Origin of the sequence: Spiroplasma endosymbiont of Sarcophaga variegata (assembly GCF_965178695.1) — a bacterium.
GTDB classification, from domain to species: Bacteria; Bacillota_I; Bacilli_A; order Mycoplasmatales; family Mycoplasmataceae; genus Spiroplasma; species Spiroplasma poulsonii.
Genome location: NZ_CBCXVU010000002.1, coordinates 173,015 through 230,685 on the forward strand (window position 1 = coordinate 173,015; position 57,671 = coordinate 230,685).

General features: G+C 25.7%; 58 protein-coding genes and 1 pseudogene (2 of these 59 running past the window's edge). 18 read left to right on the forward strand and 41 right to left on the reverse strand.

The genetic code is table 4. The features are described 5' to 3' along the window. The 5 genes from ACOBME_RS02440 to ACOBME_RS02460 form a co-directional block, all read right to left on the reverse strand. Positions 1-2,934, reverse strand: the 5' portion of a protein-coding gene (locus tag ACOBME_RS02440) for an FtsX-like permease family protein (protein ID WP_419334107.1). 285 nt of this gene lie to the left of the window's left edge; only the first 2,934 of its 3,219 coding nucleotides appear in the window; the start codon lies at positions 2,932-2,934; the stop codon falls past the left edge of the window. A 100-nt stretch (positions 2,935-3,034) separates the two neighbouring features. Then, positions 3,035-4,570: an NAD(P)H-hydrate dehydratase gene (locus tag ACOBME_RS02445; RefSeq protein WP_338963670.1), complete on the reverse strand. Its 1,536-nt coding sequence runs from the start codon at positions 4,568-4,570 to the stop codon at positions 3,035-3,037. A gap of 52 nt (positions 4,571-4,622) precedes the next feature. After that, positions 4,623-5,312 (reverse strand): M48 family metallopeptidase, encoded by a 690-nt coding sequence (locus ACOBME_RS02450; protein WP_338963671.1) that lies wholly within the window; start codon positions 5,310-5,312, stop codon positions 4,623-4,625. 31 nt (positions 5,313-5,343) lie between these two features. After that, positions 5,344-6,711: an MFS transporter gene (locus ACOBME_RS02455; protein WP_419334110.1), complete on the reverse strand. Its 1,368-nt coding sequence runs from the start codon at positions 6,709-6,711 to the stop codon at positions 5,344-5,346. Positions 6,712-6,984: 273 nt separating this feature from the next. After that, positions 6,985-7,638: an NYN domain-containing protein gene (locus tag ACOBME_RS02460; protein ID WP_338966559.1), complete on the reverse strand. Its 654-nt coding sequence runs from the start codon at positions 7,636-7,638 to the stop codon at positions 6,985-6,987. Between the two features lie 200 nt (positions 7,639-7,838). Here ACOBME_RS02460 and ACOBME_RS02465 point away from each other — a divergent pair, with 200 nt between their 5' ends. The 3 genes from ACOBME_RS02465 to ACOBME_RS02475 all read left to right on the forward strand — a co-directional run bounded on the left by ACOBME_RS02465 (position 7,839) and on the right by ACOBME_RS02475 (position 11,103). Beyond that, the gene (locus tag ACOBME_RS02465; protein ID WP_338963247.1) at positions 7,839-8,801 is read left to right on the forward strand and encodes an IS1/IS1595 family N-terminal zinc-binding domain-containing protein; all 963 of its coding nucleotides are present in this window, start codon (positions 7,839-7,841) and stop codon (positions 8,799-8,801) included. Between the two features lie 188 nt (positions 8,802-8,989). After that, positions 8,990-9,952, forward strand: coding sequence for an IS1/IS1595 family N-terminal zinc-binding domain-containing protein (locus tag ACOBME_RS02470; RefSeq protein WP_338963247.1), 963 nt, complete (start codon positions 8,990-8,992; stop codon positions 9,950-9,952). A 188-nt stretch (positions 9,953-10,140) separates the two neighbouring features. After that, positions 10,141-11,103, forward strand: coding sequence for an IS1/IS1595 family N-terminal zinc-binding domain-containing protein (locus tag ACOBME_RS02475; protein ID WP_338963247.1), 963 nt, complete (start codon positions 10,141-10,143; stop codon positions 11,101-11,103). 94 nt (positions 11,104-11,197) lie between these two features. Here ACOBME_RS02475 and ACOBME_RS02480 read toward each other — a convergent pair whose 3' ends face one another. Genes ACOBME_RS02480 through ACOBME_RS02495 form a run of 4 tightly spaced genes read right to left on the reverse strand, consistent with a single transcriptional unit; the run spans position 11,198 to position 15,023 of the window. Then, positions 11,198-12,244 (reverse strand): hypothetical protein, encoded by a 1,047-nt coding sequence (locus tag ACOBME_RS02480; RefSeq protein WP_419334112.1) that lies wholly within the window; start codon positions 12,242-12,244, stop codon positions 11,198-11,200. Continuing rightward, positions 12,234-13,172, reverse strand: a complete 939-nt coding sequence (locus tag ACOBME_RS02485) for a hypothetical protein (RefSeq protein ID WP_419334113.1) — start codon at positions 13,170-13,172, stop codon at positions 12,234-12,236. Before ACOBME_RS02485 ends, ACOBME_RS02480 begins: the two co-directional genes overlap by 11 nt. Positions 13,173-13,178: 6 nt before the next feature. Beyond that, the gene (locus tag ACOBME_RS02490; protein ID WP_419334116.1) at positions 13,179-14,543 is read right to left on the reverse strand and encodes a hypothetical protein; all 1,365 of its coding nucleotides are present in this window, start codon (positions 14,541-14,543) and stop codon (positions 13,179-13,181) included. Positions 14,544-14,561: 18 nt separating this feature from the next. Continuing rightward, on the reverse strand, positions 14,562-15,023 hold the full coding sequence (locus ACOBME_RS02495; RefSeq protein ID WP_419334118.1) for a hypothetical protein: 462 nt from the start codon (positions 15,021-15,023) through the stop codon (positions 14,562-14,564). A gap of 325 nt (positions 15,024-15,348) precedes the next feature. Here ACOBME_RS02495 and ACOBME_RS02500 point away from each other — a divergent pair, with 325 nt between their 5' ends. Continuing rightward, entirely contained in the window at positions 15,349-16,353 is a 1,005-nt protein-coding gene (locus tag ACOBME_RS02500) for a hypothetical protein (protein WP_338963678.1), read from the forward strand. 19 nt (positions 16,354-16,372) lie between these two features. Further along, the gene (locus ACOBME_RS02505; protein WP_338963679.1) at positions 16,373-16,903 is read left to right on the forward strand and encodes a lipoprotein; all 531 of its coding nucleotides are present in this window, start codon (positions 16,373-16,375) and stop codon (positions 16,901-16,903) included. A gap of 28 nt (positions 16,904-16,931) precedes the next feature. On the opposite strand, the gene ACOBME_RS02510 is transcribed toward ACOBME_RS02505, so the two are convergent. The 7 genes from ACOBME_RS02510 to ACOBME_RS02540 are packed head-to-tail and all read right to left on the reverse strand — an operon-like array spanning position 16,932 to position 23,667. Next, positions 16,932-20,150, reverse strand: a complete 3,219-nt coding sequence (locus tag ACOBME_RS02510; RefSeq protein WP_419334122.1) for a hypothetical protein — start codon at positions 20,148-20,150, stop codon at positions 16,932-16,934. Positions 20,151-20,153: 3 nt separating this feature from the next. Then, positions 20,154-21,545, reverse strand: a complete 1,392-nt coding sequence (locus ACOBME_RS02515; protein WP_338963681.1) for a hypothetical protein — start codon at positions 21,543-21,545, stop codon at positions 20,154-20,156. After that, on the reverse strand, positions 21,538-21,816 hold the full coding sequence (locus tag ACOBME_RS02520; protein WP_338963607.1) for a hypothetical protein: 279 nt from the start codon (positions 21,814-21,816) through the stop codon (positions 21,538-21,540). Before ACOBME_RS02520 ends, ACOBME_RS02515 begins: the two co-directional genes overlap by 8 nt. Then, positions 21,816-22,118 (reverse strand): hypothetical protein, encoded by a 303-nt coding sequence (locus ACOBME_RS02525; RefSeq protein WP_338963682.1) that lies wholly within the window; start codon positions 22,116-22,118, stop codon positions 21,816-21,818. Before ACOBME_RS02525 ends, ACOBME_RS02520 begins: the two co-directional genes overlap by 1 nt. Before the next feature lie 27 nt (positions 22,119-22,145). Next, on the reverse strand, positions 22,146-22,631 hold the full coding sequence (locus ACOBME_RS02530; RefSeq protein WP_338963683.1) for a hypothetical protein: 486 nt from the start codon (positions 22,629-22,631) through the stop codon (positions 22,146-22,148). Positions 22,632-22,658: 27 nt separating this feature from the next. After that, positions 22,659-23,276 (reverse strand): phage terminase large subunit, encoded by a 618-nt coding sequence (locus tag ACOBME_RS02535; RefSeq protein WP_338963684.1) that lies wholly within the window; start codon positions 23,274-23,276, stop codon positions 22,659-22,661. Beyond that, the gene (locus ACOBME_RS02540) at positions 23,269-23,667 is read right to left on the reverse strand and encodes a hypothetical protein (protein WP_338963685.1); all 399 of its coding nucleotides are present in this window, start codon (positions 23,665-23,667) and stop codon (positions 23,269-23,271) included. The genes ACOBME_RS02535 and ACOBME_RS02540 overlap by 8 nt, the downstream gene beginning before the upstream one ends. 320 nt (positions 23,668-23,987) lie before the next feature. Here ACOBME_RS02540 and ACOBME_RS02545 point away from each other — a divergent pair. Continuing rightward, positions 23,988-24,971: pseudogene (locus ACOBME_RS02545) on the forward strand (IS30 family transposase). A gap of 280 nt (positions 24,972-25,251) precedes the next feature. On the opposite strand, the gene ACOBME_RS02550 reads toward ACOBME_RS02545, so the two are convergent. Both ACOBME_RS02550 and lepA read right to left on the reverse strand, forming a co-directional pair. Next, on the reverse strand, positions 25,252-25,425 hold the full coding sequence (locus tag ACOBME_RS02550) for a hypothetical protein (protein WP_419334125.1): 174 nt from the start codon (positions 25,423-25,425) through the stop codon (positions 25,252-25,254). Positions 25,426-25,655: 230 nt separating this feature from the next. After that, positions 25,656-27,458: a translation elongation factor 4 gene (gene lepA / locus ACOBME_RS02555; RefSeq protein WP_338963687.1), complete on the reverse strand. Its 1,803-nt coding sequence runs from the start codon at positions 27,456-27,458 to the stop codon at positions 25,656-25,658. Positions 27,459-27,708: 250 nt separating this feature from the next. On the opposite strand from lepA, the gene ACOBME_RS02560 reads away from it, so the two are divergent. After that, positions 27,709-28,170 (forward strand): hypothetical protein, encoded by a 462-nt coding sequence (locus ACOBME_RS02560; RefSeq protein ID WP_338963688.1) that lies wholly within the window; start codon positions 27,709-27,711, stop codon positions 28,168-28,170. Positions 28,171-28,188: 18 nt separating this feature from the next. Here ACOBME_RS02560 and ACOBME_RS02565 read toward each other — a convergent pair whose 3' ends face one another. From ACOBME_RS02565 to ACOBME_RS02585, 5 genes are all read right to left on the reverse strand, one after another. Beyond that, on the reverse strand, positions 28,189-28,728 hold the full coding sequence (locus ACOBME_RS02565; protein WP_338963689.1) for an ECF transporter S component family protein: 540 nt from the start codon (positions 28,726-28,728) through the stop codon (positions 28,189-28,191). Positions 28,729-28,730: 2 nt separating this feature from the next. Further along, positions 28,731-29,690 carry a methionyl-tRNA formyltransferase gene (gene fmt / locus ACOBME_RS02570; RefSeq protein WP_338963690.1) on the reverse strand — a complete coding sequence of 320 codons (960 nt, stop codon included), beginning with the start codon at positions 29,688-29,690 and terminating at the stop codon, positions 28,731-28,733. After that, on the reverse strand, positions 29,677-31,716 hold the full coding sequence (locus tag ACOBME_RS02575) for a DUF2779 domain-containing protein (protein WP_338963691.1): 2,040 nt from the start codon (positions 31,714-31,716) through the stop codon (positions 29,677-29,679). Before ACOBME_RS02575 ends, fmt begins: the two co-directional genes overlap by 14 nt. A 64-nt stretch (positions 31,717-31,780) precedes the next feature. After that, complete coding sequence (locus tag ACOBME_RS02580) at positions 31,781-32,395, reverse strand: hypothetical protein (protein WP_419334128.1); 615 nt, start codon at positions 32,393-32,395, stop codon at positions 31,781-31,783. Positions 32,396-33,013: 618 nt separating this feature from the next. After that, positions 33,014-33,310, reverse strand: a complete 297-nt coding sequence (locus ACOBME_RS02585) for a hypothetical protein (protein ID WP_419334129.1) — start codon at positions 33,308-33,310, stop codon at positions 33,014-33,016. Positions 33,311-33,570: 260 nt separating this feature from the next. On the opposite strand from ACOBME_RS02585, the gene ACOBME_RS02590 reads away from it, so the two are divergent. The 8 genes from ACOBME_RS02590 to ACOBME_RS02625 all read left to right on the forward strand — a co-directional run bounded on the left by ACOBME_RS02590 (position 33,571) and on the right by ACOBME_RS02625 (position 37,095). Next, a complete protein-coding gene (locus ACOBME_RS02590) occupies positions 33,571-33,810 on the forward strand; it encodes a hypothetical protein (protein ID WP_419334131.1) in 240 nt (79 codons plus the stop codon). A gap of 484 nt (positions 33,811-34,294) precedes the next feature. Continuing rightward, positions 34,295-34,516 carry a hypothetical protein gene (locus ACOBME_RS02595; protein WP_338963241.1) on the forward strand — a complete coding sequence of 74 codons (222 nt, stop codon included), beginning with the start codon at positions 34,295-34,297 and terminating at the stop codon, positions 34,514-34,516. A gap of 1 nt (position 34,517) precedes the next feature. Further along, positions 34,518-34,655 carry a hypothetical protein gene (locus ACOBME_RS02600; protein ID WP_338963239.1) on the forward strand — a complete coding sequence of 46 codons (138 nt, stop codon included), beginning with the start codon at positions 34,518-34,520 and terminating at the stop codon, positions 34,653-34,655. Between the two features lie 2 nt (positions 34,656-34,657). Then, positions 34,658-35,359: a kinetochore Spc7 family protein gene (locus ACOBME_RS02605; RefSeq protein ID WP_338963237.1), complete on the forward strand. Its 702-nt coding sequence runs from the start codon at positions 34,658-34,660 to the stop codon at positions 35,357-35,359. Between the two features lies 1 nt (position 35,360). Further along, positions 35,361-36,251, forward strand: a complete 891-nt coding sequence (locus ACOBME_RS02610; RefSeq protein WP_338963407.1) for a recombinase RecT — start codon at positions 35,361-35,363, stop codon at positions 36,249-36,251. Next, a complete protein-coding gene (locus tag ACOBME_RS02615; protein ID WP_338963404.1) occupies positions 36,236-36,700 on the forward strand; it encodes a hypothetical protein in 465 nt (154 codons plus the stop codon). The genes ACOBME_RS02610 and ACOBME_RS02615 overlap by 16 nt, the downstream gene beginning before the upstream one ends. Further along, entirely contained in the window at positions 36,690-36,893 is a 204-nt protein-coding gene (locus ACOBME_RS02620) for a hypothetical protein (RefSeq protein ID WP_419333849.1), read from the forward strand. Before ACOBME_RS02615 ends, ACOBME_RS02620 begins: the two co-directional genes overlap by 11 nt. Then, on the forward strand, positions 36,886-37,095 hold the full coding sequence (locus tag ACOBME_RS02625; RefSeq protein ID WP_338963231.1) for a hypothetical protein: 210 nt from the start codon (positions 36,886-36,888) through the stop codon (positions 37,093-37,095). Before ACOBME_RS02620 ends, ACOBME_RS02625 begins: the two co-directional genes overlap by 8 nt. A 19-nt stretch (positions 37,096-37,114) precedes the next feature. Here the strand turns inward: ACOBME_RS02625 and ACOBME_RS02630 are convergent, their stop codons facing one another. The 6 genes from ACOBME_RS02630 to ACOBME_RS02655 form a co-directional block, all read right to left on the reverse strand. Then, positions 37,115-37,453 carry a hypothetical protein gene (locus tag ACOBME_RS02630; RefSeq protein ID WP_338963556.1) on the reverse strand — a complete coding sequence of 113 codons (339 nt, stop codon included), beginning with the start codon at positions 37,451-37,453 and terminating at the stop codon, positions 37,115-37,117. A gap of 73 nt (positions 37,454-37,526) precedes the next feature. Further along, positions 37,527-38,153 (reverse strand): hypothetical protein, encoded by a 627-nt coding sequence (locus ACOBME_RS02635; RefSeq protein ID WP_338963398.1) that lies wholly within the window; start codon positions 38,151-38,153, stop codon positions 37,527-37,529. 16 nt (positions 38,154-38,169) lie between these two features. Continuing rightward, the gene (locus ACOBME_RS02640) at positions 38,170-39,351 is read right to left on the reverse strand and encodes a hypothetical protein (protein WP_419334134.1); all 1,182 of its coding nucleotides are present in this window, start codon (positions 39,349-39,351) and stop codon (positions 38,170-38,172) included. Continuing rightward, positions 39,341-40,279 (reverse strand): hypothetical protein, encoded by a 939-nt coding sequence (locus tag ACOBME_RS02645; protein ID WP_419334137.1) that lies wholly within the window; start codon positions 40,277-40,279, stop codon positions 39,341-39,343. Before ACOBME_RS02645 ends, ACOBME_RS02640 begins: the two co-directional genes overlap by 11 nt. Positions 40,280-40,285: 6 nt before the next feature. After that, on the reverse strand, positions 40,286-41,656 hold the full coding sequence (locus ACOBME_RS02650) for a hypothetical protein (protein WP_419334140.1): 1,371 nt from the start codon (positions 41,654-41,656) through the stop codon (positions 40,286-40,288). Positions 41,657-41,671: 15 nt separating this feature from the next. Further along, entirely contained in the window at positions 41,672-42,133 is a 462-nt protein-coding gene (locus tag ACOBME_RS02655; protein WP_419334143.1) for a hypothetical protein, read from the reverse strand. A gap of 186 nt (positions 42,134-42,319) precedes the next feature. Here ACOBME_RS02655 and ACOBME_RS02660 point away from each other — a divergent pair, with 186 nt between their 5' ends. Then, on the forward strand, positions 42,320-42,538 hold the full coding sequence (locus ACOBME_RS02660) for a hypothetical protein (RefSeq protein WP_419334146.1): 219 nt from the start codon (positions 42,320-42,322) through the stop codon (positions 42,536-42,538). On the opposite strand, the gene ACOBME_RS02665 is transcribed toward ACOBME_RS02660, so the two are convergent. After that, entirely contained in the window at positions 42,535-42,807 is a 273-nt protein-coding gene (locus ACOBME_RS02665; RefSeq protein ID WP_419334149.1) for a hypothetical protein, read from the reverse strand. The two genes, ACOBME_RS02660 and ACOBME_RS02665, sit on opposite strands and share 4 nt — an antisense overlap. A gap of 303 nt (positions 42,808-43,110) precedes the next feature. Here ACOBME_RS02665 and ACOBME_RS02670 point away from each other — a divergent pair, with 303 nt between their 5' ends. After that, the gene (locus tag ACOBME_RS02670; RefSeq protein ID WP_419334151.1) at positions 43,111-43,632 is read left to right on the forward strand and encodes a lipoprotein; all 522 of its coding nucleotides are present in this window, start codon (positions 43,111-43,113) and stop codon (positions 43,630-43,632) included. Between the two features lie 28 nt (positions 43,633-43,660). On the opposite strand, the gene ACOBME_RS02675 is transcribed toward ACOBME_RS02670, so the two are convergent. The 5 genes from ACOBME_RS02675 to ACOBME_RS02695 are packed head-to-tail and all read right to left on the reverse strand — an operon-like array spanning position 43,661 to position 50,354. Next, the gene (locus ACOBME_RS02675) at positions 43,661-46,876 is read right to left on the reverse strand and encodes a hypothetical protein (RefSeq protein ID WP_419334154.1); all 3,216 of its coding nucleotides are present in this window, start codon (positions 46,874-46,876) and stop codon (positions 43,661-43,663) included. Between the two features lie 3 nt (positions 46,877-46,879). Next, positions 46,880-48,271 (reverse strand): hypothetical protein, encoded by a 1,392-nt coding sequence (locus ACOBME_RS02680; protein ID WP_419334156.1) that lies wholly within the window; start codon positions 48,269-48,271, stop codon positions 46,880-46,882. Further along, a complete protein-coding gene (locus tag ACOBME_RS02685; RefSeq protein WP_419334159.1) occupies positions 48,264-48,542 on the reverse strand; it encodes a hypothetical protein in 279 nt (92 codons plus the stop codon). The genes ACOBME_RS02680 and ACOBME_RS02685 overlap by 8 nt, the downstream gene beginning before the upstream one ends. Further along, positions 48,542-50,023 carry a PBSX family phage terminase large subunit gene (locus ACOBME_RS02690; protein ID WP_419334162.1) on the reverse strand — a complete coding sequence of 494 codons (1,482 nt, stop codon included), beginning with the start codon at positions 50,021-50,023 and terminating at the stop codon, positions 48,542-48,544. Before ACOBME_RS02690 ends, ACOBME_RS02685 begins: the two co-directional genes overlap by 1 nt. Further along, a complete protein-coding gene (locus tag ACOBME_RS02695) occupies positions 50,016-50,354 on the reverse strand; it encodes a hypothetical protein (RefSeq protein WP_338966254.1) in 339 nt (112 codons plus the stop codon). The genes ACOBME_RS02690 and ACOBME_RS02695 overlap by 8 nt, the downstream gene beginning before the upstream one ends. Before the next feature lie 282 nt (positions 50,355-50,636). Between ACOBME_RS02695 and ACOBME_RS02700 the strand changes: the two genes are divergently transcribed. After that, a complete protein-coding gene (locus tag ACOBME_RS02700; protein WP_338966251.1) occupies positions 50,637-51,962 on the forward strand; it encodes an Mbov_0401 family ICE element transposase-like protein in 1,326 nt (441 codons plus the stop codon). A gap of 170 nt (positions 51,963-52,132) precedes the next feature. On the opposite strand, the gene ACOBME_RS02705 is transcribed toward ACOBME_RS02700, so the two are convergent. The 6 genes from ACOBME_RS02705 to ACOBME_RS02730 all read right to left on the reverse strand — a co-directional run. Then, positions 52,133-52,699, reverse strand: coding sequence for a hypothetical protein (locus ACOBME_RS02705; RefSeq protein ID WP_419334166.1), 567 nt, complete (start codon positions 52,697-52,699; stop codon positions 52,133-52,135). A gap of 70 nt (positions 52,700-52,769) precedes the next feature. Further along, complete coding sequence (locus ACOBME_RS02710; RefSeq protein WP_338963694.1) at positions 52,770-53,786, reverse strand: DNA cytosine methyltransferase; 1,017 nt, start codon at positions 53,784-53,786, stop codon at positions 52,770-52,772. A 589-nt stretch (positions 53,787-54,375) separates the two neighbouring features. Then, a complete protein-coding gene (locus tag ACOBME_RS02715; RefSeq protein ID WP_146182483.1) occupies positions 54,376-54,561 on the reverse strand; it encodes a hypothetical protein in 186 nt (61 codons plus the stop codon). A gap of 339 nt (positions 54,562-54,900) precedes the next feature. Beyond that, positions 54,901-55,596 carry a GmrSD restriction endonuclease domain-containing protein gene (locus tag ACOBME_RS02720; protein ID WP_419335359.1) on the reverse strand — a complete coding sequence of 232 codons (696 nt, stop codon included), beginning with the start codon at positions 55,594-55,596 and terminating at the stop codon, positions 54,901-54,903. Between the two features lie 360 nt (positions 55,597-55,956). Then, the gene (locus ACOBME_RS02725) at positions 55,957-56,673 is read right to left on the reverse strand and encodes a YebC/PmpR family DNA-binding transcriptional regulator (RefSeq protein WP_419334169.1); all 717 of its coding nucleotides are present in this window, start codon (positions 56,671-56,673) and stop codon (positions 55,957-55,959) included. A gap of 176 nt (positions 56,674-56,849) precedes the next feature. Beyond that, positions 56,850-57,671, reverse strand: partial view of an IS1/IS1595 family N-terminal zinc-binding domain-containing protein gene (locus tag ACOBME_RS02730; RefSeq protein WP_338963247.1) — the 3' portion only. The gene runs 141 nt beyond the window's last position; the window shows 822 of its 963 coding nt (coding positions 142-963); its start codon lies beyond the right edge, outside the window; the stop codon is at positions 56,850-56,852.

The following is a 57,671-nucleotide window of genomic DNA, read 5'->3' on the forward strand; positions in this document are numbered from 1 at the left end:
TGTTAAAATAATTTGACTTGCTTCGTCAATTACTGATGAAGTAATTACTGCTAAAATAATAAAGATAATCATTCCATTTAAAGTTTGTAAAATTAACAAGGAATCATTTAAAACCCCTAATCCTGCTTGGGCTAATAGTTTTTGTAAAGCAATCATTTCAACATTATTAAGTCCCGTAAAAATACTAATATCAGTTCCATCACTAGTTATGGTCTGCATAATTTTTTGGAAACTATCTGTAAGATCATGGTTAAAAATATTAATTGTTAGGTTTTGTAACGTAATCTTGTAATTTTGTTTACCAGTTAATAAATCTTTTGGATTAATTTTATCATGCACCATAATTTCTTGCGAAATTACCCCATTATATAAGTCAGGAACTGGTTGCCCATAAAAATCACGGAAAAAATAACGAATAACATCAGCATTAACAAAAATATTACGACGCGTGGTATCATTCTTAATAATCCCTTTGACCACAATTGAAATATCATATGGTGTTAAAGTATTTTTAACCGTAAATTCATAGCCATCACCAATTTGTAAATTATTCAATCGTGCCATTTTTTCTGAAATTATCGCTGGAATGGTGGTGCGACTTAATGGCGTTGTTAATAAATCAGCAACAACTTGCTGATCAATTCCTTGCATTTGATAAAATTTAGCCCATATTTGGGGTTCAATTCCTTTTAAAACAAAATCATTTGTAACTGCTGTTTCATTAATGCTTGGGGTAACTGGCAAATTAATTAATGGTAATTCAGTTTGCGGATTATAATATAAGGTATTAAAAGTAAGAACCGTTTTAACTTGGCTTTGGTCAATGATTCCAGTTCAATTAACGAGATTTTTTAATCAATCTGGCGGTGACACCCCGACCATAGTTGATAAGTCATTAATAACTGACATCAAATCAGTTAAATAAACTGACTTGTTAATTGGTTGATAATCAAGCAGTTTTTTTAAAGTAGCAGGGTTCCGCGGATTTTGATGAATATCAGTTGCAAGAATATGAAAAGCAGCCAACGAAGCAGCTTGGGTTTGTTCCACATTTGCTGTTGGTACGACCTGAAAATGATTATTATTAACTAACTGTAACTTTTCTTCACCACTAGGGTTCTGATAACGTGCTGCCAGCATTAATGTATTAGGAAACTGAAACCGATGGTCAACATCTTTTTGATAAACATTGCTAAAAGATTGCACAATATCACCAAAAATATCCGAAGCATTAAATTGAATAATAAATAATAATGACGAAATAAAGAAAATAAACATTACAACTGTTCACTTTAAAAAACCTTTTAACGTAAATGCTAACTGAATTCGAAATAAAAAACTAGTTTTTTGAAAGATATGCTTAATACCCATTACTAGAAAATTAAAACGTAATTTTCCAGCACCGTTAATTAACACTAAACTTGGCTTGCGCAAATAACTGTAAATAAACAAAAATGATAACCCGGTAAATAAGATTGGAATCACCAAAAACAACATCAGCATAAACTGTCATGGGGCATAAATTAAAGCAAATGGAATTAATAATCCTGGGGTATACAAGGTATTGACATACAACTGAATTGGAATACTAAAACAATAACCTAACGCAACCCCCAAGAACATTGTTAAAAAGAATTTTGTGGAAAAAACCCAGGATAATTCTGCTGTCCGATAACCAAATGCTTTAAAAATCCCAATTTGACGCCTGGTTTTATTAATTTCCTTTTTCATTGTATAGTTAATAAAAACAAAACCTAAAAATAATAAGACACTACCAACAGCACTATACAAAATAATTTGAATGTTAATGTTTTGTGTTTGCGTTGCAATATAACCATCATCATAAGCAACTAATGTTGTTGTTGGATTGATATAAGCTTGATGCAAATCATTTTTTAAGGTTAGAATTGCTTCTGAGGCATTTAACTTAACTAAAGCTTTTTGTGACACTCTAAATTTAGTAATCCCTAATTCACCTTTTGCATTAGCATCAGCTAAAGTGCTAATCATAGTTGGGGTTGTAAATAAAACGCCATACTGACGAATATCATTATTATTTGTTGGTCGTAACCCGCCACTTGTTCCGGTAATAAAATTATCTAATTTATTTCCAATTCCAACGATTTTTAAACTAAATTCTGGTTTAGTTGGAATAATAGCAATCATATCACCAATTTTAAACTTATTTTGTTCAGCAAATAAACTACTAATAACAACTTCATTATCTGCTGTTGGTAAACGCCCTTGGTATAACTTTAATTGGTTAAAATTAACATTACCCCCACCATTGGCTAAATTTGGAACAACTGCAGCAGTAATTGCAAAATTATAATTTGGTGTAGTTTGTTGTGTAATTGATATTGTTTCAAAAACACCAGCTGAATATGCTGCTGGCATTGTTTGAGTGAATAACCTTGTCAATAATTCTTTACTTTGATTATAATCATATTTTTTAAAATACGATCAGGCAATTGGATTAATACCGTCAATGTTGGTCTTTGTGCCACGACTTGCTTCAATTTCTCCAAGTTTATTTATAATTTGCCCATAACGACAATTCTTTTGTAATGCGGGGTTCGAGACAGCTGCACAAGTGGCTTCCGTTGCTTTTCATCAGATACTATTAAGATCTAAAATTGGTTGGTTTGTTTCACCAGTTACTTTAATTTTATGATTATTTTTATCAATAAATTCATTATGTAAATAATAGTTTTCAATAAAGTTGTCATTATATTCATCTGGTGCACCAACAAAAAAATAATCTCATTTTTGAGAAGTGCTAGTTAAATCATTATATTTTAGTTTATATTGTAATACCCCAGATAAAATCCCGGCAATCGTCGCAATAATAATAATTACAAACAAAATTAAACCTGTGGCTTCAATTCAGTTTTTAAAATATGATTTTAAGTAACTTTTTAAAATTTGACGCATAATGTCTCCCCGTTGAATCGTATTTTTGCCCTAATTTTTTTTATTATATCAAGGAATAATATAATTATTTTAATATAACAATAAAAAATAGGTCCATTTTTTATTTTGAGAACCTATGATAATCGTTATTCGAATCAATTAATTCTGCTAAAACATAACCAATTTGTTCAATAATATCGGTTGGTAACAATGGTTTTTTATATTGCGAAATTTCATCACCAGCAAAACCATGCAAATAAGTTCCAATAATGGCAGCTTCAAATAACTCATAACCTTGTCCAATTAAACTAGCAATTAAACCAGTTAAAGTATCGCCCATCCCAGCTACTGCCATATAAGGGTTCCCCGTCCCGTTAATATAAACAATATTACCATCTGTAATAATTGATTGATAACCTTTTAGTACAACAATGATCTTGTATTTATTAGCAAATTCTTTTGCAATATTTACCCGGTCTTGTAAAATTTCTTCAACACTTTTAGCAATCAATCGTGATAATTCTAAGACATGAGGGGTTAAAACACCACGGCCACGTAATTTACGCAATAATGGCGGGTCTAAAACATTAATGCCATCAGCGTCAACAACAATTGGCCCCTTATAATTATCTAAAATATAATTTAAAGTATTATATGTTCGCTCTGTTTTTCCTTTTCCCATTCCATAAGCAACAATGTTAACTTTATTTGTTAGTAAATCTAAAATACGATTACGATCATAAGAATCACAAAAGGTCACTTCTGGGGTGGTATGATTGGTTTTTCCTAATATTTCGGGCGAAACCGCTCAAATTACTAAACCAATTCCAGCATTTAAAGCCATATTAGCTACTAATGTTCCAGCATTTACATACTCTAAACTTGAAGCAAAAATAATTAAATTACCATAATCCCGCTTATGTGAAATTAATGGTCGTGATTGTAACTTAATACTATTATTATAAAATAGATTATTATTAACTAATTGTGAACAAATATCATTGACAGCCTTTGGATGAAAACCTAACTGTCAAAACACAACTTCTCATAAGTAAGGAATAATATCATAAATAATAAATGCTGTTTTATAAGTAAAAAAAGTAACTGTTTTATTAGCTTTTATTAAAATTGTTGGAATTATTGCTTTATCATTATCAATTCCACTAGGAATATCACACGATAAAACATATTTTTGGACTTGATTAATTTTCTTAATAATTTCAGCAATTGCTGCTGGCATTTTACCTTGATATCCAATCCCAAAAATACAATCAACAATAAATTCAGCTCATAAAAGTAGTTTATCAAGATCATCACTTAAAAAACTAATTGTTACATTAGCTAAAGATTTTAATTGGCGATAGTAATGTGCCACTTCTGGTGTCTTTGCCGCATCAAAGTCTGCCTTAGAAGTACAAATATAAACATGCACTTTTTTAGTGGCATCATAATCACTAATTAATTTTGCCAAAGCAAGCCCATCGCCCCCATTATTTCCAACATTACTAAAAATTAAAAAATTATTAACCGTTAAATTAACATGATTAAATAATCCCTCTGCTGCTTTGGCCATTAATTTAATGGCGGGAATTTCTAATTGGTTAAAAATAAAATCATCAATTTTTTTACTATCGGCTTGGTTAGTAATATAAAGCATAGTTTTTCATCTCCTCACTTAATTATAGTCAATTAAAGCAGAAAAACCAGTTTTAAATTCCTGGTTTTTTTAAAATTTCAACTTTTTCCTTATAATTTGGCATATATCGTTCAACATAATATCAAAACGATTTTGAATGATTATGATGCACTAAATGCGATAATTCATGAACAATAGCATATTCTAATACCGTTGGGTCAAAATGAATTAGTTTTGTGTTTAAAACAATTTTTTCAGTTTGCGGATAACAGACACCTCATTTTCGTGTCATTGCTTTCACCGATAAATTTTTATAAGTTAAACCCATTGTTGCTGCTCATTTATCCAATAATTGTTCAAATTTATAACTAAATTTTTGTTTCAAAAATTGGTGTAACTTTTTAACATTTTCCTCATAACTACCAGCATCTTTCATTACAAATAATTGACGATTAATAATTTTGGTATGAACATTTTCGGCAGTTAATTGTAACGGATATTTTTCATTAAAAACAAAGACATAACCAGTTCCATCGGGATTAATCATAATTTTACGGTAATTATCATGAACATCAATTACAGTAATAATTTTTTTAATATTTTTATAAATTAAAGCTTCAATTTCCCAATCATACGCATGACTTGGAGCTGAAACTTTAATTTTGCCATTATTGACATTTAAAACAATATTTTTTTGTTCTTTAATAATTAAATCATATTTAATTAAATTGCCCTGATATGGTAGCACTTTTTGAAATGCCATAATGTTCCTCCCTTACTAAAATAGTTTTTGATTAATGATGATCATCATGTTCTTCAGTATTATCATTATTATCGTTAACATAATCATCAAAGTTATCAGTTGGATTAACATAAGATTTTGGTTTTGCTTTTTCTGATTGTTTAGTAATATCTTCGCGATATTTTTTTCCGGCGGTTCAAATTTTATCAATATCACCCAAGAAAACTTTTCCATCATACGAATTATCAACACGAGCATTCGGATTTACCCGTTGTTTCCCACTAATTATTGGTACTGAACCAATTCGTTCTTCTAACTCTCGCGTATCTAATGGCATATGTTGTTTGGATTTTGGAATGATAATCGAACCTGGGCCAGTTCCTTTTTGTTGCGGTGCTGATGAAGTTGTTTCACTAAAAACAGGAGCAGAATAATCATGGTGTTTAATGATATCGCCTTTTTTAACAAAATTACCTTCTTGTTCAATCATAACACCAGTTGGTGATTCGTCAACTACCCCAACTCCTTCTTCAATTGTGCGTAAGTACTGACCTTTAGCGCCAACACGAATTGGTGCTTTTTCATCAGGAGTTTTACTATTATCTTTTCAACGACTATTATCATATTCTGCTGTTGGTTCAGCTAAATGCGCTTCACCTTGTTCATTTAACATTGCATTACGCGCCATTTTCTCTTTTAATAACGCCATTTTTGTTTTTAAATCAGTTGCTGCCGGATTTTTATTCGTTGCCCTAGGAGATGCATCTTCACGAGCAGAACGTTCCGCTTGGTTAACCATTTCTTTTTGTGGTGTTAATCCTTTTGCTCCAATTTTACCAGTTGTTAAATTAATTGCTGATAAACGATTTTGTTGATCTTTTGTCAATGGTTTTGCTTGGCGTGCTTTTCGATAATAAGTTGTTGTTAAGATTCCACCAAGAAGAGTAAAAACTGGCCCAATAAACAATAAAGCAAAACTAGGATTAATTTTTAGTCCTAATTTAAAAACACTTAATCTTGTTTTTCCATCTGGTGTTTGAACACCAAATACTACCGCAAGAATCAGAAAGAAACACGTAAGAAGACCAAGAATTAAAGCAAAAACAACGCCAAACCCTTTATAACCACCATTTTTTGTTAAATAATTTGGAATTAAATACATTAACACTAAAAAACTAGAAATTCCTATTAAAATTCCACCCACCAAGGTTGGATTAGCAAGGACTTTGATATACATTGTTTGATCTGAAAATTGCAATACAAACCGCACAATATCTTCAAGCAACATTCGTGCTGCTTCATAAAGTAAATGACTAGTACTCATTTTAGCTTTAAAAATAATTAATAACCCAAAAAAAAGCGCGCTAAAAAGCCCTCCAATTGTTAGAAAAATTAATGACTCTCCACGTAATTTCTTCATTCTTTTCACCTATCTTTTAAACTTAACACAACCATACATATATTATTTATCTTCTAAATATACACAGTAATTATACCTTATTTCTTTTAAAACTAGTAATATTAATTATATTTTAATATTTTAAAATGTAAAAAAATTTGCGTAATAACTAATAAATAATAAAAACTAAATCTAAATTAGAACGCAATTCATCCTATTTGATAGTTAATATTACTTAACATTACACTATATAAAAACACTAAAAATGTGCTTAAAATAAGCACATTTTTTAAATTAGTTTTTTGAATTTATTTTAATAAATGCGGTTTGATTATCACTAGCTAATTTTATCTCATAATAATCAGCTAACTTTTCTTTAAAAAATGATAGTGTTTTAGTGTTATTAAAACCATAATTTCTTGGATCAAAATCAGATTTTCTTCGAATTAATAATGAAATAACTTGGGAGAATTCGGCAAAACCATCATCAGTTGAAATTTCATTAATAATGTTATTTACCAGGGTAGTTAGGCTTTTAATATCACCTCCTATTTTTTTAGATTCTTTATTATTATTTTTTATTTTATCAATGTTAATAAATTTATTATATAAATTTTTAAATTCTTCAGAGATATCTTCTTTATTTCCTGCTCCAATAACTTGAATATTTTGTTCTCTTAATGTCATTGTTAAAGGAGCAAAATCTGAATCATTTTTCGCTAAACATATTGCATTAATATAATGTTTATTAAAAACTAAATCCATTGCCTCGATTGTCATTCTAATATCGGTCGCATTTTTTCCGGTAGAATATGGCAATTGCATAATTGGCATTAATCCTAACTTCTTAAGTTTTTCTGAAAGTTTTTTATCTTCAAAATTAGAATAAAAAACTTTTTTCATTATTATATCTCCAAACATTTCTAGTTCTTTTAATAAAATTTTTAAATCTTCTTAATTATTAAAATTATCATAATCAATAAGTAAGGCGGTTTTATATTTAACTTCTTCCATCAATTATCACCTTCAAATTTATAGTATCATAATATTTTAAAAATCACTTGTCTTCTTTAATTTTGTCGAAAACTCTTGATATTTATAAAATATACCTAAAATTAGGTATATTTTTAATATATAGAGGTAAATAAATGATGAAAAAAATAATTACAGAATTAATAAATAGCTTAACAGATGATCAATTTTTAGAATTTTATGAAAAAATAAAACAACAAGCAGACTTAATTAAAAAACAAAAACGTTTAAATGAAATTGATCAAAAATTTAGAGATAAAGGCATTATATGTCCTAATTGCAAATCTTTTCATTGTGTTAAAAATGGTCATAATTCCGAAGGAAAACAAAAATATTTATGTAAAAAATGTCGTGCTAGTTTTGATGCATTTCGTCATCATTTTACTTATTGAAGTCATTTAAATTATGAACAGTGAAATTTATTAATTCAAATTTCATTGTTAGGACAATCTAGTAAAATAATTTCTCGTTTTATTAAAACAACCCCAAAAACCGCTTGATATAATCGACAAAAATTAATGCAATCAAAACAATTAGAAAATACACAGTTAAAATTTAAAAAATTAAATGGTCAAATCCAAATGGATGAAACATTTATTAAAGAAATTCATAAAGGCAATTTTAAAGATAAATTTGATAAACGAAAAACTCATCTCGATCCATTTTCAACTGATACCAAATGCTGTATTCAAATGGCAGTTGATAGCAATAATAATATTTTTGTTCAATCCACCAATACCAAAAGATTACAAAAACAATGGATTATTGAAAATATGAATAAGCAACTAATTAAAGAAAAATCAATAATTATTTCTGATATGCAACCACTATATTTATTAGTAGCAAAACAAACAAATTCTACTCTATATTCCACCAAAACTAGTACAAACCCTGATACTAGTTATCAAAAGTTAAATAAGATTAGTAAATTACAATCCAGTCTTAAAGAAGCCTTAATTCATTATCATGGTTTGGGTTTCACTAATATTCAAAATTATTTAAAGCTCTGAAAATGAAAATACCAACACAAAGGTTTAACACCAAACCAACAATCAACGGTATTATATTTTAACGTTTAAAAAATTTAAAGCAAAATCATAATCTTACACAAAATTAGTTTTCAAATTGTCATATTGATGATTTTTTTTATTTCATCAAGAGTTTTCGACAAAATTAAAGAATATTCCCTTTAATTTTGTCGAAAACTCTTGATATTTATAAAATATACCTAAAATTAGGTATATTTTTAATATATGGAGGTAAATAAATGATGAAAAAAATAATTACAGAATTAATAAATAGCTTAACAGATGATCAATTTTTAGAATTTTATGAAAAAATAAAACAACAAGCAGACTTAATTAAAAAACAAAAACGTTTAAATGAAATTGATCAAAAATTTAGAGATAAAGGCATTATATGTCCTAATTGCAAATCTTTTCATTGTGTTAAAAATGGTCATAATTCCGAAGGAAAACAAAAATATTTATGTAAAAAATGTCGTGCTAGTTTTGATGCATTTCGTCATCATTTTACTTATTGAAGTCATTTAAATTATGAACAGTGAAATTTATTAATTCAAATTTCATTGTTAGGACAATCTAGTAAAATAATTTCTCGTTTTATTAAAACAACCCCAAAAACCGCTTGATATAATCGACAAAAATTAATGCAATCAAAACAATTAGAAAATACACAGTTAAAATTTAAAAAATTAAATGGTCAAATCCAAATGGATGAAACATTTATTAAAGAAATTCATAAAGGCAATTTTAAAGATAAATTTGATAAACGAAAAACTCATCTCGATCCATTTTCAACTGATACCAAATGCTGTATTCAAATGGCAGTTGATAGCAATAATAATATTTTTGTTCAATCCACCAATACCAAAAGATTACAAAAACAATGGATTATTGAAAATATGAATAAGCAACTAATTAAAGAAAAATCAATAATTATTTCTGATATGCAACCACTATATTTATTAGTAGCAAAACAAACAAATTCTACTCTATATTCCACCAAAACTAGTACAAACCCTGATACTAGTTATCAAAAGTTAAATAAGATTAGTAAATTACAATCCAGTCTTAAAGAAGCCTTAATTCATTATCATGGTTTGGGTTTCACTAATATTCAAAATTATTTAAAGCTCTGAAAATGAAAATACCAACACAAAGGTTTAACACCAAACCAACAATCAACGGTATTATATTTTAACGTTTAAAAAATTTAAAGCAAAATCATAATCTTACACAAAATTAGTTTTCAAATTGTCATATTGATGATTTTTTTTATTTCATCAAGAGTTTTCGACAAAATTAAAGAAAATCTTCTTTAATTTTGTCGAAAACTCTTGATATTTATAAAATATACCTAAAATTAGGTATATTTTTAATATATGGAGGTAAATAAATGATGAAAAAAATAATTACAGAATTAATAAATAGCTTAACAGATGATCAATTTTTAGAATTTTATGAAAAAATAAAACAACAAGCAGACTTAATTAAAAAACAAAAACGTTTAAATGAAATTGATCAAAAATTTAGAGATAAAGGCATTATATGTCCTAATTGCAAATCTTTTCATTGTGTTAAAAATGGTCATAATTCCGAAGGAAAACAAAAATATTTATGTAAAAAATGTCGTGCTAGTTTTGATGCATTTCGTCATCATTTTACTTATTGAAGTCATTTAAATTATGAACAGTGAAATTTATTAATTCAAATTTCATTGTTAGGACAATCTAGTAAAATAATTTCTCGTTTTATTAAAACAACCCCAAAAACCGCTTGATATAATCGACAAAAATTAATGCAATCAAAACAATTAGAAAATACACAGTTAAAATTTAAAAAATTAAATGGTCAAATCCAAATGGATGAAACATTTATTAAAGAAATTCATAAAGGCAATTTTAAAGATAAATTTGATAAACGAAAAACTCATCTCGATCCATTTTCAACTGATACCAAATGCTGTATTCAAATGGCAGTTGATAGCAATAATAATATTTTTGTTCAATCCACCAATACCAAAAGATTACAAAAACAATGGATTATTGAAAATATGAATAAGCAACTAATTAAAGAAAAATCAATAATTATTTCTGATATGCAACCACTATATTTATTAGTAGCAAAACAAACAAATTCTACTCTATATTCCACCAAAACTAGTACAAACCCTGATACTAGTTATCAAAAGTTAAATAAGATTAGTAAATTACAATCCAGTCTTAAAGAAGCCTTAATTCATTATCATGGTTTGGGTTTCACTAATATTCAAAATTATTTAAAGCTCTGAAAATGAAAATACCAACACAAAGGTTTAACACCAAACCAACAATCAACGGTATTATATTTTAACGTTTAAAAAATTTAAAGCAAAATCATAATCTTACACAAAATTAGTTTTCAAATTGTCATATTGATGATTTTTTTTATTTCATCAAGAGTTTTCGACAAAATTAAAGAAAATCTTTAAAAGTTTCTAAAAACATATATGGTAAAATTGAAAATTGACATCATATTTTATATTCAAATTTAGAACTATCAAAATTTTTAATTTGATATGTTAGACTACTATTTGGATTAAAATCACTAGTATCTACAAATTCTCAATTACTACTACTAATAAGTATATCACCATTACCTAATAATGAATTACCATTAATAGTTTTAATATTTTCACCCGATATTAATTGATCTTGTTTTAAATCAGAAACAGTAATCTCATTTTTATCATTTTTAATAATATATTTATTATCAATTTTAATATCACTACCGCCACTTTGTTTTGCTTTTCATACATTATTTTCATAATAAATCGTGTCATTATCAAACGGAACAATAAGTTTAATATATTCGTTATAATCAATTTTAGAAAAGTCATTAATAGTAGAATAAATAATATTTATTGAATTATCAGTTTGTAATCGTTCTTTTAATCAAAATAATAATGTTGGATAAAAAGTTTTTTTACTAATATGCTTATATTCTTCTTCTCATGGATGAGCATAATTATCTAAACTATAATTATAAGGTCTAGATACTGTTTTACTAGATATAATATCAATAATTTCACCTGCTAATTTTAAAGCATTTTTAACATCACGAGTAATATTTTCATTTGCTTCTGGGTCATTAGTTTGTGAATATGCTACACCACCTTGTGAAAATGAAGCACTACCAGTTAAATCATTAACTCCTTTTGGTAAATATCAATTTATAACTGCTAATAAACAAGCAGATTGAATATAACTTAATCATTTATCATATTCAATTAAACCAGTATTATCTTTTTTTACTCAAGGAAACAAATCTTTTTTATTAATTTTATCTGAAATTGTTCCACCTGATAATCTATCCATTCATAAACTAGTTTTTAAAATAGCATTATAAATTAAATTATCATTATAAGCAGATTGTTTACGATCATTAATAGGTTGTCAAAGTTTACTTTCTTTAACATCTTCAACTGTTATAAATAACAAATTACTTAAATTATTTTCCATATAAAACACCCCTTAATTGATTACGATATTTATTTTTTAAATTATTTGGTTTATAACTATTAACCTTTCTTTTGGTTTTATTAATTGCTTTAATAGATTTATTAACCTGATAAAATTTATTTTTAACTGGTGTTTTATATAAATTCTTAATATTTTTAACATCACTTTTTCGTTCTCGATATCATTTTTTATTATTAATTTCACCAGCAAAATTAAAATTAAAATGTCCAATCTTTAAATTATTAATAAACTTTTTAATTTGTTGTAATTTTTGAACTGTTGGTAATGTTAATTTAGTAGTTCCTTTGGGATATTTTTCTTTTAATGCTTGTGGTAATCGTTTTTTAATATAATTTCTTAAATGACTAGGTAATCATTTTCTTAATCAATAACGCCAAAATAAAGTCCCTGCATTAGAAACAGCATTACTTAATAATTTTCAAATTTCAACTGGAACACCAGGATAAACATATGGACCATAAAATTTTGGATGTTTTGCTGTTTTTGTATATATTAAAATAGTTAAATTACCTGTTAAAGTTAACTTATTTGTAATATTAAACATACCACTATCAAGTCAACTACTATTTAAAGGCTGTCAATTAGTATTTAGATAATTTTCATTTTTAAATTGTTCTCTATTTTGAATATTATTATCTTTTTCTAATTGACTTAATGTTTGTTGAATTTCTTTTTGATATCCTTTTTTAATTAAATCTAAATAAGTAAATGGATTTAATCACTGATAAATATCTTCAACTTTACTTGTAATTTTATTATATTTATCAGTAATATAATTAATTGGTTTTAATACTTTATTTTGAACTTGATTAACTCTATTAATTAAATTTACAAATTTACTTATTAAAGGTTTATTTTCTAAATTAGATACTAATAAAGTTAAAACTCGTAAAATTAGTAGGTTCATTGTTTATTAAGAATTTTTAATTACTACATCAATTGGATTTGTTTGACCAGTAGCATTGTTTTTACCTTCAATTTGAACTTCAACAGTTTTATCATTTGTAATATTAATTGGTCAATCTTCACCCTTAGCTTCAATAAAGTAATCATAATCATTCTCAGTTAAAGAACTATCTATGGCTTTAACTGCTTTTAAAACGACAGCTTTAAATTGTGGTTTTAATTGTTCTGCTGTTGTTTGTGTTGGGTCTGTAACGTGAATAGTTGGTTTATCTAATTTATTAATCCCACTAATATCAATTTTATTTGATGATGGAATTACATAATCAACGGGTACTCTAAAAGTTTTATTTAGATTACTTTTAGCAGTATTAATTTCATCTTGGGTTGGCGCTTTTTCTAAAATAATTTTACATGTTTTTGGATATAAAATAGTTGGTGTTGCATATTGTACTTTACCAATTCATTTAGGGTTAGCAGTATCATTATCTAAAACTTGTTGAATAGTATCCATATTAATTGGATATGCTCATACTTGTTTATTAATAATTAAACCATTTACATTAGTAAAATTATAACCTTTATCACGGTTAACTTGTCCTTTTGTATATGTTTTTTCTAAATGAAAACTTTTAGATACAGGAATACCCATTGCAGTATTTTCATATAATTCACCATTAACCATTGCTTTTAATTGGGCTTGTGAACCAATTACTTTTAAATACGCAGGTGTTAATCCTAAATAGGCTCTACGACCTAAAACCATAAACATTTTATCTGTTGGTAATCCAAAATATAAATTACTAATTTGATTAGTTAATTCAATCAAAGTTTCATTTAATGTAAAGAATGCCTTATTTGCATCATCAGCATTTTCTGCTGTATAACTACGAAATGGAATTACTTCATATTGACCATCTGCTAAACAATAATCATAAATAGCCTGAATTAATTCACATTCTAAATTAACAAATTTATTTTGTACAACACTAGAAATAGCATCAGCAATAACACCATTTTTAATATTTTGTTCTATTAATGCTAAGTCAAAAGCCTCATTCATTAATTTTAAATTAAATCTCTTATCAATCGGAACTGGAATTCTTGTTAATCCCATTGTTTGAGTTTTTCCACCATTTGGTAATGAATAATCATCTTGTCATACCACACGATGAGTTAAATTATATAACGCTTGTCCTGCATTAGGTAATCAAGCAACTTGTTCTGCGGTTGCAGTAGCATACTGCATAATACTTGCATATTCATTATATAAAGGTCCACGCAATAAAGCATTAACCATATCAACATAGGCTTTTTGACCTGTTGTATTACCTTGTAATGTAAAAGGTACTTGTGGCAAATTAATTGTTGCCATAATATTTCACTTCCTTTATTATCTAAGGTTTTTAAGTGTGAAATCTGATATCTTTTTAATCTCTTCGGGAGTATATGCTCCTTTTTCTTTAATAGTTTCAATTTCATCATTTTTATTTTCAACCGATTTTTCAATCATTTCTTTAATAAAATTAGTTGGCGAAACTGAGGGTTGTTCTTCAACAAACAAATCAGGTTTTAATTCTTTTAAAGTTTGCATTTTTTCAGATAAAGAATTACCACTAACTTTATCTAAATTAGTTTTAATATCTTCAATTTTAGTAGATGGAACATCTTTAAAAGCTTTTAATTCATCTAATTCATTAGATAATTTAATAAAGTCTTCTTTGGATATAACATCTTCGCGTTTTTGCACACTTTCTCTAATTTGCTTTGCTTCATTATTAAACTGATTTAAGATATTTTCTGCATTCTCTTCACTTAAACCTTGTTCTATTAATTGTTCTTTTGTAAGTGCCATTTTATAAACTCCTCTTTTTTTATTCTTGTCCGATTAACAAGTCAGCATAAACTCTTTTTTGTGGAAAAAGATTAAACCTATAATTTAATTATATACTAATATTTTACTAATACAATACTTTTTATATATTATAACTAAACTTAATATATTTGATTACTAATTTAGTCATTAAAACGCGTAATAAGCATTATTTTTAAGAATAAAATTATTACATAATTCATAATTTTGCTTGCATATATATATATATATATATATACTGAAGGTAAATCTTGATAAAGAATTTCAATAAATAGTTTCAAGATAAGAAAAGGAGAAAAAACACGTAATGAAAAAATTACTTAGTTTATTAAGCGTATTAGCAATTAGTGGAAGTGCAGTACCAACAACAATTGCTGCCAGCCCTTATCAAAAAAAACAAAGTATAAGAGTAAAAAGACAAACACAAAGTCCTATTTTTAAAACTAATGGAGCTGACATTCCAACAGAACAACAAATCAAAGATAAATTAATTAATAAATATCCACACATAGCGGCTGAACAAATTAAAGTCAAAAATATTACTAGTAATTCTGTAAATATTACTATAGATGGATTTTCTGGAGAAACAACACTTACTTTTATAGTTGATAAATCTATACCTTTAAACAATGTTATTGCAAACCCTAATTTAGGAGAAATAGATTTTTCAAAATTAGGTAATGGTTATGAAGAACAAATTAAGTTTAGATTATTAGAATTAAACCCACAATTAGACACAACAAAAATTAATGTTACAAGTATTACAACAAGTAATGCTAAAGTTAATTCAAATGATATAAATATTTATAATGGTGAATTAAATATTAAATATAGTAGACCAGTAAAATCAATTATTAAAAAAATTGAATTGGGTTCAATTATAACTAATGGTTTAAATTTACCAACAGAACAACAAATTAAAGATAAATTAAAAGAAAAAAATCCAAATTTAGCAGATATTATAAATGATTTTGAAGTTAAAAATATAACTCCTACATATGCAAAAATAAGTTATAAACAAAAAGATATTTTAAGTGGTGAAGTAGTTGTTAATTTTACATCTAATATTAATTTAAATAAAATTATTACAAATAATAATTTAGGTGAATTTAAAACTGAAAATTTATCTAATCCAACAAAAGAACAAATTAAAAATAAACTAAGAGAAATGTATACCGACTTAAATATTAGAAAAATCAACGTTGAGAATATTACTAACAGTAGTGCAAAAATCACTTCCGCTGATAAAAATGTTTATACTAATAATGTAAATGTTAACTATACTGTTTCAATAGATTCACTTAATTGATAATAAAAGAGGAAATAATCAAATGAAAAAAATATTAAGTCTTATAGGAACAATCACTTTAATAGGAACAAGTACAACAAGTTTAGTTGCTTGTAATAAAGCACAAGAATATACAAAAGAAGAATTAGAACATTTAAAAAAAGAAAACCAAATAAATACAACAAATGAAACTATTAAAAATAATTTAGAATGAATAACACCCCAAGAAAAACCATTTAATACAGTTGATAATAAATGATATTATGTAGTTTGAAGAACAAACCCAAAAAATAAGTGAGAAACTAGTAAGTTTAAAAATGATACTTTTTTTTCTGATAAGCAAACAAAAGAAATAGACTTAAAAAGTAACTATGAATTATTTTTATATAAAGCTCCATATTTTCCTGTAGATTTAGTAATTGGTAAAATTAATAATATCGTTTCTATCGTCCAATGACGAGAATATATAAAAAATAAAACCTATTTTAAATCGGTTTATCGTTGAAATTTAGATACTGAGAAACTAGATTTAATTATTGATAATGATGGTAATGTAAAAGTTGGTGGTGAATAAAAAAAGAGATGTAAAATCTCTTTTTCTTTTATCTTGGTTTAAATGTAATTTTAACAGGGTTATCACTTTTATTTCTAATACCTAAAACATTTGGGTTAGAAACATCTATTGTAATATCTTTATCATTACCGAAATTAATTTTAGTATTTGGTTTTCCTATTAATTTAGCAATCAATACTTTTGAAAATCTAATTTTTAATTTTACATCATTAGTATAATATGCTTGTAATTTTATTTCTTTAATTTTATCATTATCATTATTATATAGTTTTGTTATTTGTAATAAAAAGTAAATTTTTCAAAGCCCTAAAGGAGGTTTATTTCTAGGTTCATAAGTGTTTTCATAATATTTTTCTGGTAATCCATTAGTTTTAAAAGTATCAAGCGTTTTAATATCATTAGTTATTTCTTTCGTATTTATTGTAAAAATATTTGGAAAATTAACTTTATCAACTTGTGAATAACCACTTTCTAATAAATTTAAATCTTCTAACAAACATATTGTTTTATTACAATTTGCATACCCGGTTAATAAATTAACATTTCTATTTGGAATAAAATTTTCTATATCTGGTTGTCAACATTCTACTTGTATATTATTAAGATTACTTATTTCGATAGTTTTATAAGCATCTTGGAATTTACTGATACTTTGAATAGTTGGGTCAATTTGTTTTAAATCAATTTCCATTTCATAATAACCATTATGTTTTGTTTTATCATCAAATAAATTAACACCACCAAATGGTGCTGGTGCAAGTTGGCATTGTGCTGGTGCTGTAATTTTAGTTTTTAATGGTTGTACTGCAATAGAGGGCATAATATCTTTTGTATATTCTGGGTAATTATATGGTACTGGTGGAAGAACATATTGTGGGTAATTAAATGTTGGTATTTCATAATCATGTGGGAGTAAGAAACTAGTTTTATAATTAGTTGTCATATCGCGTAAATAATTATTTAATGTACTTTTTGTTTTACCACGAAAACTCCATACTGATAAGCGTAAATAATCTTCTTCATTATTTGTATATGGGTTATCAGCATAAAAGATAATTTCAAAATTACCTTTATATAATGCTTGGATTGAAAAAATATCAATAATATAACTACAATTTGTTCCATCTGGTGTTTGTAAGAATTCACAATAATTATCTTTTTCACTATCACTAACTGGTGTTTGAGCATCTACTGCTCTTACTAATTCATTAATTAAATATATACGATTAGTTTTGGGGTTTAATTGTTTTAAATTATAAGTTGAATAAGTTATTCGTTCAGTTGCTTTACCATCCTTAGTTAAAACAGTACCTTTGCATTTATCAGTTAATAAAGTTGTAAAACCTAAACTAGTAGCATTAGCACCAAAAATAGCACCAACTTTATCATTACCTTGTTGTCTAAATATTTCAAAGGGTAAGTAACCTTTACCTTTTGAGTTTTCAGACCAAAAAGCATCATTATAAAAACTATAAACATTAGAACTCATAAAACCATTAAGAAATTGAAAATTAGGTCAAGTTTTTTCATCTTGGTTAATTACTCATCCTCATGGAATACCAAAGGAAATAAAGTTTAAGAATTTACCAACCCCGCCTGGGATAGTAAAAGGATTAAAAACTAACTTTTGCGTATAGTTTAAAGGTAATACGGTAATTTGGCGATTAATAAAATTATTCATATTTAAAATATCTCAAACATTACATTTACCCATTTTATTATATTCAATTTGAACTTGTCCGACAGTATTACCAAATTCATCTTTTCTTCTAAAATATGATGATGCTTGGGTACTAATTATATTATTAACATTTTCATTATTTACTTTTATTTTGTTTGGTGGAGTAATCATTCAATTTTTAGACCAATAAAATTTAGAGTCATTATCTTCTTTATGAATAGTTGTCCCAACCGTAGGATTAGTTGCTGTTGAACTAGCTTTATCAGTTATTACAATACCCTCACTATTTTTTTGATTTCAAAAGTCGTATCTACTTTCCATATCTTTTTTTCAATCTTCATAACCCGTTATCATTGTTGGTTGAATACCTTGAATGTTATATCAACTTACTTCTGGAGCAGCATAAGTATTTACTTTGTCAGGTGGGGCAGGATACATGTTATACATTAATAAATCACGGGAATTCATAACTTTTTGATTAAATTGACCTTTAATAATTGGCCGACCAATAACTGGCATATCAAAAAAGATAGGATTACCATAAAATTTAACTGCCGTTGCTCTAACACCTGGGTCTTTTAATAAAATATCATCTAATTCAATAATTCCTTTATTTAATTTTCCATCATAAGTTATTTTAGGAAAACAATAACCTTCACCGGGTGCTGATGTTTGAATAAATTGTCGCACTGATAAACCACTATTACTAATTTTGTCATTAATACTTGAAAAGGTAATTTCTTGTCATAAAAAACTACCATCATAAGGTGAATAATAATTAATAACATTTGATGGATATAATCATTGTCTATCTTGTGGTGCAGAATTAATATCACCACCACCAATATTTAAACCACGATCATTAAATACAGTATAAAAATTATAATAATCATTAATATTTAATTTATTTACATCTTCATCTAAAATTAATAAAGTATATTGTCTTTCAGTTGATTGTTGAGTAAATACTTGTTCAAATTTTGCTTCACCAAATTGAATTGAACTTCTATCATCAATCATATAAGCATCTCAATATTTACCAACTTTAACTTCTTTTGTATAAAAATTATCGGCTTTATTATCATTATTAATAAAATAACTTAATTTATATTGATTTGAGTATTCTAACATTCTATTAATATCATAAATATTTTCACCATCAATTAATTTTCAATAAATATTATTATTTTCATCTTTTAATTTTATAGCAAAAGGTGTTTCATTATTTACTCATATAGTTGAGTTAATTGGTTGTTTATTAAAATCATCAATCGTTAAAATATTAATTTCTTCACCTTTATATTTTTGGACTATTTTTAAACTATCTTGTCATTGAGCTATAGTACTTTCCATATTATCAAATATTCTTGAATAACTACCATAATCACTGGGTTTGGCATTATTAGGTTTTCATCCTGTTTCAGTATCAGGGATATATGAACTATAAACATTAAAAGGAAAGACCATTCAATGACGATTGTCTTTTATGTTTTCTCTGATATCTATTAAAGTATCATGGGCTTGTCTTCTTAATTCTTCGATAACTGCTGGGTTAATTCTACTCATTTTTTAATTCTCCTTAATTTCTGTTCTACCTTGTAAGGCATTTTGATTATTACCAGTTTCATCATATTCTAGTAATTTATTATTATGTTTTATTTCTTTGGCTTGCATTTTGTCTTGTCATGCTTCTACTTTTTCAAAATATTTGGTTGCTTCTAATTCATCAATATTATCATATTCAGTAATTGCTCTTATTGGTTCCATTGTGCCATTATCTAATCTAGCAGTAATTAGTTCATTTTGTCGCATTTGGTCAACTAAACTAGCACTAACAAAATCAAAACCATATTCTCGTTCACCAACACCATCTCATAAACCATAATATTTTAAAACAGTATCAAACATTTTAGTATAGTATTGCTTACGATATGCTTGTAAATATGCTTGTTTTTCTAAGTCTTTTGTTTTAGTTAATAATGACTGTGTTTTATTTTGGTCATTATCTGATTTATCACCAAAAGGACTAGAAAAATGACATGCTAAGTATACTTGTTCAATAATTGCTTTTTGGTCTTCAGTATATGTTTCTAATGTTGGTGTACCTTGTACTACTTGTAAAGATTGGGATAATTGACCATCTACTGCTGATTGACCTGATTGAATAAAAATATCATCAAAAGCATCTTGTAATACTTTTTTATTACCTTTGTTATAAGCAGTCATTAAATCATCATCTAATATTCCATATCAATGAGTACGATTTGCTCATCTTTCTTTTGATTTAATATTAAAACTATCTTCTAAATCAAATTGTAATTTATAACAATTTGCCATTGTAGGTCATAGGTTTAATGTAGTTGATGTAGATAAAAATAAGGGGTTAGGTTCATTAATCATTTCTCAAAAAGGAACTATGCCTAATTTATTTTTAAATTCTTGTACTAAAACAGGTTTAACATCATCTTTAATTTGTGTTTTACTTTGTCCAACAACTACTTCATTATTTTTAGGTCAACCTTTTATAACTATTTTATCTTTGGTACAAATTAAATTTAAAATAAAACCACTATCTGATTGATGATAATTTAATCAAATATCAGCACCTTGTTCAATTTCGTTTATTTTACTTACACGAGATTTAAAGTTAAAAGGATTAATTCATAAATCAATATTTCCATCACTAGTTTCTAATAAACCAAAAATAGTTTTGCCCATTAAACTTGCTGTTAATTCATTTTTATCTAATTTTTCTTTTATTTTATAAGTTTCATATCATCAATTTAATTTTTCTAAAATGTCTTTACGATGAGACTTAAATAAAATATCTTTACCATTTACTAATCGCATTTGATGACGAGCAATAATATTGGCTAAATTAATAGTTCAATCATAATTATAAAATTTTAAAACACTATTAATATCATTTAAGTTTGGTAAACTATGGAAAGTATTATTCATTGTTATTTTGCTCCTTTAATTTTAAAATAAGTGCATAATTAATAATATTTACTGTTAATAAATTTGGTTCATTTGCTAAAACTTGTACACATACTTTAACTTTTTGATATTTATTAATATATTCGTTATATAAATTTAAATTACATATTGCGATATTATCTTTATTTAATTCTTGACAAAGTCTTTTTTTAACTTGTCCACAAACAGACATATATGGTCTTTTTGCATTTATTACACGTTCATCATGTATTACATAAATATCTTTTTTCATTAAGTTATTCACTCCCTTTGTTGTCATAATTTATAATCTTCTGAACTATTATGTTTAACCATCGGTACTAATTCAAAGTGTAAAGCATAAAAATCACTATCAAATGTGTCATCATATAAATCTAACATTCGTTCTTCTCTTGCATCGGGCTTATCTTCTCATTGAATTAATTCATATTGGGTTTTACTTACAGGACATTTTTCTCATAATCATTTTAATTGATTAGTATTTATTAACATTGTAAATGCTTCTACACGATGTTTTATTTTAAACTTCTGCTTTTGTGCTGGTTTAAAATTCATGTATTGACCAAAAGTATAATTATATTTCTATCGGTTTAAACTTTCTAATGTTGCATAAGCACTATCATCAACATTAATTGATATACCTTGCTGAATTAAATTAAAATATTGATTTAATTGATTGTTGTAAAACTCTAAAATATCTTTAACTTGTTCTAATGGTCCTTTAAATTGTTGCGTAGCATTTGAGTGTGCATATTCTGCTACTTTATATGCTTTTTTATCAAATGAATTATATATTCAAAAACTCGCTGCTGTTGTATGCCCTTTGGGGCTAGTAGAGTTTGCTAAGTCAACACCACCTAATAATTTAGTTGGTTGAATAATATCTGTTGCTTGCATAATATCAATATATCTTGCAAAAATTGAACCACTAGTATTACCAGGCAATCCTCAACTCCATACTCTTGCTCTTTCAATATCTAATTGTTCTAATCTTAATTGTTCATTAACTTTATTTTGTGGTAATTCATAATTAAGTCTTCAACTAGAATAATGAATAATAATTTTCATATTTCATTTTTCGATATAATTAATTTGTTAATATTTACTACGCATTATTTCTTCATTAAAAGGCATTAATTCATTACAATAATCAACAATATATCTTTTTAAGCTTTCAAGGTTACATGTATTAATTGTTATTTTATTTTGATAACCACGAATAGCAAATTCTAAATCACTTAAATCTTTTTGTTGAAATTGGTCACATTCTTCTCTTCAATCAATTACTAATTTATATTTATTCAAATCAGCAAAAGCTTTTAATTTTTCTTTCCGGCTTGGTGAATGTAAACCTTTACAATATATTTTGCTACCATTTGATAAAGTAAAAGTAAAATTTGATAAGTTAATAGTATAAGGAATATGATTTTCATCTAACATATTTCATATATTTTGAAATACACTATCTTTTAAATCCTTACTTCAATACATACTAGCAATGATACAAATTGGTTCTTTAATTAATAAACTAATTTTTAATAATTCACCAAACATTTTAATATTTGAAATAGTCTTACCACTATATCGTGTTCCAATTTGATTAATTTCATTAACTAACTCATATTTTTTAGCAAAGGGATATTTATTACCAATACTACTATTTTGTAATAATCAATAAGGAGTTTCTAACAAATAAGTAAAATGATTAAGCATTATTATCACTTTCTTTTTTAATATCTCTAATATCCGTTTGTAAATTAACAATTATTGGTTGTTGATTATTTAAGTTTAATTCTTGTTCTAACTGTTTTTCTTTCAGTGAATATTTATAATTAAATGCTCGTTGTCAATATAATTTAGCACCATCATGTGATTTCATCATAAAGTTAATTATTTCACTTTCAATTCTATCAACTTGTTTTTCAAGTAAAGGAACTATCTTTTCGCTCTTGTAAGTTTCGTGCTTTCATCTGTTAGAAAGATTGAATTCATTGGTTAAATCATTCAAAGTATATGGTTTATTGGGTGATTTATTTTCTCAAAATTGCTCTATTTTACGATAAAAAGTTGCCAAACTTGCTTTATTTGGATTAAATTCTTTCATTTTTTACTCCTTTTTGCATATTAAAATTGCTATTATTTAATGAATATGATTAAATAAAAGAGTAAATAAAAACTATGAAAGAACCATCGCGGTTCTTTTTATTATTTATATTTTACATCAAAATAAAAAAAAGTAAATTACTTTACTTTTTATTTTAGTATACAAGCATATAGAGATAAATTGGAGCTTGTTACAATATAATTATATAATTAATAATATATTTGTCAATAATTTTAATTTAAAAAAATGTGAAAATTTATCTTTTTTATAAATTTAATGTATAACTATTTTTATAAAAGAATTGGAGGAAATATAGAGTAATGAAAGATTATACACATGTAAAATATGATGAACGAAGATTTTTTAAGGATTTATTTTTATCTGATAGTTGCAAAAAGAAAAATGGCACACTTAATTTATCTGAAATATCAAGACAAACAGGAAGAGATATTAATACTGTTAAAAGAGAAATTAATAGATTTACAAATATAGAAGATTATAATGCCCGTGAGGCACATGATGATTATTATAAAAAACGACAAAAGTGTATTAAAAAAATACCTACATTTACAGAAGAACAACAAGAATTTTTAAATTTACGATTTAATATTTTGGGTGATTCACCAGCAGAAATTATTCAGCGATTTTTAATAAAATTTGGTATCAAATTTCCTGCCTGTCTTAAAACATTTTATAAATGAATTTTTTTAGGTCTTTTGGGTTTGTTAAAGAAAAATTTATTAAATGGTGGTAGAAGAAATAGAACAAAGAAAAGACCTGATAATCGTGGGAAATTAGATGAAAGATTTAAATCAATATGAGATATTGATAATAAAGAGACTGATGTTGGTTGATTTGAAATGGATACCGTAGTTGGAAAAGAGCATCAATATAGTAATTTGGTTTTAGTTGAACAAAATAGTAAAAGTTATTTTGTTATGAAATTAAAAAATCATACTGCTAATGAAGTTGTGGAAAAGTTTAAAGATATTGTTATAAGTAATAATTTATTTGGGAAAATTAAAGGAATAATAACTGATAGAGGAAAAGAATTTAGTAAATGAAGAGAATTAGAAATATTTGCTGAAACACAAGTTTATTTTTGTGACCCTGGTAAACCACAACAAAAACCATTAATTGAAAGACTAAACCGTTAATTTAGAAAACGATATGGTAGGGGGACAGATTTTAATCTTGTTACGCAACAAGAAATAGATTTAGTAGTCGATATTATAAATGAAAAATTAAGGCCCGTTCTTAATTGAAGAACTTCAAAAGAAGTATTTTTAGAGAATTTTAGATAAGTTTATTTGAAGTAATTTAATAAATTATTTTTCAGTGTGTTTAAATATGCCAAAAATAGGGTAAATTTAAAAATAATTTATTTTTTTAAAAAAATAGTTGCACTTCTTTTAAAAAGTGTTATTATTAAAATAACAAGAGATAAATTTGGAGCTTAGATTTACATAATACGTTTAATAAAACTAAATATAATAACGGTTGAAAATGTTGATTATTAATTAAATTAATATATTTTTGAAAATTATTATACAAAATTAATGTCAGAATAATTAAATTTAATGACTATGTTAATAACACTAATCAATTATTTTTTAATAATAATTTACACTGTTCAAATGAATATTGATAATAACGAAAATTAATTAAAATTTGAGTTAAAATTCCCACTACAAAAGCAGAAATGAAGGAAATTAAAACAATATATCCTAAATTAAAAATAACATTATCAAAAAGCATATGATCAAGCTGATAAATTATCCCTACTCCTCAGAAGAAGAAAATATAAAAAAGTAACATTAACAAAAATGAACTAAGAAATTTATGATAAAAACTATTAAATTTTTTGACCATTATCATCACCCGCTACTTTATTAAACTATCCTATTTTATACTCATTATTATATCACTTATTATTTCAGAAAAATTTTAAAAAAATAATTTACAGTAAAAATTGCTGCGAATAGCAATTAATCATCTAATTTTAAAACGGCCATAAAAGCTTCTTGTGGGACCTCAACTGACCCAATTGCCTTCATTCGTTTTTTTCCTTCTTTTTGTTTTTCTAGTAATTTCTTTTTCCGAGTAATATCACCACCATAACATTTTGCTAAAACATTTTTTCGCATTGCTTTAATATCTTCGCGAGCAATAACTTTATGATTAATGGCAGCTTGAATTGGAACTTCAAAGTTTTGACGGGGAATAATTTCTTTTAACTTAGCACATAATGCTTTTCCCCGACCATACGCAAAATCACGATGAACAATAATCGATAACGCATCAATAACATCGCCATTTAATAAAATGTCCATTTTTACTAGTTTATTTGGACGATAACCAATAAATTCATAATCCAAAGAAGCATAACCCTTACTAATTGATTTTAAGCGGTCAAAAAAATCAAAAACAATTTCATTTAGTGGCATTTCATATGTTAAAATTCGGTGGGTATCATCAATATATTCTAAATTAACATATGTTCCCCGTTTATTTTGACATAATTCCATTAATGGGCCAATATATTGATCAGGGGTCATAATTGTTGCTTTAACAAAAGGTTCTTCAATCCGGTCAATCTTTTGCACGGGTGGTAAATCGCTTGGGTTATCAATGGTAATCATTTCCTTATTTGTTAAATAAATATGATAAATTACTGATGGTGCTGTTGCAATTAATTCTAAGTTATATTCACGTTCTAACCGTTCTTGAATCACATCCATATGTAATAACCCTAAAAACCCACAACGAAAACCAAAACCTAATGCTTGTGAAGTTTCTGGTTCATATACTAACGATGCATCAGATAATTGAATCTTTTCTAACGCTTCTTTTAAATCTTTGTACTTTGCTGAATCAATCGGATATAATCCACAAAAAACCATTGGATTCATTTTTTTATACCCTGATAATGGTTCAACGGCCGGATTAGCAACAGTTGTAATCGTATCTCCTACTCGGACATCACGAACCATTTTAATACTTGCCGCTAATCACCCAACTTCACCAGCAAATAAGAAATCTTTTTTAACTTCCTTTGGGGTTTTAACCCCTAATTCTGTTACTTCATAAATCGCATTAGTGTTCATTAATTTAATCTTATCCCCAATATGGACTGTTCCTTGTTTAATTCGAATTGAAACCATTACCCCACGGTATTTATCATAATGCGAATCAAAAATTAAAGCTTGTAACGGTTTATTATCATCAGCATCTAAAGGCGCTGGAATATATTGTACAATTGCTTCTAGCACTTGATCAATGTTAAGGCCAGTTTTTGCACTAATTAATGGAGCATTAGTCGTTGGAATCCCAATTAACTTTTCAATTTCTTCTTTAACACGTTCTGGGTCTGCTGATGGTAAGTCAATCTTATTAATGACAGGAATAATTTCTAAATTATTATCAATTGCTAAATAAACATTTGCTAAGGTTTGTGCTTCAATTCCTTGTGCAGCATCAACCACCAAAATAGCGCCTTCACAAGCAGCTAAGCTCCGTGATACTTCATAGGTAAAATCAACATGTCCTGGCGTATCAATTAAATGAAAAATATATTCTTGGTTATCTTTCGCATGGTATTTTAACTGGACTGAATTTAACTTAATTGTAATTCCCCGTTCACGTTCTAAATCCATTGAATCTAATAGTTGCTCTTGCATTTCTCGTTTATCAACAGTCCCTGTTAATTCTAAGATGCGATCAGCTAAGGTTGATTTCCCATGATCAATGTGGGCAATAATTGAAAAATTGCGAATTAATTTTTTATCCATTCTAAACCCGAACCCTTCCTACAGTAAGATCAGTTATCTCTCTGATATTATTATACATAATTTTAAAAAAGATAGTTGTTTCAACCTTAATTCTCATCATAAATCCAAATTATCGAACCCTTAGGGGACAAAGTGCTTGCTTGAATTTTAAGAAAAAATATTATATAATATAATATACAAGTTAGAAATTAAGGGGAAAATAAATCGATTATTATCAATATTTTTTATAACGATGAAAAGAGGAAAACTAATGGATAGTGATTTTATAAAATACTACAATCAATTGATGAATGAAGTAAATTTAGTTAGTAATATTGAGAAAATTTCTGATACAAAAAAAGATTGGCTTTATACCTTACTAAAAAATTTAAAAACATTCAATACGAAACAAGTTAAGTTACAACAACACGAAGGGTTAATTTATCAAATTATGAAAGTAATTGATCAAAGTACTGAATTCATCCATAACCGCATTAGTAATGCTTTAAACGAATATCGCAAGCTATACCGTCAACATTTTAAAGTTAATCTAGATATGCGACAAGAAAATGATCGAATCTTTGCCTACTGTAAAAAACAACTAGAAGCAAACTACGGAGACAGCTTGCAAGTGTTACGGGACTCTGTTATTAACTATTATTATTTAAATTATCTAAAAGATAAAATTGAAGAAACCTTAAAAATTATTAGTTTATCAGCACGAACATTGTAACAAGCAAAAAGAGTAATCCTATTGGTTACTCTTTTTATAATGTCAAAATTGTTCATCATCTCAAATTTTATTCGTACTATGTTTGTTAACCCAAGCAAAAACAACAGCTAAGGTAATACCAACAACAGTTGAAACAGCAACTTGAATTGCATCATTAATTAATTCAAGAATTGCAACAGCTGAACCAAATAATAAATAACTATATAAAACATATCATAATAGCATTAAACTACTTAAAAAGATTGCCCCATAGCGGCTTATCACCCGTGCTAAAAAATAAGTAATAAGAAACATTAACACTCTAATGACAATTGAAACTGGAATAAAAATAAAACCATCGGTAATAATATCAATAATTGTAACATACAACACACCACTAATTAATAACATTGGTCCTTTAATCAAAGTTATTAAGGATAAAAATAACCCATCTGCTAACTGTAATATTCCTTTGCCATTCCCAAGCCGAATAAACTGCGAAATATAGGCAACTGTTACTAACAACGCCGTGATTAACGCTGTTGTAACTAAATATTTTAAAGATTTTAAGCGATACATAATTAAATAAAAATATTTCCGGAAGTTATTTCTGAAGATGGAGTATGATAATAATTTTTTGCTTCCGTTACTTTTTTGCCTTCGCGTTGCAACCGTGTAATTAATAAGTATCCATCTTCAACTTTAACTTTAACTCCTGTTTTTAAAACAGCAATAATGGTGCCATTTACTAAATCAACATCTTTTTCGGTTAATGGTTCTTCCGCAATAACCGCTTGATGAATTTTGTAAATAACATTATCTACGGTAGTATAAGCAATTGGTCAAGCATACAATCCCCGAATTTGATCATAAATATTTTGTTTTGGTAAATACCAATTAATTTTTTCTTCATCACGAGTAATGTTATAAGCAAATGTTACTTGCTTCTCATCTTGCGTGGTTCCTAACTGCTGACCAGTAATAATATCTAATAAGGATTTTTCAACCATCCCTCCTGCTAATGTCATTAAGCGATCATGTAATGATGAAGCGGTTTCATCAGCAGCAATTGTTAAGGCTTCTTGGAAATACATTTCCCCCGCATCCATTTTTTTAATCATTTTCATTAAAGTAATCCCCGTTTCTTGTTCACCATACATAATTGCTTTATGAATTGGGGCGCCACCCCGTAATTTTGGCAATAATGAAGCATGAACATTAATACAATTAATTTTTGCTAGTTTTAAAATTCGTTCCGGAATAAACTGCCCATAAGCACATGTCACAATCACATCGGGTTGTAATGCTTCTAATTCGGTGTAAAGATCATTAATTTTTTCTGGTTGAAAAACTTGAATTTGATGTGCTAACCCAAATTCTTTAACTGGTGAAAACTGAATCTTTTGATTACGACCAATTTTGCGATCAGGTTGCGTTACAATCCCAATCAATTCAATTGTTGGTGCTAACTTTGTTAATGCGGTTAAAACTGCTGTTGCAAAAACAGGTGTTCCCATAAAAATTACTTTATACTTTTGCATTCTCTTTGCCTCCCTTTTCTAATGATAAGTTTTTCATTAAATGAATAATATGTTGGTAAATGACAACCATTGCCAAAGTATCACGATTACAATATTTTAACATTTCCTCTCGAAAAAAGGTTTTTCAAATTGTACTTGGAATGTTATTTTCTACCCGACGGCGAAAGATTTCACTTGCCATATCCCCCTTTTGCACCTTTAACGCTTGATATGTAAACTGGTTATCAAAAGCTGGTTGGGTTTTTTTAATTGATACTGAACCATAAAATTCTTTTTTATAAATCATAAAATCTTGAAAAAAATCCATTAGGTCAATTGTTTTATTTCGAATAATGGCTAATTTTTGTTGTCATGTTTGATAAGTTGTAATTATTGTTTGCTCAGTAGTTTTGCTAATTAAAATTGCTAAATAATTAATTAATTCGGATAATACTTTACATTCAAAACTCTTATAATAAGCAACATATACTCCGACCTCGGCACGAAACAAATCCGTTACTAAATGTTCAATTAATTGTAGACGTGGATCACCATCCCCATCAGCTAAAAAAGCATAGTGTTCCATCGTTGCTTCATCATGATAATTAAAGTACTGATCTTTAATGATATGAACGGAGTATTGAAACGGAATTTGTTGATACGAATAAGAATAATCAAACCGCGGCACCGCTGCTTTCATTGTTTCAAAGTCATACATATACAACGGATATTGATATTTCGCTAAAACTGCTTTAATATGCTCAATTTGTGTTGGGTCAATAACTGGGGCATTATCTTGAACCGCTAAAATTTGACGTTGTTGTTTAACTGAAAATAAAATTGGTTTTTTTTCATACGATGATTGTTGAAAAGTAAATGGTAAAATAACATCTGTTAAATAATCAATATGTTCTTGATACTTTAATAAGGTCTTCTTTTCCATTCCACGGGTTAATTCAAACACACTGTGATGTTCTGGTAAATAATCTGTTGCGTGTTGACAATACCCATACCCATAGCGATCTCCTTTCGCATTAAAACATTGTTCTTGCGTAAATAAGGGAAAAACTTCAACAGCTGGCTTTGCGAAATAACTTTTAATTAATGCTAAATCATCAGTAATTAAACGATTTTTTGCAACTCGTTTCACAAATGTTCCTGTTAACATTTGTTGACAAAATTCTAATAAACTAACTGGTGCTAACGTTTTTGTTGGTAATTTATATCAATCCTGAAACATAAATAATTCATCATCATCAATATCACCAACACGTTGATATTCTGAATTCAATAACATTAAAGAAACGCGACTAATTGTTAATCCAACGCCAGTTAAAACATAATATTGGTACGCCACATCATAACCATATTCATCTTTAACTGGTTTATCAACATACATTTGTAAATCTTTGTTATATTTACGTCCCGTTGAAGCTTTAACCTCAATTAAGTGATAAGTTCCATCGGGTAGTTTTTTTAAAATATCACACTTCGTAATACAATTGTTATAAATAAAGGATGGTTCAAAATAAACATCATAGTTTGGATTAGCTAATACTTCCGTTGTTTTGGCAAAAGCGATTTTCTTACTATAGTGTTCTAAATTAAAATAGTTATGATCACGCATAAAGTATTCTCGTGCTCGTTGCCCAACTTCGTTCCCATCGGCAATTGTTTCACCGGGATAAAAATCAATTGGATTGGTAATAGTTGATTGAACATCATCCATAAAAGAGCGGACATCATCACTAATCGTGTCATCTTTATCAGCGGGTCAGTAAGTCTCTAACGCTAAATCATATAAGTTTGGCATAAACAATCCTGACCCAACTTCGCTTTCATCATCATCACTACCAATAAAATCACTATCATTAATTTTGGCACTATTAATGTTATCTTGTAAATCAAAAAAGACAGAAATTTTTTGTTCTGTTACTCACTGTTGGACTGTTTTTAAGTTAGTCCGTGATGCTAATGTCCACGCAATTTTTAAACATTTTTTAAAGCGTTTAAAATCCTCTTTTTTTAATGTTACGAATGAATCCATTTGTTGCACTTCACTTTCGTTATTTGTTCCAATCCCCTAAAAGATAAAGAAAATAAGACTACGCTTATTTTCTTGGGACAAATTTCTCAGGTTTCGGTTTTGGTCGTTCCTCAACAGGTAGTTGTCCTGCTTTTCGTAATTTGCGCTCTTCTTCACGTTTTTTGACCATTTCCGCACGATGAGCTTCATATTCTTGTTTTGCCGTAATTTTAGCTGCCTTCTTTTCCTCTTTTGTTAATTTAACTTTCTTCTCACTAATTTCAATGCGATGTTTAGTATCGTCTAAATCAATTTCTTGATTAACAGTTCAAGTTGTTTCATATTGTTTTTTACTAATTTTTTTTGAAATTCCTTCAATTTCAAAAGCTTTTTGTTCTAAAAAAGAATTAGTTTTTGCTTCATAAATATCAACAATAACATCAAAGATATCACGATATTTAAATTCTTTCCCCTTACGAGCAATAACTTTTTCATATTCTAAGCGTAAGTTTTTACGATTGTCAGTTTCTTTAATATACTGTTTAATTTTATCTTTAACTTGTTTTTTACGCTTTTCTCGTTCAAGACGCTGCGATTTTCGTCCCATAATTGAAGAAACAATTGCAAAAATAATAACTGCAACTACAATTACTACTAAAATGACATTCATTGTCATACTGCCACCCAGAAAATTTGACATTGTTATCTAGACTCCTTTTTACTTTATTTATATTATGCACTATTACCAAGGATTTTACAAATATTTTCCCAGGTGAGTTCTAATATTATTTTAGTCACTAGTTTAACAATAGTTTTAAACTATCTCTTTGTAAAAATGGTTAAATCCAAAAATAAATACAATGATTCACTAATAACTTCATTTAAATAAATATAATTTAAAACTATTTTTACACTTATCTTGTGTAGTTTTAATTAACAATTAATTATTTTACCTAGTAATAAAATTAAAAAAATAATTAATTATAAAACAATTTTATATATAATCTGAAATTACCTTTAGTTCAATATTATATTTTTTAAGTGTCAATAAAATTTTTGAATCATAAGAGTAAATTTTATCAAATAAAATTATTTTTTCAAACTTAGATTTTTGTAAATTATTAGAAAGTACAAAGTTTTCATATACTAAAATCTGTCCAATCGCTTTATATATTTCAGTTCCAGAAGTTTTAATTTCAAAAATTTTAGTTTCATTTTCATTTTCTACATATAAATCAATAAAATTAAATTTTTCTATTTTAACCTTATAATCTTGGTTAAAGAAATGAGCAGCTAATATACTTTGAATTCTATTATGTTATAAAGACAAACAAGATTGCCTATTAATTGTTATAACCTCTAAATTTTCATTTTTGTTCAGTTCAAAAATATTAGTATCTCAGTTATCATATAAAATTTTATTTTGTTCTTCTTCATTTACTTCTAATATATTAGGAAAGATTTTTAAAGTTGGTCCAATACTTATTTCTTTTTTAAAATATTCTAATTTTTCATAATTAATTTTGTGATATATTTCTTTAGATTTTTTAGGTCGCATAAATAAAATAAGGGTTTTGGAAAAAAAATCGGAAATTGAATAAGAATAATAAACCATTTACTAAAATGGTTTTTTTATTTGTAAAACCAAAACTATTAATTAATTGATTCAGAGAAAGGGCAGTATCTTAAATATTTACAAAAAAACTATAACAACTTTCTGATACCCTCTTTAAGTTGTTTACACATTTATTAAATATCTTAGAAATCTTTACAAAAGTGTACCTGTTTTTCTTCTAATTTAAGGTGTTGTCCTTTCTCTGTTTCAGTTAATTAATTTGCTAATAAAAAAACTTAATAAAAAGGAAGGAGTAAGTAATGAAAATTAATAAGCAACAACAAATTTGCGATATTGATAACTGCTATAAAGCAATATCATTCATTACCGAAGAATTTGTATCAAATAAAGTTTTATGAACTTGTGAAAAACATAAAGATTTATTGAATAAAGTAAAAGATAAAACGCAAAAGCAATTTTATCAAAAACTAGAAAATTCAAAAATTATCTTTGATTATGAAACTGGTTTTTTAAAACTTTGATTTTATAAAACAACTTAATACAGTGTGGGACGGTTATTTTAAATAACTAAGTGCTTCCATAAGAACATGAGTTTAAACTCATTCTCACCAGAGGCGGTCTAGCCCAGCGGTAATCAGTCCGGAAATAATAGACGCTTTAACAAGCGATAGTCGTGATAAGTCCAAGGTTAATATCAAACGACAAAAAACATAGAGATAGTGACTTTATAAATAAATTTGCGTATAGCATTAGGCTCTTCAAGGTGCAAGTGAATTTATTTTAAAAACTGAACGCTTTGACCTGAAATGGTGCGGATGAAGAGAGAGAATTCTCTGGCATTATCTTATAAAAACAACTGTCGATTATTAAACATTAAACAATAAAACATACCGCCACCGCTCACCCGCAGTGAAGCGGATGGCGTAGTAAATAAATAGATAAATACTTAATTATATAACTAACTCTCGCTTTGGCACTTTCACTTGGGAGTGAGTGCCAGCGAGTTAAAAATAGGAGGTAAATATGACAATCAAAAATCTAATATCAATATATATGTACAATGATTTTTGTATTAATATATTTGATAATAAAACAGGGCAAAAAGAAAATATTAATGATGATATTAATTTAATTAAAAATGAAGAAGCACATTTATTAAATCAAGAAATAACTTATTTTGATATTAAAGAACAAAAAGGAAGAAAATTAATAGAAATATTAATAGCAAAGAACGAGGTAAATTAGTATGTGAAAAGATGAAAATGGTTATGTTTATACTGAAGAAGATTTATTTAATATGGCATTAGAAGAATGTCATTCAGAAGAAAGTGCTTATGAATATATTGATAATTTAATTAATGAAATGGAATTAGAGGAAATTTAATTATGGCAGATTTAAAATTAAATAATGAAGTTAAAAATATTACGTATCCATTTTATTTAAAAGGAAATAATTTTAAAGAATTAAGTTTAAAAGCATTAACAATTAAAAAATGAATTGATGAAAATGGACAAGAATTAGCAGAATTTATATATCGACAACAAGCTTGATTAATAAATGGAGAATATAAATCACAATCACTAAAAGATTTAAAATTAGTAGTTTCAAAAATTGATTATATTTTTAGAGAACCATTAGAATTAATAAAATCTTTTAAAGATGAATTAAATTTTATTAGAAAAGATATTTTAAATTTAGAAAATAATATTAAGAATAATCATGATTCTTTAAAAAATAATGTTATTAATATTCAATTTCAAAAACAAAATGAAATTATTGAAACTCATAAAAAAGAACAATTTTTAGAAATTAAAAGTGTAGCAAAACAAGAGCAAGAATTAAAAATTATTACTAGTAATTTTCGGAAAGAAAAATTATTAATTAAAGATATTGAGGTTATTGGTATTAATGATGATTTTTTACAAAATGCTGATAAATTAGAACTTATTAATCTTATTAAAAATTATTTAGTTGTTGATGAACAAATTGTTAAAAATGAAATTAAAGATCAGTGAGATAGTAATAAAGATATTAATTTAATTGGGGTTAAAGGTATTAATTTTAAAATAAATAAAGGAGAAAAATAATATGGCAAATATTGTTGAATTTTTAAGAACAGATAAAGCAACAGAATGAATAAAAAGTAAATTTTCTAATGAAAATGAAATTGCAAGATTTAAAAGTAATATAGTTGCAATATCAAATAGTAATGAATTATTACAAAAAGCAGATCCAAAAACAATTATGACTGCTTGTTATCAAGGAGTTTTATTAAATTTACCAATGGAAAAACAATTTGGTTATGCTTATGTAGTTCCATATAATACTAAAATAACAAGAATTATTAACGGTCGCGAAATCCAAGAATGAATTAATCAAGCTCAATTTCAAATAGGTTATAAAGGTTATATTCAATTAGCACAAAGAAGTGGTCAATATTTAGATATGTCAGTATCAGATGTTAGAGAAAATGAATTAGTAAATTATGATCGTTTAAAAGGAACTAGTTTTAATTGAATTCAAAATGAAGATGAAAGAGAAAAATTACCAATTATTGGTTATGTAGCATACTTTAAAATGGTTAATGGTTTTGGAAAAACTTTATATATGACCAAAGAACAAATGGAAAATCATTTTATGAAATATTCTAAAACTTATGCTAAAAATAAATCATTTTATATTGCTAGTTTTGATGAAATGGCATTAAAAACAGTATTAACATCTTTATTAAGAAAATGAGGTATTATGTCTGTTGAATTACAACAAGCTTATAAATCAGATCAGGCAGTTATTACAACTAATGATGAAAAGATTTATATTGATAATGATAGCAATATAAGCATAAATAAGGGTCAAATTAGTAATGAAAATATATCAAGTGAAGAAGTGACAGATAATAATTTAGTTAAAGAAGAAGATATATCAAATGTAGTGCCAACAATTAATAATAACAACGATGAGGAATGAGCCACTTGATAAAAATAGGTATTGACCCATCAGGAACAGGTACTACTGCTATTGTTATTTATGAAGATAATAAATTAATTGAAAAATTAGAATTTACAAATAAAAATTGAAAAGAACAATATGAATTTATTAATGATAAATTGTTTGATTATGAAGAAAAAATTAATATTGAAGATTGTTTATATACATCTGCTAATGCTAGTAAAGATAGAGATGATTTATTAAGATTATTAGGAGCATTATCTGTTTATAAATATTTTATTAATTGAGTATCACCAAAAAATACTAAATCAGTTGTTAAAAATATGGAAAATTTAAGTAAATATAATGATAGTTGTATATGAAAATTTGATAAAGATACTAATTTAACTTATCAATATGGTAAAGGTTGATTTTATAATAATGAAAAAATAAGTAATCATTTACGAGATGCAATTATTATTGCTAATTATGAAAGTTAATATTATGAAACATTCATATAATCAAAAAACAGGAAAGTATTATTCTTGTCAAATTCGTAATGTTAATATTTACTTAAATAAAAATGAAGAAAAAGTTTGAAATGAATTTAATAACTTTACTTATTCGCAACGAATTGAATATCTTATTAACTTTTATATAACACATTATAAAGGAAATAAAGAATATGAATAATTATATTTTATGTTATCGATCTGAACAAGGTAATCGCCCTTGTAAAAACCCTCGTGGTGAATATATAATTGGGATTGATAAACAAGATGTAGATATTAATTCAACTGAATACTGAGAATATTATAAAAATAATTATGGAAAAAATAATTTAGTTATTTGTAAAGTTAAAAATTTAGACTTAATATTAGAAAATAAAAAATAACCAATTAAGGTTATTTTTTTTAAATACTATTTGTTAGTTTTTTAATAGCATCTTTTTGTGCTTGTTTTTTGTCATTTACTTTAACTTGTTTTTTAACATTTTTAATTTGACCTGTTTTTAATGCTAATTCTGTTGCATAATCAGGTCCTCGTAAATGTTTTTCGTGAGCAATAACAGCAGTTCTTAATTCTCTAATTTCTGCTTTATATTTTTTAATTTTTTTAGCAGATAATCCAAGAATACCAAGACTACCCATTCCACCAGCACCCGCTAATACAAGTAAAGCAATTACTATTTCATTACTAATTTCCATTTCTTTATTTCCTTTCTTATCCTTACTCAAACAGTGGCCATCCATTCTTTCAGAACAAAATAATTTATAAATTAAACTATATAACCACCCAAAAATATCAACCGCCCCTATATATAGTTTATTTTAAATTTAATTCTTTGTTATTTTCTTCTTGTTTTTTAGTATATTCATCTTGCATATTTTTAAATATTTCTTCTGTTATACCATCCAAATTATTTCATTGTTTTGATATTCTTGGTTGAATAACACGCGGATTAATACGGCAGTTCAAACAATGTCTTAAATGGTCTTTTTTTCATTTTGATTTATCAATTCAAATAATAATTAAAGAAATTATTAAAGTAATTAAAGGTAAAATTGTAAATACTAATCCCATTTTAGATATTTTTAATCGTGGAATATCAATTTTCATATCTACTTTTGGTTTACTACTAGCAACAAATATACCTTGAATTCCATATGTAAATAAAGGTGTTAGTAAAATAGCAATTCCATTACCTCAATATTGTCCATAATTATATCAATTAATATTATCTTTTATTGCATTAATCATGCCATATTCTAATCAACAATTTAATGCTAAAAATATCAATGTATAAAAACTAACTACTCAACTACGAATTTTATATTTTCTTTCTCATTCTCTAATATCTTTATGATTTCAATTATAAGTTGGAATAGGGTCTTTTTTAAATCAATTTCAAGGTAAGGCACCCTTTAATCAAGTTGTTTTATTTTGTTTCATTAATTAAAAATCCTTTCTAAATTAATTTTCTTTTAATTGTTAAATCTTTAATAACAATATTATTTGTATCATTTGAAATTGAGCCATCTTGCTTAATTGTTATTCTTTTATAAGAATTATCTGCTAAAAATGAAAATATTGATTTTTGTGATATTGTTTCAAAATAATATGTTACAAATTTATTAGCAGATGCATAATCTGTTATTGAAATTGATATTTTATAGTAATATTTTATTAAATCATAATCTGGAATTTTAAATGTTAATTTTTCGTTTGCTTCTGGATAATTAATTAATTCTCAATCATTACCAGTATTAATAGATATATCACCATTCCCCAATAATGAATTACCATTAATAGTTTTAATATTTTCACCCGATATTAATTTATCTTGTTTTAAATCTGAAACTTCAATCTCATCATTATCATTTTTAATGATAGTTTTATTATCAATTTTTATATCAGTACCACTACTTTGTTTTGCTTTTCAGACATTATTTTCATAATAAATCGTATTATTATCAAAGGGAACTATTAATTTAATACACTCATTATAATCAATTTTAGAAAAATCATTAATAGTTGGATAAGTAATATTTATTGAATTATCTGTTTGTAATCGTTCTTTTAATCAAAATAATAATGTTGGATAAAAAGTTTTTTTACTAATATGTTTATATTCTTCTTCTCATGGATGAGCATAATTATCTAATAAATAATTATAAGGTCTAGTTTTTGTTTTACTAGATATAATATCAATTATTTCCCCTGCTAATTTTAAAGCATTTTTAACATCACGAGTAATATTTTCATTTGCCTCAGGGTCATTAGTTTGTGAATAAGCAACTCCACCTTGTGAAAATGAAGCACTACCAGTTAAATCATTAACTCCTTTAGGTAAATATCAATTAATAACTGCTAATAAACAAGCAGATTGAATATAACTTAATCATTTATCATATTCAATTAAAACAGTATTATCTTTTTTTACTCATGGAAATAAATCTTTTTTATTTATTTTATCTGAAATTGTCCCACCTGATAATCTATCCATTCATAAACTAGTTTTTAAAATAGCATTATAAATTAAATTATCATTATAAGCAGATTGTTTTCTATCATTAATAGGTTGTCAAAGTTTACTTTCTTTAACATCTTCAACTGTTATAAATAATAAATTACTTAAATTATTTTCCATATAATACACCTCTTAATTGATTACGATATTTATTTTTTAAATTAGATGGTTTATAACTATTAACTCTTGTTTTTGTTTTCTTAATTGTTTTAATAGTTTGATTAGTTTTGTAAAACATATTTTTAACTGGTGTTTTATATAAATTCTTAATATTTTTAACATCACTTCGGCGTTCACGATACCATTTTTTATTATTAATTCCACCAGCAAAATTAAAATTAAAATGCCCAATCTTTAAATTATTAATAAACTTTTTAATTTGTTGTAATTTTTGAACTGTTGGTAATGTTAATTTAGTAGTTCCTTTGGGATATTTTTCTTTTAATGCTTGTGGTAATCGTTTTTTAATATAATTTCTTAAATGACTAGGTAATCATTTTCTTAATCAATAACGCCAAAATAAAGTCCCCGCATTAGATACAGCATTACTTAATAATTTTCAAATTTCAACTGGAACACTAGGATAAACATAAGGTCCATAAAATTTTGGATGTTTTGCTGTTTTTGTATATATTAAAATAGTTAAATTACCTGTTAAAGTTAATTTATTTGTAATATTAAACATACCACTATCAAGTCAACTACTATTTAATGGTTGTCAATTAGTATTTAAATAATTTTCATTTTTAAATTGTTCTCTATTTTTAATATTATTATCCTTTTCTAATTGACTTAATATTTGTTGTATTTCTTTTTTATGACCTTTTTTAATTAAATCTAAATAAGTAAATGGATTTAATCACTGATAAATATCTTCAACTTTATTTGTAATTTTATTATATTTATCAGTAATATAATTAATTGGCTTTAATATTTTATTTTGAACTTTATTAACTCTATTAATTAAATTTACAAATTTACTTATTAAAGGTTTATTTTCTAAATTAGATACTAATAAAGTTAAAACTCGTAATATTAGTAAATTCATTGTTTATTAAGAATTTTTAATTACAACATCAATTGTATTTGTTTGACCAGTAGCGTTGTTTTTACCTTCAATTTGAACTTCAACAGTTTTATCTTTTGTAATATTTATTGGTCAATCTTCACCTTTACTTTCAATAAAATAATAAAAATCATTTTCAGTTAAAGAACTATCTATTGCTTTTACTGCTTTTAAAACAACATTTTTAAATTGTGGTTTTAACTGTTCTTGTGTTGCTTGTGTTGGGTCTGCAACATGAATAGTTGGTTTATCTATTTTAATAATTCCACTGATATTAATTTTACTGGGAGTTGATGATGAGAATACATAATCAACTGGCACTCTAAAAGTTTTATTTAGATTACTTTTAGCAGTATTAATTTCTTCTTGTGTAGGTGCTTTTTCTAAAATAATTTTGCATGTTTTAGGATATAAAATTGTTGGTGTTGCATATTGAACTTTACCAATTCATTTAGGGTTAGCAGTATCATTATCTAAAACTTGTTGAATAGTATCCATATTAATTGGATATGCTCATACTTGTTTATTAATAAGTAAACCATTTACATTAGTAAAATTATAACCTTTATCACGGTTAACTTGTCCTTTTGTATATGTTTTTTCTAAATGAAAACTTTTAGATACTGGAATACCCATTGCGGTATTTTCATATAATTCACCATTAACCATTGCTTTTAATTGGGCTTGTGACCCAATTACTTTTAAATAAGCAGGTGTTAAACCTAAATAGGCTCTTCGACCTAAAACCATAAACATTTTATCAGTTGGCAATCCAAAATATAAATTACTAATTTGATTTGTTAATTCAATCAAAGTTTCATTTAATGTAAAGAATGCTTTATTTGCATCATCAGCATTTTCAGCTGTATAACTACGAAATGGAATTACTTCATATTGACCATCTGCTAAACAATAATCATAAATAGCCTGAATTAATTCACATTCTAAATTAACAAATTTATTCTGTACAACACTAGAAATAGCATCAGCAATAACACCATTTTTAATATTTTGTTCTATTAATGCTAAATCAAAAGCCTCATTCATTAATTTTAAATTAAATCTTTTATCAATAGGAACTGGAATTCTTGTTAATCCCATTGTTTGAGTTGTCCCACCATTTGGTAATGAATAATCATCTTGTCATACCACACGATGAGTTAAATTATACAATGCTTGACCAGCATTTGGTAATCAAGCAACTTGTTCAGCCGTTGCTGTTGCATATTGCATAATACTTGCATATTCATTATATAAAGGTCCACGCAATAACGCGTTAACCATATCAACATATGCTTTTTGATCTGTTGTATTACCTTCTAATGTAAAAGGTACTTGTGGCAAATTAATTGTTGCCATAATTTCACTCCCTTATTATCCAAGGTTTTTAAGTGTATAATCAGTTAATTTTTTAATCTCTTCAGGTGTATATGCACCTTTTTCTTTAATAGTTTCAATTTCATCATTCTTATTTTCAGTTGATTTTTCAATCATATCTTTAATAAAATTAGTTGGTGAAACTGATGGTTGTTCTTCAACAAACAAATCAGGTTTTAATTCTTTTAAAGTTTGCATTTTTTCAGTTAAAGAATTACCACTAACTTTATCTAAATTAGTTTTAATATCTTCAATTTTAGTAGATGGAATATCTTTAAATGCTTTTAATTCATCTAATTCATTAGATAATTTAATAAAGTCTTCTTTTGATATAACATATTCTCGTTTTTGCACACTTTCTCTAATTTGCTTTGCTTCATTATTAAACTGATTTAAGATATTTTCCGCAATCTCTTCACTTAAACCTTGTTCGATTAATTGTTCTTTTGTAAGTGCCATTTTATAAACCTCTCTTTTTTTATTCTTGTCCGATTAACAAGTCAGCATAAACTCTTTTTTACGGAAAAAGATTAAACCTATGCTTTTAATTATATACCAATAGTTCACAATTACAATATATTTTGTATACAAATACTAAACAAATAATATAAAAGTGTTATAATAAAAATGAAATGAGGTAATAAAATGAATAAAAGAATTATTTTTAACAAAGATGACAATTACGGTAGTTTTCATTTAGAAGAATACTATCCATATAAAAGAGATAATCATGTAATACTTGATAAAGATGATAAATTACTAAATACAAAATCTATAAAAATAGAAATAGATTGCCCAATAATTGATAAAGCTATTGAATTTTTGCAAGAATGTAAAAAAGAATTAAAAGAAGAAAGAACTTAGTTTCTTTCTTCTTTTAATAATTTATTTAGTTCTTTTTTTGTAAACAAAGATAATGTTAAATCTATAAATTTTTCTTGTTTATGTAAAGAAAATGTTATATGTGCAAGCATTTGTTCATGGTCTTTTGAATTATCAAAAACAGATAATATATGTTCATTTTTTGTTTTTAAGTCAAAAAGTTTAATAAAAAATTTATCATTTAATTTATATTGTTTTATTTCAAAACTATTATCAATATATAATATTGAATCCATTGTATTAAAAATCATTTTTTCACCCCTTTGATTAAATTAATAAAGAGGTAAAAACCTTATCATTCTTACTTGAAATAATTATTTATTAATATATAATATAAAGCAAGAATGATGATCAGGGTCATTCTCTTTTTTATTGTATAATTTAACTAATAGAAAAAAGGGCTGAGTAAATATGTCAAAAATTATGGAAAAAAAGATTATAAATTATTGGAATCTAAATTTAATGAATGAGAACAAGATATTTATAATCACAAAGAATTAATGGAAAGTTTAAAAGCATTAGCAGATACATAAAATAAAGAGGGAGATATACAGATGAAAAGATTATTAAGCATAATAGGTGCAATATCATTAATAGGAACAAGTACAACAAGTTTAGTTGCTTGTAAAGATAAAACACATGAATATACACCCGAAGAACTAGCAAAACTAAAAGCAGAAAACAAAATAAATACCAAAGATCAAAACATTAAAGACAATTTAGAATGAATGGCACCACAAGAAAAACCATTTAATAAAGTAGGAAATAATAAATATTATTATATTGTATGAAGAGGAAAAAAAACAGATAAATGAAAATTAATAAAATATAAAGATCTTGGATTAATTTCAATAACTCTAATAGATAAAACAAACAACAATTCAGAACTTCATAGAGTAAGTAATGATTTACAAACAATAGCAGACAAAGAATATAGTAGTTGATGTACAAATTTTGGTTTTAATAATAAAGATGATGGAACTCACTTTAAATCAGTATATCGTTGAAATTTAGATACAGCAGAACCTAATTTAATAGTTGATGATAAAGGAAATGTAAAAGTTAAAGGCGAATAAAAAAGAGATATTATAATCTCTTTTTCTTTTATCTTGGTTTAATAGTTATTTTAATAGGGTTATCACTATTATTTACCACATTTAATACACCTAAGGCATTTAAGTCTATTGTTATATCTTTATCATTACCTGCATAATTATTTGCAACTTCTATTGATAAGTGCGTGAATACTACTTTTAAAAATCTAATTTTTAATTTCATATCATTTGTATAATATGCTTGTAAATATGTTTCTTTAATTTTATCGTTCAATTTATATTTAGGTATAGATGTTATTTGCAATAAAAATAATATGGGAACATAAACACCAAATAGTGGAATTTCAGAATTATAACTATTTTCATATTTTCCACTTGGTAAACCGTTAGTAGATGCAGTGACGAATGTTTGAACATCATTTACCTTTATATTATCTGTATATAAAGTTATTGTATTCTCAAAATTAACATTATCAGTTTGTGGTAAACCATCTTGTTTAAAAGTTATATTAGATAATGAACCTAAATTATGGTCGCAACTATTAGCTCCAGTAGACAAATTAACATTTCTGTCTTTAATAAATTTTTCTATATCAGGTTTCAAACATCTAACTTGCAAATTAGCTAGATTATTTATTTCAATAGTTTTATAAGAATTAATAAATTTATCGATACTTTGAATTGTTGGATCAATTTGTCTTAAATCAATTTCATTTTCATAATAAGCATCATAATAATTATTGAATAAATTAATACCACCTGAAAAAGACTTATTATTTGTGCATTGTGCTGGCGCGGTAATTTTGGTTTTTAATGCTTGTCCTGTTTTACCATCTCAGATATCTTTTATATAAGGTTTATAGTTATATGGCACTGGTGGGAGAACATATTGTGGATAATTAAATGTTGGTATTTCATAATCATGAGGTAATAAGAAACTAGTTTTATAATTAGTTGTCATATCGCGTAAATAATTGTTTAATACGCTTTTTGTTTTACCTCTAAAACTTCATACTGATAATCTTAAATAATCTTCTTCATTATTAGTATATGGATTATCAGCATAAAAGATAATTTCAAAATTACCTTTATATAATGCTTGAATTGAAAACATATCAATTATATAACTACAATTTGTCCCATCTGGTGTTTGTAAGAATTCTAAATCATTATCTTTTTCACTATCACTAACTGGTGTTTGAGCATCAACTGCTTTGGTTTGTTCATTAATTAAATAAACTCGATTAGTTTTAGGATTTAATTGTTTTAGATTATAAGTTGAATAAATTAATTCTTCTGTTGGTTTACCATCGTTAGTTAAAACAGTACCTTTACATTTATCAGTTAATAAAGTTGTAAACCCTAAACTAGTAGCATTTGCTCCAAAGATAGCACCAACTTTATCATTACCTTGTTCTCTAAATATTTCAAATGGTAAATATCCATTACCTTGTGCACTATCACCTCAAAATGCATCATTATAAAAACTATAAATATTAGCACTCATAAAACCATTAAGAAATTGAAAATTAGGTCAAGTTTTTTCATCTTGATTAATTACTCACCCTCATGGAATACCAAACGAAATAAAGTTTAAGAATTTACCAACTCCGCCCGGTATCGTAAAAGGATTAAAAACTAATTTTTGTGTATAGTTTAAAGGCAATACGGTTGTTTGGCGATTAATAAAATTATTCATATTTAAAATATCTCAAACATTAGATGTACCCATTTTATTATATTCAAATTGAACTTGACCAACTGTATTACCAAATTCATCTTTTCTTCTAAAATATGATGAGGCTTGAGTACTAATTATATTATCAACATTACCACTATTTACTTTTACTTTATTTGGTGGTGTTATATTTCAGTTTTTAGACCAATAAAACTTAGAATTATCATCTTCTGTATGAATATTTCTACCAACACTAGAATTAGTTGCTGATGTAGTAGTTGGGTCAGTTATAACAATACCCTCACTATTTTTTTGATTTCAAAAATCATATCTTGCTTCCATACTATCTTTTCAATCTTTAAATCCTGTTATCATTGTTGGTTGTATACCTTGAATGTTATATCAACTTACATCAGGTGAGGCATAAGTATTAATTTTATCCGGAGCAGCAGGATACATGTTATACATTAGCAAGTCCCTTGAATTCATTACTTTTTTATTAAATTCACCTTTAATAATTGGTCGCCCAATAACTGGCATATCAAAAAAGATTGGATTACCATAAAATTTAACTGCCATTGCTCTAACTCCTGGGTCTTTTAATAAAATCTCATCTAATTCAACAATACCTTTATTTAATTTTTCATCATAAGTTATTTTAGGGAAAGTATAACCTTCACCAGGTGCACTTGTTTGAATAAATTGTCGTACTGATAAACCACTATTACTAATTTTGTCATTAATACTTGAAAAAGTAATTTCTTGTCATAAAAAACTACCATCATAAGGTGAATAATAATTAATGACATTTGATGGATATAATCATTGTCTATCTTGGGGTGCAGAATTAATATCACCACCACCAATATTTAAACCACGATCATTAAATACAGTATAAAAATTATAATAATCATTAATATTTAATTTCTCAGCATCTTCATCTAAAATTAATAAAGTATATTGTCGTTCTGTTGATTGTTGAGTAAATACTTGTTCAAATTTAGCATCGCCAAATTGAATTGAACTTCTATCATCAATCATATAAGCATCTCAATATTTACCAACTTTAACCTCTTTTGTATAAAAGTTATCTGCTTTATTATCATTATTAATAAAATAACTTAATTTATATTGCTTTAAGTATTCTAACATTCTATTAATATCATAAATATTTTCACCATCAATTAATTTTCAATAAACATTATTATTTTCATCTTTTAATTTTATAGCAAAAGGTGTTTCATTATTTGCTCATATAGTTGAGTTAATAGGTTGTTTATTAAAATCATCAATCGTTAAAATATTAATTTCTTCACCTTTATATTTTTGGACTATTTTTAAACTATCTTGTCATTGAGCAATAGTACTTTCCATATTATCAAATATGCGTGAATAACTACCATAATCACTTGGCTTAGCATTATTAGGTTTTCATCCTGTTTCTGTATCCGGAATATATGAACTATAAACATTAAAAGGAAATACCATTCAATGTCTATTATCTCTTATATTTTCTCTTATATCTATTAAAGTATCATGGGCTTGTCTTCTTAATTCTTCCATAACACCTGGGTTAATTCTACTCATTTTTTAATTCTCCTTAATTTCTGTTCTACCTTGTAAGGCATTTTGATTATTACCAGTTTCGTCATATTCCATTAATTTATTATTATGTTCAATTTCTTTGGATTGCATTTTATCTTGTCATGCTTCTATTTTTTCTAAATATTTAGTTGCTTCTAATTCATCAATATTTTCATATTGAGTGATTGCTTTTATTGGTTCCATTGTGCCATTATCTAATCTAGCAGTAATTAATTCATTTTGTCGCATTTGGTCTACTAAACTAGCACTAACAAAATCAAAACCATAAGGGCGTTCACCAGTACCATCTCATAAACCATAATATTTTAAAACTACATCAAACATTTTAGTATAATATTGCTTACGATATGCTTGTAAATATGCTTGTTTTTCTAAGTCTTTTGTTTTTGTTAATAATGATTGTGTTTTATTTTGGTCATTATCTGATTTATCACCAAATGGACTAGAAAAATGACATGCTAAATATACTTGTTCAATAATAGATTTTTGGTCTTCGGTATATGTTTCTAAGGTTGGTGTACCTTGTACTACTTGTAAAGATTGTGATAATTGACCATCTACTGCTGATTGACCTGATTGAATAAAAATATCATCAAAAGCATCTTGTATTTCTTTTTTATTACCTTTGTTATAAGCAGTCATTAAATCATCATCTAATACACCATATCAATGTGTACGATTTGCTCATCTTTCTTTTGATTTAATATTAAAACTATCTTCTAAATCAAATTGCAATTTATAACTATTTGCCATTGTGGGTCAAGGGTTTAATGTAGTTGATGTAGATAAAAATAAAGGATTAGGTTCATTTATCATTTCTCAAAAAGGGACTATACCTAATTTATTTTTAAATTCTTGTACTAAAACAGGTCTAACATCATCTTTAATTTGTGTTTTACTTTGCCCAACAACTACTTCATTATTTTTAGGTCAACCTTTAATAACTATTTTATCTTTGGTACAAATTAAATTTAAAATAAAACCACTATCTGATTGATGATAATTTAATCAAATATCTGCACCTTGTTCAATTTCATTTATTTTACTTACACGAGATGTAAAGTTAAAAGGATTAATTCATAAATCAATATTACCATCTGATGTTTCTAATAAACCAAAGATAGTTTTACCCATTAAACTTGCTGTTAATTCATTTTTATCTAATTTTTCTTTAATTTTATAAGTTTCATATCATCAATTTAGTTTTTCTAAGATATCTTTACGGTGTGATGTAAATAAAATATCTTTACCATTTACTAATCGCATTTGATGGCGAGCAATAATATTTGCTAAATTAATAGTTCAATCATAATTATAAAATTTTAAAACACTATTAATATCATTTAAGTTTGGTAAACTAGGGAAAGTATTATTCATGGTTATTTTGCTCCTTTAAATTTAAGATAAGTGCATAATTAATTATATTTACTGTTAATAAATTTGGTTCATTTGCTAAAACTTGTACACATACTTTAACTTTTTGATATTTTTTAATATATTCGTTATATAAATTCAATTTACATATTGCGATATTATCTTTTTTTAATTCTTGACAAAGTCTTTTTTTAACTTGTCCACAAACAGACATATAAGGTCTTTTTGCATTTATTACACGCTCATCATGTATTACATAAATATCTTTTTTCATTAAGTTATTCACTCCCTTTGTTGTCATAATTTATAATCTGCTGAACTATTATGTTTAATCATTGGTATTAATTCAAAATGTAAAGCATAAAAATCACTATCAAATGTATCATCATATAAATCAAACACTTTATCTTCTATTGCCTCGGGTTTATCTTCTCATTGGATTAATTCATACTGCTTTTTACTTATAGGACATTTTTCTCATAATCACTTTAATTGGTTTGTATTTATTAACATTGTAAATGCCTCTACACGATGTCTTACTTTAAATTTTTGTTTTTGTGCTGGTTTAAAATGCATATATTGACCAAAAGAATAATTATATTTTTCTCTATTTAAACTTTCTAATGTTGCATAAGCACTGTCATCAACATTAATTGATATACCTTGTTGTATTAAATTAAAATATTGATTTAATTGATTGTTATAAAACTCTAAAATATCTTTAACTTGTTCTAATGTTCCTTTAAATTGTTGTGTAGCATTTGAATGTGTATATTCAGCAACTTTATATGCTTTTTTATTAAATGAATTATACAATCAAAAACTAGCAGCAGTAGTATGTCCCTTAGGACTAGTAGAGTTTGCTAAATCAACACCACCTAATAATTTAGTTGGTTGAATAATATCTGTTGCTTGCATAATATCAATATATCTTGCAAAGATTGAACCACTAGTATTACCAGGTAATCCTCAACTCCATACTCTTGCTCTTTCAGGATCTAATTTTTCTAATATAAGTTGCTTTCTTTTAACATCACTATCCAAATAACTATTAAGTCTTCAACTAGAATAATGAATAATAACTGTTTTAGTAAATTTCTCATTCTTTTCATAATAATTTATTTTAAATTTACCTATTTGGTCATAATTTAATCGCATTAATTCTTCATCAAATGGCATTATTTCATTACAATATCCAATAATATATCTTTTTAAACTTTCAGGATTTGATGAATTAATAATAAACTTTCTTTTTGCACCACGAACAGCATAATCTAACTCACTTATGTCTTCTCTTGTTAATTGGTCTGCTTCTTCTCTTCATTCAATCGCAAATTCATATTTTTCTAAATCAGCAAACGCTTTTAATTTTTCTCTTTTAGTAGTTGAATGTAATCCTTTACAAATAATATAAGTACCATTATCTAGAGTAAAAGAATGCTCAGATAAATTAACTTTATAATTAATATTCATAGCATTAAGAGTATTTTGTATATTTTCAAAAACACCTTTTCTAATATCTTTACCCATTTTTTGAACAGCAATAATAAATATTGGTTTATTTACTAATAAAGATATAGCACATGATTTACCAATCGGATTATCTTTAATCATCCATGTTTTAGCACTAAACCGTGATCCAATTTCATTATATTCATCAGCAGGATTATATATTTCTTTTCAAGGAGCATTAGGAACATTTTGCTGATAAAATCATCTTGGTATTTCATCTAAATGTAAAAAATGTTTAAGCATCTTTAATCACCTCATTTATTTTTGGTAATTCTTCTTTATCAAAAGTAATAACTATATTTGAATTATTTATATTTGTATCTTTAACATATTTCTCAACATATATCTTCTTACCCCCGCCATATTGGTCATTTAATAAAGCTAATTCCAATTCTATTTCTAATTGATTTATCGTATCCTTAATAAAATCAACGGTTTTTGTATCAACTTTATTTTTTCAATCATTAAATGGTAGTTTTAAATAATATAAATATGCTCTTTTATTGCTTAATTTGTCCGCTTTTTGCCGTAAAAACTCCTTAGTTTTACGCGAAATAGTCTTAAAAGTTACCATTTTTTACTCCTTTTTGCATATTAAAATTGCTATTATTTAATGAATATGATTAAATAAAAGAGTATATAAAAACTATGAAAGAACTCTCACAAGTTCTTTTTTATTATCTATATTTTACATCAAAATAAAAAAAAGTAAATTGCTTTACTTTTTTCAGTTAAATTAATTTGCTAATAATTAACACTTAAATTATAACACAATAAATAAAAAATAATATCTTTTTTTGCATTTTCATTATTTTTATGATATTGTCCTAAACTATAGAAAGAGGGTACAAAAATAATGAATATTGATAAAAACTTTTTTAATAATTTTATTAATTTGTTATATATACAAAGTATTGAAATTATTCAGCAAAATTTAGAAAATTCTGATGAATGAATTTTTAAAAATTATAAAACTGATGAAACTTTAAAAGAATTTAAAGATTATAAAGTAAAAGAAATAAAAGCAAGAACATTAAATATTTTAAATGGTAAGATAACTTTTAAAAGAAGAAAATATTATAAAATTAATCCAAAAACAGGTAAAGAAGAATATATTTTTCCTTTGGATAAACTTTTAGGAATTGAAAAATGACAAAGAATAGATAATTCTGTTAAAGAAAAAATATTATCATTTATTACTGAGAAAAAAAGATATAAAGATATTTTAGATACTATGGAACATGTAAAAATTAGTTTAATGACAATATCTAATATTATGAAAAATGCAAAAATTGATAAAGAATATTATATTAATAAAACTGATAAAAGAATTAAGGTACCACATACTTTATATATTCAAATTGATGGAACTTATTTAAAAATGTTAGATGCAACAAAACAAGGACGAAAAAAGATAAAAAAACACACAATAGTTTCTACTGTACATACTGGTTTTGATGAAGAAAAATATACTGTAAAAAGACCTGTAATTGCAAATAAATTAGGTATTTTTGAAATGGATAATATTCCAGATTATCTTAAAAAAGAAGCAAATTTAAAACCAGTTCTTATAAAATTATTTACTTTAATTGAAACTCATTACAACATGACACCCAATATTGAAATTATGATTTTAGGTGATGGTGCACCTTGAATTAAAAATACTAAAAATTTTATGCATCAATATTTTCCTAAAAATAAAATTCACTATACAATAGATAAATTTCATCTTACAAGTAGATTTAAAAAACTATATCCCTATCAAAATAAAAATAAGAAAAATAGAGAAACATATCATAAAGCCGTTGATTATTTTTTTAATGCTAAATATGAAGAATTATTACAATGCTTAGAAGATAGTAAATCTTTTATAAGCGATGCTAAATTAGATTTTTTAAATAAAACTATTACATTAATTAAAAATAATGAAGAAGGCGTTAGAAATCAAACATTATGAAATAATGTTGGTTGTCATATGGAAGGTGATATTTCTCATTATTGAAAAGGAACTATGATTAAAAAAGCAATTTATAGTGAAAAAACTATTAAAAATAAATTAAATGCTAGTATGATGGGATTAAAAAATAGAATTGATTTATTTAAAAATAATGAACAACTGCTAGAAGAAAATAGAATTAATTATTCAGTTAATAATTTACAAAGAAATTTATATTTTTATTAATTTTATCTAATAAATTAAATAACTTTAATAAACATGTATTTTTGTCGTGGAAAAATTTAAAAAAATAGAAAAAAGTGTTGACAATAAAATTAAAAGTAATACAATCTAAATAAGTAAGTGGTATATTATTCCACAATTTCTAAGATATTAATTTAAGACCCTTAAATAATTTATACGACCATTTTATCAATGATTAATTCAACAAAGTTTAAATTTTTATTCATTTTTTGATTCTCAATTGATTTTCCACCACCAAAAAAACCTAAAAATACAAAACGCTGAAATTCAAGTTCTTCTTTAGTAGCATCATTTTCTTTTCGTTTTGCAGTTTTTTTACCAAAATTAATTACCCGTTCAGTTCGATAATTTGCTCTTAGTCCTATTGTTAAATTACCATATACTTTCTCTTTGCCTTTATATTTATTAAATAATACTGAATCATATACTTTATTATCAACTTTTCCAGCAAAAATAAGTGATGGAATATTACTCTTAACCCCTAATAAATGGTCTTTTAATTTATTTATATTAATTCAAAATTCTCCTAAATCAATATAACTTAAATCATTTGGATTAATTTTAAATTCTGAATATAAAACCGCGGGAACAGTAACTGCCTTTAAACTTGATAAATTTACTCCTTTTTTAGGAACTTGTCTATTAATATCCGGTGATGCCTCAGATGGTGACCAAATTATTAAATTATTTTCTATACGCATACTAATTTCTTTTTTCACTATTGATTACTCCAAATATCTGTATACACTATAATGTTAACAAAAAAATAAAAAATAGCACAATATTATGCTATTTATTTTTTAAAGTTTTATATACTGCAAGAGCAATTGCTTTTGATAATAATGGTGGAACTGCATTTCCAATTTGTAATAATTGTCATTTTTTTGTGCCCTCAAAAATAAAATCATCTGGGAAACTTTGTAATGCTGCTAATTCTCTTGGAGTTAAAACTCGTGGTAATTTTGGATGTATATTTACACCACCATGATTTTCTTTAATAGTACATGAAGGCTTATTTCATGGCGACTTTTTTCATGCATCTGAATAATTCTTATATAAAGATTTACCCTCAGGAACTTTTGATAATCTTTTCTTCATTTCTTCTGTATGATTTGTAAATATATGATTAATATCTTTATTTTCGTCTATATATAAAAAACGTTCTAGTTCTTGACCCAAAGTTTTATAATTATTTTCATTAAAAATAGGTTCTGGATGATAATTTACTAAACCTATATTATTTGCTATAAAAATAACTCTTTTTCTTTGCTGAGCAACACCATAATCAGCTGCATTCAACGTATGAACAGAAATATTGTATCCTATATCTTGATAATCCGAAATTATCATTTTTTCAATCTTACCATTTAGCATACTTCGTAATCCTTCTACATTTTCCATAACAACAAATTTAGGATTTATTTGTTTAACTATTTCCAACATATCTAAATATAAAGAATTTCTAGGATCAGCCACAACTCTATTTCCTGCCATACTAAAACCTTGACATGGAAACCCCCCAACTATGACATCTACTTGCTCTTCTTTACATTTTTTAATTACATTTTGTTTTATTTTGGCATCTTTAATATCTCTTGTTTCAATATTTTCATTTGGAAATCTTCCAGAATTTATAAAGTTTTTTTTATATGTGTTAACAGCACATTGCAAAATTTCTACACTATAAACAGGTGTAAAACCAGCCATTACCATTCCACAAGATAAACCACCAGCTCCTGAAAATAAATCTAAAAATTTTAATCCCTTTTTATTATTTTTATTATTTCAACCATCAATTATTTTCATTTCAGGTAAAATATTTATAAATTTAGTGTCTTGATATTCAATATTTTTATTGAAATATTTAATTCTATCTGGTATTTTATTAATTTTATGGTCCGCTGTTTTTCACCTATAATATTCCTCTTTATTTACAGAATAAAAATTACCACCTTTTTTCTCTGCAAGTAGTTCATTACTCGCGATTGCTCTACGAATAGTTTTTAAGCTCTTTTGTTCTAATTCAGCTATTTCTTTAATTGTTAAAAATTATTGACTAATATAATATCACCATAATTAATTATAATACATTTTTTAAAAAATATGTTAAGTGGACATATTTTTTTAAAAATCTATTTAATTTTGCCATTAATAAGTGAATCAATTGCAATTCTAATTACTTTTAAATGATATTTATAATATGACATTTTATATTTATTATTATTTTTTCTTAATAATAAAATAAAATCATTCATATTTTTTGGACGTCAATTATAAGGAAATGTTATATTGTTAAAATTTAATACTAATGGATGCGCAAGAATGTTTCTTATATTTTGAATTTCATTTATTTCACCATCATTATAATTTGAAAATAAATTTTTATTTTCAGTATTTATATATAATGATTCAAAAAAATTTTAATTTTTCTTAATGGTTCACTTTTACCTCCTGTTTCTAACTGTTTTAGTAACATATTGAGACCCCCTTCTTTGCCAATTAATAAAATATTAAAAGGATTTATAACTATAATCCCTGATGGTAAAATAATTTTATCATTTAACAATATTACAACTGCCATTTTTCTAAATGATTCATACATTATATTTAATAATTTTATATAAAAATAGGTAAACTGCATAATATCATTTTGATCCGGGACATCTGAAATACAATTTTCAAGAGCAGTAAATTCAACAATAATTCATTTTTGTAAATCAATTAATTCTTTATTTATTTTTAAATTTAATTAATAAAATTTTTTATTAATTTGATTCTTTCCTTTTTTCTATTTGGATCTGTTGTTCCTTGTGTATGCAATTCAATACATTTTTCACACATTAACTTAAGATTATCAGTAAGTGCTTTTTTTCTTCTAAATATTGTCTATTTTTAGTTTTAGTTAAAAAAATATTTCTATCTAGTGACGCGAGTTTTGCAATTTGCTCATTATCCATTTTTTTATTTCTATTAACAACATAAAAATTGTAAAAAAATATTTACGATCAAAACTTAATAAACTACCATTTAAGTTAATTATTTTTTTAAAAATATCTATTGCTTCCCTATAAATATATATAACAGAATTTAATGCATCTAAAGCATTTGAAAATGTATCATCATTATCATATTTTTCATAAAAATTATTGATACTCTTATCAGAATCATTAACATAACTTTCTAAATAAAAAATTAAAATTCTTGCTAAATCTTCTTGCAACTTCATACGTCTTATTTCCATATCTTTATATAATCCAAGTTCTTCTATTTCATCAAAAATTGCTAATCTTATTTTTTCAACTATAGTTTTAAATGTACCAAAATAATTTGCATTTCGTAACTCTTGACTATTTAATGCATAATTAAATGTATTTAAACGAGCAAAAATATCATATATTATATTTTTATCTTTAGTAGAAAAAACCTGACAAGGAATTTCGTATGATAATATAAGTTCTTTTTGTTCATCTGGTAAATCTTTAAAAAATAAATTAGCCACTTCTTCATTATGAACTTTTAAAATTTTAAAAGAATTATTAACATACTGCAAAATTGTAGATATTCGTTGTTGACCATCTAATACTTCTCTATTAGTTTTTATGGTAGAAGCATCTATTTCTTAAGCTAAAAAAATATGTGGAATAGGGTATCCTTTAAGTAAAGAATCTATTAAATATGATTTTGCTTTATCAGGTCATACTAAATTTCTTTGATAATGTGGATTAGTAATTAATTGGTTGCTTTGTGATCAATTTAAAAAATCTATAACTTTATATTGTTTACTAGTAGTTTGCATTTTGCACCTCTTTCATTCATACTTTGATCAACTTTGTTAATAATTTTATTATATTAGATATATATAAAAAAACATAAATAAAATCTAACTTTTTCAAATAAACTAATAATTTGAATTTTTATCATAATTTTATTTAGGAATCTATAAGTAAATTTCCTTTTCTTTTTGGTTAATCCTTTCTTAACCAACAACAACATTGTGATAAACTTCTTGAACATCATCAACTTCGTCTAACATATTTAACATTTTTTCAAAGCGCTCTGCGTCCTCACCTTGTAATGTAATTCGTTCATGGGGTAACATTGTAATTTCCGCCATTTGAAATGCTTCAATTCCATTTTCATCTAAAGTTTTTTTAACACTATTAAATGCTGTAGAGGGAGCACACACAACAACTTGGCCATCTTCAGCCACAACATCATTAACATCACAATTTGCTAGCAGTAATAATTCAAAAATTTCTTCAACTGTTTTTCCTTCAAAAGCAAAAACTGCTAAATTATCAAATAAATGCGTTACTGCACCATTAACCCCTAATTTACCACCAGTTTTTGTAAAAAAATTACGAACTTCTGCTACAGCACGATTAACATTATTTGTTAACGTATCAATAATAATTGCACTGCCTCCTGGTCCGTAACCCTCATAACGAATTGCTTGGTAGTTTTCATTATCATTACCACTTGCTTTTTTAATTGCACGGTCAATAACATCACGGGGAACTTGTTTTGATTTTGCTTTATCGATTGCATTACGTAATGCTAAATTAGCATTCGGATCAGCTCCGCCTTCCCGCGCTGCTAAATAAATTTCACGTGCCACCCGGTTATATAACACCGCTTTTTTCGCAGCAGTTGCTGCCATTGATTGTTTTCGAACTTCAAACGCTCTTCCCATAATTTGCTCTCCTTAAATCCTGATTTTTTCCGTATATATTATACAATAAAATCTTTAAAAGTTATTTATCATAATGCTTTAATTTTGTCGAAAACTCTTGATGAAATAAAAAAAATCATCAATATGACAATTTGAAAACTAATTTTGTGTAAGATTATGATTTTGCTTTAAATTTTTTAAACGTTAAAATATAATACCGTTGATTGTTGGTTTGGTGTTAAACCTTTATGTTGGTATTTTCATTTTCAGAGCTTTAAATAATTTTGAATATTAGTGAAACCCAAACCATGATAATGAATTAAGGCTTCTTTAAGACTGGATTGTAATTTACTAATCTTATTTAACTTTTGATAACTAGTATCAGGGTTTGTACTAGTTTTGGTGGAATATAGAGTAGAATTTGTTTGTTTTGCTACTAATAAATATAGTGGTTGCATATCAGAAATAATTATTGATTTTTCTTTAATTAGTTGCTTATTCATATTTTCAATAATCCATTGTTTTTGTAATCTTTTGGTATTGGTGGATTGAACAAAAATATTATTATTGCTATCAACTGCCATTTGAATACAGCATTTGGTATCAGTTGAAAATGGATCGAGATGAGTTTTTCGTTTATCAAATTTATCTTTAAAATTGCCTTTATGAATTTCTTTAATAAATGTTTCATCCATTTGGATTTGACCATTTAATTTTTTAAATTTTAACTGTGTATTTTCTAATTGTTTTGATTGCATTAATTTTTGTCGATTATATCAAGCGGTTTTTGGGGTTGTTTTAATAAAACGAGAAATTATTTTACTAGATTGTCCTAACAATGAAATTTGAATTAATAAATTTCACTGTTCATAATTTAAATGACTTCAATAAGTAAAATGATGACGAAATGCATCAAAACTAGCACGACATTTTTTACATAAATATTTTTGTTTTCCTTCGGAATTATGACCATTTTTAACACAATGAAAAGATTTGCAATTAGGACATATAATGCCTTT